Source organism: Halorubrum laminariae (assembly GCF_024494655.1).
In the GTDB taxonomy this organism is placed as follows: Archaea; Halobacteriota; Halobacteria; order Halobacteriales; family Haloferacaceae; genus Halorubrum; species Halorubrum laminariae.
Genome location: NZ_JANHDL010000010.1, coordinates 1 through 55543 on the forward strand (window position 1 = coordinate 1; position 55543 = coordinate 55543).

Consider the following 55543-nt stretch of genomic DNA (forward strand, 5'->3'; position numbering starts at 1 on the left):
CAGTGTCGGATTGTGTTGGTGTCATACTTCCAATCCGGCTTTTAGTCTAGTGAAAGTGACTATTTCGCTCCGTTAGTGATAGATGCCGGATACGTCTGAACTGATTTTGAAACCGTGCAACGGGCTATCAAAGTAGAGTTGTCGAACAGTTCGCATCTCTCATTGACCAGCTGTTTCAAATGAGAATTTGTCTGAAAAAGAGGATTTCAACAGAGACACATATTCCCGAGTCGAAATCTATCTTTGTCGGTTCGGATTATGAATTTCGAGCGTCGCTTCCCGAGGACCGGGCGTTGGTTGAGTCAGTACTCGAAATCCCGGACAGTGATACTGATGCGTGGACAGACCGTCTGTTCCACCTCGTCGAATTTACAGTTCTCACCGACCAGTCGTGGCTATATCGCTCAGTACCGCATGAGGCCCATATCCGAGAAATCAACGCGGGGGGACACGAGGGAGTAATTGAGAAATTGAACGAGACACTTGATCAGGTACGAGGTTCGGCTGTTGTCCCGTTTAGTGGGCTTGCCTCGTGGACAATTAACGGTACCACGTATGATTTGAAATGGGACTCTCTGTATTGCTCCGATAGAGAAAAGAGTGCGTCATATGATTTGGAACGGCTAAGGAAGGTGACTGTACTGTTTCCTGAGAACGTCCTACATCTTGATTGGAAGCCGGTGTCCGAGGAGTCGTTACTTCGTCGAACGGTTTGGCGAGTTCTGGGTTCGGAGAGTGCTACTCCGCCAGCACGAGTCGAGATTCCTGCTGATGAAGGCGGAGAAAAGATATTGGATGCGTCTCGCCAGCTACGTGAGAAACTTGGGTATGAATATGACGTTGAGACTTCTTCGGATTAGCGCCCGTGATCAGCGTAGAGTCAATAATTGGTTCGTCTGTACTGAGAGATTTGTGAGTTTCCTGAGTCGGCTATGGCTGAACACTTATTCTTGTGTGGCCATATTGTCCTGTTAGATGTCAGTAATTCCGACGGAGTGGAGTGAGCCGGATTCTCGGCCAGGCGTCTACTTTGATGTTCTGTTGATGGGGCTGCTGGTCGTCGGGATCGGCGCGATCGCATACTGGGAGCCGGGCTCAATTACTCTCTCGATTACGCCACAACGTCTTGCTGGTGCGATCATCCCTGGTGTGGTTCTCGGTGTTGCTATGACATACTTCTACATCGTGAGCGAGCGTTTCCAAGGACTCTATGCGGATTCCCACATCACCTGGTTTGTCGGCAACTTATTGCTCGCCATTGGCATCTCACTCGGACTTGCCGTTGCCCCCACGTGGACGTTACTCACGATACTAGCGACATTACTCACATTCATCGTACTTCGCGTCGCCATCTACATTCGTACGCGATAAGTACTACAACTGATGGTCAAGTAGTTCGCTTGTACTGAACGATCCGTGAGTCCTCTGTACTGACCGATTTGTGAGTCTCCTGTACCGACAGTTCAGAGAGAACGGGCAAGATTGTGACTGAGAGAAGCAATGGTGAGTTTATCGAGCTGCTCCCACCATCATTGGGTCGTACTCCTGTACCGTACTGTTTGAGTGTTGTGGCGTAGGAAGTCACGCGCACGGTAGCGATATGTATATAATAATTTAGAGATCATACTCGACGAGGCCGTCTTTACTCCGGTACACTGAGAATAAATATCAACTAACTATCGTTTTGTAGCGGGCTACCTTCCGAACCTGTGCAACTTCCCCCGGCTCAGTTTTGATATAGCGATATATAATTTATAAATCCGGTTTCTTGGCTATTAACACTACTACCGCCAGAATTCGGAACTTTAGGCAAATAAGCGTCTGGACGTGATTACACTGGTAATCACGACCAGTTTGAAGTACCCCGCCGCCGTCGGTGAAGCACGAATGCTGCAACCGCCTCACAACGGCGCTTCCCCCGGGGTAGCGCCACTGAGACCGGGCTCGAGTTTGCTCTGGCTCTCCTCAGCTGAGGTCGAAGCGATGGGCGATGGAGGCCTTTCGGTATAGAACGAATGACCTCAACCTATATTAGGACAAAGCCCGAACGATGCTGTATGACCGAAGACGAATCGAACTCCGAGGGCCTGATGGAACGCCAGACCACGGGTGAAGACCGCGTGCGGATGACTGCCCGACAGCTGTCGGAGCCGCGGACAGCCAACTGGATCGCTTCCGAAGCGAGCTGGTCACACGAGCCGACCAAACGCGTCCTTGAGCGACTCGTCGACAATGGCATCCTCCATCGCGACGACAGCGGGACTCACACCACGTACTACCCCGATTACCGTCGTCAGGCGATGCAAGAGGCGATGCGCCTCCGGGACAGCGGACACACTGTCGAGGAACTCACGGATCGTCTCGCCGATATGAAGACGCAGATCCGCGACTGGGAGGACGAATTCGGCGTCGAGTCACCGAACCAGCTTCGCGGGACGCTCGCTGACGAGGCCCTGGACGCTGATGAGGAAGATCGGCGCCGTGAGATCGCCCGCGAGTGGGAGCACCTTCAACGGCGTATCCAGATCGTCGGCTTCGCCATCCGCGAATGGGACTTTCTCGCGCCGACGACAGAGCCTGCTGAGGCCAGCAGCTAACGGATGTCGGTCCCCCATCCAGGTGGTGATCCAAACGCAAACCTCTACGCCCAACTGAAGCGAGACGTCCTTGACCGTGTGCCACAGATTTCGGCGGTCGAGTTCGTACCTGACGATATCGAGGCCAAGCAGCTGCGGGCGGTTTTTGATCCAGCCCGTCTTGATCCCCCAACGGGCCCTGATTCGCCGGAACTGACCGTCAAGTGGTATCGACAGGACCCACACGATTGGTTCCGTATCAACTACACCGACCCGAACACGGGCTTTCACGCCGGCTGGCACCAGGACGAAGACCATCCCGATCTCGGACAGGCGCATTTCCAGGACTCAGCTGCCGATACGGAGGGCCGCTGGGGGATCACATTTGAACACGAGACTCCTTCCCTGATCCTCTGGGAAATCGTCGAAGCACTCCTCGAGGATGTTCGTCCGACCTACCAGTACGCGAACGAGGAACCATGACACCCCGAGAACGCGCCGATCAGTCACTCGCGAGTTCCTTCGAGCGCTACCTCCAGGACAAGGGGAAAGGCCGCGGTGGCGACGGCGGGAACTATCGACGTAACGCTGCGCGCGAGCTCGAGCGGTTCGCCGAGTGGGCCGCCGGCGACCGCGGCGCCGACGACTGGACCGGGATTGTCCCCGACGACATCGACCGAGAGCCGACCTTCGACGATCTCGACGAACGCGTGTTCCGGGAGTACGCCCGGCATCTCGGAGGAGACCGGGGACTCAAGCAGAACACGGTACAAACCTATTACCGCTATATCTCTGCGTGGTGCGGGTGGTGCGTCAACGAGGGATATCTCGAGGCGCATTACGCGCAGCGGGCGAGTGCGATGGCGCCGTTACCGGAGGACGACGGCCGCAAGCCCGGCGACCAGCAGGCCTGGACGTCCGAACAACGCCACGCTCTCACCCGTCACGTCGACGAACGGGCCCGCGACGCCGTCGAGGCGTACACGACACTCCCAGAGGATACTGACCCCATCGATAAGCAGCGAGCGCGCTACGCAGCGCTGAAGGCGGCTCGTGACCGGGCGCTGGTGTTCGTTCTCGCGTACACAGCTGTCCGCGTCGGGGAACTGCTCCGAGATCCGAACGACCCGCGCCGGCGCGGCGTCCGCTGGGAGGACCTCTCGCTCGACGACGGGAGTATGGACGTCTACCGGAAGAAACAGCAGTGGGACGCCGCCAGTCTTCCCGACCCGGTGATCTCGCCGCTGCGGAGCTACCGTCAGCTGATGGACCCACCGACGGAGCGCTGGCCGGTGTTTCCGACGTTCGACCAACGGACGCTCGCAGGACTCGTCCGGGAAGAGCTAGCCGAACGAGGGGAACGCCCGGAGGCGATTACTGAGTACCGTGACGAATACGCTCGCGACCTATTGCTGGCGGTCGATGAGGACGTTCGGCCGCCGTCGATCACAACGGATGGAGCACGGTCGATTCTTCAGCGACTCTCGGAGACCGCAGAGATCGACATCGATCATCCAAAACACGAATATCTCGCCCCCCACGGTGGTCGCCGCGGGATGGGTGAGGTTCTTGTTCGTGCGTTTGGTTACACCGTCGCTGCCCGGTATTTAGACAACTCTGAGGAGATGGTGAGAGAGCGGTACTCACATATTGAAGCTGGTGAACTCGGCGACGTCGCAACTGAAGCACTAGAAGAGATTGATAGTCTTACATAATTGTAGCCGCGTTCTCAACACAATACGTTTTCAAGAAGACAGGGTAGATGACCAATTGAGGACTATTCGTTTTTGAGCATCTGCCGGATCAACGGAGTCAGAACCGCGGCAGCGTACCCTGCAGCACCCCACTTCGACGTCATCGAGTAAGCAATATACCCCGCTATCCCTCCAATAACTGCCCGCTGGTAATTTGTAGGTTGCTCATTAAACCACTCTCTGGTCTCAGAACCTGCTAAAATGAAATACGTAATCTGAGTCGGTACCTCCAACGCCAACTCAAAAGAGAAACTACCTGCATCCGGCAGAGTAGCATCCACAGTAGCCTCAGCAGGACCCGCCTCCGGAACCACCTCGGCAGTAGCCTCCAACGGCTCGGCGTCTACACTTGTCGTCGACGTCGGATCAACAACCGACCTCTCAAACTGGGAAGACGGATAGCTACTGGCCGCAGCTGCCGCACTTACGGACGGTTGAATCGCCGCTAAATCAGCCAATACAGACTGAGGAACCCGGATATCTGCAATCACATCAGATAGCATCAAAGCAGCTGATCGAGCAATCATATTTTGCTGTTCCTCAATGACCGCAGTCAATGGAGCCAAACTCCGTGCGAGTGCCATCTCCTGCTGAGCAATAATCGGCTGGAGGGCACTTGCCACCATCTTTTCCGTTCGAAACAGCTCTGAACCCACCACGCCAGCTAAAAGAGAAGTCTGATTCTGAAGAACCATATCGTGGATGTCCGGAATATTAGCCACCGCAGCAATCGTGGAAGCCGGGATTTCAACACTCGGAACTAGCTCACTCATATCCAGATTCAATCCTTCCCAGTCAAAGGGTAGCGGCGGCGTCTCCTCCTCTGGTGGCTTACCTACTGACAAATCCTCAATATCGTGGTCCAAGTACAGCGCACCGACATACTCTCGAAGCAGATCTTCAACTGGCTCATCGTCATTCCCCTCGTCGAACTCCTCCTTCAACTCTTGTTCCAGAGAAAAGTACGCTCGTGATGGCCTCGACGCCTTCGTCGCCACATCCGAGGGATCCGCGAAGATCAAACGGTAAACCGTGAGTGCCTCCTTCGTCGTCTCCACAGACAAGTCAGTCTCCTCAGCAACCGTTTCTATATCTCCTACATTACGCCATAATTCGCCGGCCTCACGAACTGTCTCCACCCACTCAAACGATACCTGCTCCTGACGCTCCTGGCGGTCCTCCTGAATCGCCTCCATCAACTCCTCAAAATCAGCTTCACTACTCGGTTCCTCGTCTTCTTCCTCACTCATTACCAGAAGGATAAGTCGTACGGCGTAAAAAGACACTTCCCCTGATCAGCTATTTGGCTGCTCCAGCACTAGGTTTATACTGCTTGACGGACTTCTTTTCGGTATGAGCCTCGAAGAGACGGTTGACTACCTCGCTGAGGAACTTGACCTCGAACGAAGTGAACACGTCCGTGAGGTCGGTCAGTCGGTCGCCGAGCTTCGCGATTGATCAGAACATTTCTCTGAAGTCCCGTTCGACGAGCCCGTCCTCCAGATACGCGATGAACTCTTGTTTCGTTGGTCCTTGACGATCGCGCAGATCGTCCCGTTCTGCTCGTTCGAGAACTGCCTGCGCGAAGTCCGTACAGTGGGATTCATGCTGCTCAGCGTACTTCGAAAGGGCTTCTCGCCAGTGCATATCCAGCTCGAACTCGGCTAATCGGATTTGGATCCCGTCTTTCCGTTCGACGAGGTCGACGTCCAGCTCTTCAAGCTGCTTGAAACGGAGGTTGTTCCGACGGACCGTAATGAGCCGCTTGGAATCGACGATGTAGGGATCGACCCACTCTCGCCAGGTATCGTCGTCGACGTGTGTTCGTGGCATCTCAAAATCCGGGTCCACACTCTCAATACAGAATTGCAGCATCGCAATGCCAGTTCGATGATTCGCATTCGGGAGGGAATGTCGGAGAATCAAATTCGACATCACTTCTCCAGCGACGTTCGGAAGTGGTGCTCCCCAGGAGACGTGATCGAGTGCCTGCTGGATCTTTTGCGGTTCGAACTCCTTGTAGAGGCGAAACTCATCCTCATCTCGAACATCGACAGCGGCTTCGAGCAACTCTACTAATCGGAATGCGACAACCTGCCCAGCACGGGGGAGGTCACGAATACGGTCGCTCAGCCATGCCTGATCGAAGTCGATGTCTTGGGCAGATTCGATCTCTGAATCGCCTTCGTAGAGCACATAGACCGGTGTTTCAAAGGGGTACCCGATGAGCTTCGTCGACTCGTCGGATTGCTCTCGCTGAGACCGGATCTCTGCTACCGATGCCGAGCTATATTTGAGTGAGAAATTCTCGGCCTGTGGGTGATGATAGAAGACGAGCCGAGCCATTTCACTGTGTATTCGTGGGAAGTGGGTAAAGCAGTCCCGCTTTTATAATGAGTTCTACTCGCCCGGTTCTACGACGTAGCGGGTGCGTTCACGTCTTCTAAATACTGACTTTCCCAGTCACGTCGCGCCTCGATTTCCCGCAATCCGCGTTGCGTGACCGTGTACACGTTCGTCCGTTTGTCGAGTTCGGCTTCACCGCGAGCCCGTGAGGCTCCTCGCCTCCTCAGCAAACGTATAACTTAATCGAAATTCAGTCTTCTCCCTCACAAGCCCATCGCTATCCTCGTGTTCGAATGACGGCGCTGATTGGTAACTAACCGCTCTGTTATTACCGCGAACGATCTTAACGAAGCCTAAACGCAAATCAGATCGGTGTGATTAGCGCGTGAGTTCTCGATAGAACGACACGGAGTACACAGCGAAAAAGCCACTGAACACTACGCTTACTACGAGTGCAAGGAGGCCGACGACAGCCAGAAGCGGGAGGGAGAGCGGTGGGAGATGGAACGCCGTCGTTGACTCCGGCGACAGAAGAAGCGAGAACACGCCGACGATACTGCCGAACACTCCACCGAGAACGCCGACGAGAATCGAGTACCCCAGCGTACTGACGATGTGCTGTCTAACGACCGAGACGCTGTGTTTGAGTCCGTCGACGGCTCCCATATCGTCAAGGACGATCGCCTGGCCGTAGAACTGGAGGAAAAAGAGGACGATGAGGTACAGGAGAACGACGATGGCGACGACAAGTCCGATGACGGCAAGCGTCGCAATGTTCGCCGATGCGAGGCCTCCACTTCCGAGGACGAATACGGCACCGACCAGGCCGACGAAAAACGCGACCATCCCGAGGACGAAGTTGACCGCCATCAGAGCGAGGTACGCGACGAGAATCGAGACGTAGTTGGCCTTGCCGGCGTCTATGAACGTCCGTAGCGCGGTTTTCCCGTCGAGAGCTTCGTCGGCCATTGCGATCAATCCGCCCTGGAAGAACGGCATGACGACGAGCAACACGAGCGACAGGCCAAGCGAGACGATGCTGCTGAGAAGCGGATTCACCGCCTGAAGCGCCAGCTGGGGCACTTGGAACAACGAGAGGACCAGAATTGGGACGAACAGCACCGGATTTCTGCGGAGGGCTCCCGGCGTCTGACGGAGGGCGTTCAGGACGACCATACCCGGTCTCCATCACGCACCCAGAAAAGTATTGTCTGTTGGACAGCTTCTCGAACTACGATGAGGGGGGATTGATGTAGAGACCGTACCGATAGAACTCATCATCGTACCAGAGCAGTTTCCCGTTCGCCGCCGTGTCGACCGCACCGAGTCCCAGAGCTTCGAGTACCGTATCGAACCCATCCGAGATCGGCGCTGTTTCCGTGTACGTCTCCTGTGCGACCGCCTCGTTGAGGAGTTCCCGTGCCGCCTCCGGTAGTTCTGCAGGGGCGAGTTCGGTATCGATCCGCGAGCCAAAGACGACCTCGCGGAACTGCGACCGCGAGTCGGCGACTTTGATCGTCAACGCCGTGTACGCCGTCTCGACGAGTGGCTCGCGAGACACACGTACACGGTACGCCCACGTGCCACTCTCGGTCATCGTCACCACGCGGCCGTCGAGATCACCGGTCGCGAGCCGACTCTTACGTTCCGCCGGCCGGCGCAAGACGTAGGCGTCCCCGCGGAGCAACTCGGCCGTGCTCGTCTCGCTGTCTGTCTGGGTGTAGCTGTGGAGAATCTTGAGCACTCTCGCGCTCGGCCGGTCGAGCGTGTCGATCAGTACGGCGTCGTCTGGCACCTGCTCTTGGGGGACCGGGTCGGCACGGACCAGCTGGCGTTCCATCTCTGTGCGGCCAGTGACGACGTGTTTCGTCTGGTAGTACGAACCATCGTGAGTCACATAGACGTCGCTCGGAAGCGGCTTGTACCCGTACGTCGTGTGGCGGCCGTCCGGGAGAATGTCATCGAGGGCATTTCGAGCGGGCGTTCCGAACAACGTTCCATCATCTGGTTCGTAGAGCGCGTGTTCGACTGGGGAGACATCGATAGATTCGACGGTGAGGCTGTACTCGGATTGGGTTTCACCCGAGCCGAGCGGATTCGCTGTCGCACAGCCAGCGAGTGCTGATAACATCGTTGCACCGCCGATTTGGAGGGCTTGTCTGCGAGTGGAGGGCATACGGGAGATACACTTCTGTTGAAACTCCCCGTCATTGTCGGTTTCGATACCTTCGACACAAGCACAGTGCGTCTGCCCTGCCGAACAGTTAGGACGATGGGTCGACAAGGTGTTGGATATGAACCAGACCAGAGGACGTCCGATGCTCATCTACGTGGGATGGATCCTGGTGCTACTCGCCCTCATAGCTCTTGTCGGTAATGTTCTCATCCTTCTCCTATACGGGATGTGGTAGCGACGAGTGCTCGGTCCGACAACGTTCCGCTGAGAATCTACTGGACCAGTAAGATTTTCAATACCGCTGCGAGAAACGTATCCGCGTGACCCCCTCCAACCTCAGAAAGACGCTGTTTAGTGAGCCGTCTGGTCGCCGCCATGCAGCAGTGATGTTCGCTGGGGCACTCGCCTTTGTCGGTCTCTACCTAACCGCTTGGTTTCTCGACGAGTCTGTCCCACGCTTTGCGCTCTTTCTGCTGGTTGGGTCTGCGTTGTCCGGTATTGCCGAAGCGCTTCCGAAGGATCGACGTCGGATAGCCGGTGGTTTACGTGTACTAGCGATTCTCGTGTTGGTGTGTCTGCTTGCTCTCATCATCTTTGCTCCCGAGTTTATCATTGGATAGCGGGACGGAACCTATTGACGCCCGCTACTACACACCCTAAACCTACGAATAGACAGCAGTCAGGCACCTGACTCTCATTGAGTTCTCTTTTTACAAGCGTGTCATAGAACTTCCCTCAAGGAATAAGTTTCATATGACATTCAGCGAACCAGTTGTTAGATAGAGCGTGCTTACGAAACGCTCGTTCCAATGCCCCAGCCGATAGCGTTTACCACGGAACAGAACAGAAGGAGACCAGTGAAAAGGATAGCCGGCGACGAGTCGTAGTACCCAAATCCAAGCAGAACAGTTCCCAGTGAGCCGAGGCACATGCCCACAGGTAGGGCGAGTCCCGATAGTACACTAACTGGTGCGCTCGCGTCCCAGTATCCGAGCACTCCAGCGATCACGCCGCCACCGAGGACGCTACCGTACAGAACAAATTCGGAAACAAGACCGTGGGTCTCGGCACTGACTACTTCAGTTACGTAACCAATACGAAGGGCCCCGTACAGGAATGCAGTTGCCACGCAAAGGGCGAGTACGAGAGCGACGGTGCCAGAATTCCTCTCGACTCGGAGCTGGCTGAGGAGTAGTTGACTCATGAGCGTCGGGTTCCTCTGTTCAACAGGACAATGGGTCCGTGAAACGTATCTCTTCTGTATCTATCACTCCAAACAATACAAGAAGAGGTCTATGACACGTTCCATCTCACAGCTGTTTCACTTAACGGTGAACCGTCGATACCGACGAATTGCGTACCGGTACGCCCCGTACGACACACCAATGGTCACCAGCAAGTAGAGACCGAACCCGACGACGAATACGGGCGTCACGACCAGGTTCCCGCTGACCGCGAACCAAGTAACGATCAGTCCGAGGATCGTTCCGCCCCCCACGATGAACAAATATCCCAGCATTACGAGCGTCGAGGGCACGACTGACTCAGTGCCCCAGAACTCGCGCTCCTCGTAGATGGGGTACGCCGACCCGATTCCGACGGCGAACATCGCCGCGGCGAGACACATTCCGAAGCCGACGACCGCGAACGCGACGACGGAGGTCAGTGACGTTCCGAGCAAGACCGAGCCGAGTGGGACGAGCACGGCGACCGGGAGGCCAACGGCGACACCGGCGAGCATTCGTCCTCGGATGATGGTGCGGGGGTTCGTTTCGGTGAGTAACAGCAGGGGCAGCTGGGGGCGGTCGTCGCCCAGTGGGTTCAAGCCGAAGGTCGCGCCCGCGAGGTACGTCCCGAGGCCAACGCCCATCCCCGCGATGAGGAGTCCAATGGCGTCATCCGACGACTGAACGACAGTCGTGCCAAGGGGGGCGACGAAAAAGACGGCCATCAGGAGGTGGCTCAACTCTTGTGGGTTGCGACGGCCGCGCACGAGGACGGCCCACGCGATGCGGCCCGCTTTGGTCCACGCGAACGGCTGTGGCGCGGTGAATCCGCCGGTCGACGTGCGCACCTGGTTCGACGTGCCTCGACTCGGTGGGTCCGTGAACCAGAGGGTGGCGGCCTGTTTGGTCGCGACGGCCAGTCCAACCGGTATGAGCGCGAGCAACCCACCGAACACTGCGATCGACCACGCCGACGTCGGCTGCGCGATCGGCGTTCCGAGGAAGACGAGCGCGACGTACTCAACCAGGGGCTCGAAGGTAAACGCCGCGAGGAACCGCTGTATCGAGAGTCCCTCTTCAACGATGAGTTGTCCGAGGAACTGCGAGGCAACGACGAGCCCGATCAGCGCGAGGATTCCACCCGCTTTCAGGAGACGATGGACGCCGGGGAGCCGCCGCAGGAGCCGCAGCACGCCGAGACCACCGGCGTAGCCCCAGACGGCAGTACAGCAGATGAGCGGCAGCGCGACAAGCCCCCCTGTGACGACGAGTAAGGGTGTCCCCAATCCCAGCGCGAACGTGACAGCGAACGCCGTTGCCGGAAGGCCGAACCACAAAAGGAGTCGCCCGATTTCTGCGGTGATGAGTCCGAGGACGACTGCACGGGGATGGACTGCCGTCAAGACGAGGTCTTCGGCTTCGATGCTCCCGATCCGTTCCAGCGTTCGGAGTATCGCCAATAGGACGAGTGCGATGGGAGCGGCGGTCGCAGCAGGGCCGAAGAACGGAATCGCGCTGATTGAGCGAGCACTTCGACCGAGTACGTACGCTGCCGGAAGCACAAAGAGGAGATTCCCGCCGAAGAACAACACGGCGATCCCGAGCCCGGCGAGCCGACGCGTGTTGCCGAGGTATCCCCGGAGACTCCGAACGAACTCTGCACGGCCGATGCGGAGCCCGTGGCGAATGTCGTGTCTGAGATTCATTCTCTTTCGGAGGTTGCGACTGCGTCGGGCTCACTGGTGACGGCGAGGAAGGCGTCCTCGAGCGACCCACTCTCGCCTGTCTCTGCCCGGGCTTGTACGTCCGCAGGCGTTCCTTCGGCGACGAGTCGGCCGTCGAACAGCACGCCGACCGCGTCGGCGACGGCTTCGACGACTGGGAGGATGTGTGTCGAGAGGAAGACGGTCGTCCCAGTGTCGGCGAAGTCAGTGATGGACTCTCGGATAGTGCGTGCGGCTCGGGGATCGAGCCCCGACGTCGGTTCGTCCAGGAACAGAACGTCCGGATCGTGCAAAACACTCTGGATGAACGCGGTTTTTTGCTGCATCCCCTTCGAGTACGCGTCGATTCGTTTGTCGGCGTCGTCGGTCAGGTCGAATCGGTCGAGATACTCGGCAATTCGCTCTCGGGCGACATTCTGCGGGATATCGCGCAGATCGGCGACGTACTCAAGCTGTTCGCGGGCGCTGAACTCCTCGTAGAGCGGTGGCGTCTCGGGAAGGTAGCCGACGTGCGGGGCGAGAGAACGCCGGTCGTCGACGTCGACGCCACGGATGCGGACGCTTCCGCTGGACGGTTGTGTGAGACCGGTCAGGAGCCGCATCGTGGTCGTCTTGCCCGCGCCGTTCGGGCCGAGAAAGCCGTAGACCGTCCCCGACTCGATGGCGAGCGAGAGACTGTCGACGGCGACCTCAGAGCCGTAGGCCTTCCGGAGCTCAGTCGTCTGAATGGCGAGGTCTTCGTCGGTGGAGGGCATAGATAACGGATATCGTTTGTCAGACCAATCGCCTATGCGTTTCGGAACGAGCGAGTGAGTATGGTTTACCCCTCAGACCAGAGGGTGTCGTAGAACACTTCACAGGTGTTGTTTGCGCAGGTTCGACGGCGAATCAGCCGTTACAGGGTTCATGCGAACCTAACACTTTTCATCAGACATCCATGTTCTCCAGTATGGCCCTCCAGACAGCACGCCAGATGTTTTCTGTTGACTCAGTTGATTTCACCGAAACGAGGATGTTCCTTCTTGGTTCTGTACAAGCGGTGTTGACTGCTATTCTATTTGGCTTGATTTTCTTCCTCGTGGCCGCAACTCGGATTGTTACTCTTGAGCCGGCTCCTGAGTCAGCCATTCTCTCGATACTACTCGGTGTTGTTCCAGCGGTAGTATTCGGGGCAGGTCTTCCGTATCTCGTTCAGCGCCGTGAGTATTTTAATCGGCTCAATAATTCAGTACCGGCCAGAGCAGTCATAACTTCAGTTACGCTTGGGACGTACGTTGGTCTCTTTTTCTACCATCCCGCAACAAGTCTAATCTATGCGGTTGTATATCTGCTGAGCCGAATTGTCATCCTTGTTGGAATCTATGGCGGCTCTCGAATCAAAGCGAGACTTGCATAGTCTGTACTGACCGATTCAGGGCTGTTGATTCCAGTCAAGAGTGGCTGAACCGACCGCACACATCACGTGCGTACTTCTCAAGACAGACTCCACTCACTCAGCCCAGATTACCTCTGGAGCCAGTATGAGGAGACCGAGAAAGACGATGAGGACACCGAGGCCAACTATTCGAAGTACGCCTGCTGAACGCTGTCGGGTCGGCGGAAGAGATTCGGCTACCCCGGTGAACGCGAACGCGATACCCAAAAAGAGCATATTGTGAGGGCCGTCGAGTACAATGCCGAAATACGCCCAGCCGAGGAGGCAAATGACGGAGAAGAGTGAGAAGAGGAGCCCCTTCCGCCGTCCATCTGGCTCACGAAACAGTATCCGGCGAACTGTGTTCACACGTACTAACAGACGTTTGACCAAGTAAATCGTTCGGCTACATCTATCAATTCACAACGTCGGTGTGCCAACCGTTCTATGACATCCTCCTCAGACCACGGTATTGGACGCGGAAGACGTCACTCTCACAACACTCATTTCCTAACCTTCGAGGAGCACGAAGCGTACCACTCCGGACAGATTGACTGTTCTCCGGGGCCTTTATGCAATCATCCCGAACAGAGATAGACGACCCGATGCAGCCCTCCAAGCCCTCCCTTCGGACGATCGCTATCTTCGGTCTCCTCGTCGTGGGTGTCGTCGGTAGCTTCGCGTTCCACGCGGCAGTCACCGACATGGATGTGACGTACACCGCGACTGCCGTCCAACCGGGCGAGGAGCCGAGCCGTGTCGCGTTCGCCTCTGGACAGATCGTAGACCTCGACGAGCGCCTCGAGGACAAATCGGCGTCGATCCGTCAGCCAGTCGAGCACGCCGCTGCGAACGGCTCGTTCGCGGGAACCGTCCCACCCGAACTCCACATCACGCTCGACGACCTCGAAACGAGATACGTCGTCTACGAGGGAGCGTACTACCGCTGGAATCTGACGGTGAGCGACGAGACGACATTCGTCAGTATCGAGATGGCACAAGTTACTGCCACGACAGTCTTGGACTCAGTCGCCACCGCCTACGACGCGGCACCACCGAAGGCGAAGTCTGCGATACAGTCGGGATCGGTGACCGGCTGGAACGTTGAGCGAGGGATCTACCGGCAGGGCCAGACGTACTATGCCGTCGCGCCCCGGAGTGAGACGGCGATTGCTGGGAAAATCATCAGTGGTTTCCTCGGATACGCCCTCACGCCCGTCGGACGCGGGTACGTCGCCGTCGCACTCGGCCTGCTGGCCTACCGGTATCGGAATCCGCTCATCGACCGCCCCCTGACGGTCCAGCGGTCGCTTAGCGTCGCAGCCATGGCCGTGCCCGTTGCGTTCATCGGAACACTGGTGTTCGAGAGCGGGTCATGGTCGCGGTTCGTCACCGGCCCCATGAGTGCGCTCGTCGTCGCGTCCGGCGTGGTCGCGGGTGTCCTCGTTCATCAACGCCGCTGGCTCGCGCTCCTCGGATTCACCGGCCTCGTGGCGGCGTTGGTTGTCGGCGCGAGCGTCCTCGCCCTCGGCGTGATTGGGGGACTTCTGGGCGGCCTGGCAGTCTTCGTTGGGCTGCTCACCGGCGTGATTCCTCTCGGATATGGTATCGCGTTCGGAGCGCATCGTTCTCGGAAGACCAATGGCGACGCCTGAGCAGTGGTTACTCGGTGGTTGGCGGAGAGTTTTATCGAACCATTCAGAAGGCAGTTGCCTTCAGCGTAGAACAGACTGAACGCACTGGCAAGTGGATCTGCGAATGTAATGGCGGCTACTCGGATTCCGGAGAAGTTACCTTACTAACTCCGACGTAGAATCCCACTGCTAACACGACAGTTAGAATCAACCCTGTAACTATTGGAAAAAGACCTGTCGGGTCCGGGCTGAATATGAACGCGACGGAAAATCCGACGAACAACCCAAATAAGATAGATACTAGACCCCGAACAAGCCGGTGCATACCACCAATCTCATCGGATATTCAATAAGAGCATTGATCTGGATAATTCGCCTGCCTCCGTTACATCCCTATTCTGTAGTGAGTGGTTCTGGAGGGCTGAGATACGGATGTGCCAACCGTTCTATGACCCTCTAGGTTGTCGGCGTCCAAATCCCCCGCTGGACGGCCTGCCAGCCGTAGTTGAGTACGCCAATGAGGCCGATGACCACGAACACCGCCGGAATGAACGTGAGGTCGTCTGTGATGATTACGATCGTTCCCCAGACTGCAAACGCGGCTGCCTGCAGGAGATGATAGGCGATCGACTCTCCGAAGGGCTTCACACCGTGTAAGGCGACGGCGAAGGCCAAGAGGACAGTCGCGATAAGGGCAGCTGGAGCAGGCTGATAATAGTCCAGTCCAACAAGTGCGACGGCCACGATAGCGACGCCGATGCCGAGGCCGACCCCGAGCGGGGAGATGGATTCGATCTGGGAGGGCATACTGAGAACGTCCGCTTGTGGCTTCTAAAACCTATCCGAGGATTTCGAGCCAGCCAGGGACCAGTGCCTCTGTTGATATCACGGTCCCCAGACGTTATTTTGGTGCAATAGCCCTTAGGCAGGCCTCTGTCTTGCTCGTGGTCGAACTGGGACAGTACTATCAGGAATCCCGAATTTCGTGTTATGGCCTGTCTGTAAACGAGTTCAATCAGCTATGATTGGCCAGCCACCCGCCGACGAGACCGCCGAGAAAGCCGCCAAGCGCACCGGTGCCGATCATCATCACACCGGCGAGTGTCATAACCAAGGTCGCTACGATAGTCGACGACCACGATGTCGCAAAACTATGCCAAGTCCGAACCATCGCGGGAAATATCCAGATGTATCCCGGCAATCCGCCGAGGATTCCGGCACCGATAGCTGCCTTACTCGCATTGGCCGCGTCTCGTTTTGCGAGAAACCCAGCGATGAGCCCGCCGAAGAATACCATGTTGATTGAAAAGTAGTGCCCCATTCCCGATAGCCAGTAGTCACCAATAACCAGTGGAATCGACATGAGGCCACCAAGTAGGGCGTATTTCCACGTGTGATTATTTCGGAGGACGTGGAGGGTGCCGATAGACATGATTATCTCCAGAGGATGCAACGCAAGTGAATACGTCGCATTGTTTGGTCCATCTGGCTATAGTTGGTGAGGTCGCGAGAGCACCGTCGATAGTCCGCCGCAGTCAGTGTCACGACTCGGGGAAGACACTTGCTGGGTTGCGGTCGGCAAACGGGCCGACACGGCGATCCTCGGTCGCGTACTCGTAGAGTGCGGTGCGCGCGACCATACCGAGGACCTGTGCCGTGATGATCGCCGCGACGACGCAGAGCAGGCCAAGACCCCCGACGACCCATGCAACGATCCCGTGCAGGCCGAGGTAGGCACCCCCCAAGAGGACGATACCGACGAGCGCAACCGGGAGGACGACCAGCGAAACGCCCAGCGAGGCGCTGACGCTTTCGCCCCACGTCTCCTTGAATGCGCTCCCACTCTCACGGAGAATGGTGCGCAGGTCTGCCGTGTCCTCAACGACGATGACGGGGACCACGAAGAAGGTCAGGAGGCCCCACGCGAGGTCGAAGACGAGGCGCGCAGCACTCCCAAGGAAGCCGAACTTGTCGTCGAGGATGTAGAGGATGGTTCCGAGGGTGGCGGACGTGAGCGCCCAAATCGCGACTCCACGGCGCGAGCGCCACGCCGCGCGGAGCCCGTCGTGGACGGTCGGTGTTCCGCCGTCGAAATATTGGAATGCGCAGTGGGCAACGGCGACGTTGAAGAACGCGCCGAGACTCGAGGTGAGCGCGAGGCCGACGAATATCGCAGCGTACGTGATGAGGTCATTCGTGAAAATCGATGCGACCAGACCGTAGTGGAGGGCGACACCGGCCGCGATTGCGAAGCCACTCCCGACGAGCAGGAGGCTGCACAGCGGGAGGACTGCGAGACGGGGGTTCGCCCGGAAGACGTCGAGGCTTCCGTCGACGACGTCAAGCCCCCGACTGAACTTTCCGGACATACAGAAGTTTCGTTACTGAGTCGTCATAAGTCTTCATCTACCGCTTGCTGTGGGTTTCAGACACTGGTGGTTACCGATAGATCGACAGCTCGGTTCGGTACACAACCAGATAGGCAGTCACATAGGCAGCACCCCAAACGATCGCTTGTGGCATACGGTTACTCCCGGAGATGGTCACATCCAGTGCGAGGACACTCACCATCCCGATGATACCCCATCCGATCGCCGACGCGATCAGGACGAACGCAAAATCACCTAACCGACCGAGCGACCAGTCACCGGCAACGACAGGATACGCACCGCCGAACGCCAACACACCAACAACCAGATTAACCGTCGCAGCCGATCCCGGTGATCCGAGAACGGCGTTTCCGAGCGAGACCAAGGGGTAGAACGCAAGTACGAACCCGAACACTGCCAGCAGGAAATCGACAGTCGCTGTCACCCACGAACGTACTCCTCGCTCGGCAGTTGCCATATCTGTGTTTCGTAGTGACGCTATGAGACGTTTGTGGTCCCTCCGCAATGGATTGCAGTCGGGTGGGCACGCCGTTAGGTGAGTTTGTGGAGGAGATCGACGAACGGCGCGTCCCGACAGCTTCACTCGAGTGGCGACGAGCAATCTTTTTGTTGTCGTGAAGCGAATTGCTTCGTATGACTGCTGACACCCCTGAGACTACCGCTCAATACGAGGCGGCCTATCGAGGGGGCCGCGATGCTGTCCTGTCCATCGTTTCTGGTGCGATGTGGGCCGTTCTCGGAGCGTTCGGGGTCGGATTGCTCTGGCTGACTGCCATCGCACTCACCAACGACACCGCAACACCGCCTACATACGCCGCCGCTCTCTTCGGGGCCACACTAACCGTTCTTGCCGGAGACGAACTCTACCACCGCCTACACGGTGGCACTCCGATTTTCTAGTGAATAGCGTGCCCCGTTGGAGTCAACGTTCTAACGAAAAGACGAGGGTGTCATAGAACTCTTTCCAAGGGATTTGTTACTCTCCTAGAGTTAGTGGAAAACACGTTAGGTAGGTATGCGTACTGAAAGAGGTAAGTTAAACAATCGGCCACGTTCTATCTGTAGCAATGAATCGTCGGAGGTTCCTCGCTGGGGCGTGTGGCGGACTCATCGCCACAAGCGGGTGTCTCGGGCTTGGCAGGAGTACACCATTCGTGACAGACCGAGGCGTAGATGCTCTCGACCGTGGGTGTGGCGACAAACAGAACGAAATATCGCCCCGGTACGATGAATCCGCCGACCAGCTCCATCTCGAAGGCGTGTTATCGGGGACAACAGCGTGTGGACCGCTCGATATTACGTACGCTTACAATCAAGAATCCGACCGAGTCATCGTCGAGGTCATTCTACTGAATGACAACGAGTGTGAGTCGTGTACACGCTATTACGAATATGACGCAACAGTCTCGTTCCGGAAGACGCCCGATATTGTGGCGGTGGCCCATTCAGCACCGGAGGACGTGATGGAGATGCGGGCGTTAGTAATCGAAGAAGAGACGACCACAGCCCCTGCCTGAGTATATTCGTAACCATTCGGCATCCTGTCTTGGCGGGCTTAACCGCCCATTCGCCGCCCCCCATTTGCAGACTGTCAGTTAACCGTTTCTGCTGTAGGAAGTGTACACTCTGTACTTACCGTTCAAAACAGGTGTGTCAACCATTCTATGACACCTCAGAAAGACGGTTACGCAGCTGCGTCCGGCTTTGTTACGGTTCGGGCCGCGTACCCGAGCAAGAAGCCAAGGACACCAAGCGGAACACCAAACACGAGTCCCCACCCGACGCCGAGGAGAAGCGTGTCACCAACCGTCGGCGTGCTCGTCTGGCCAGCGCCGACAATTCTGATAAACAAGGCACTCACAGGAGCGATACAGACCAAGAGGCTCAGAACAAAACTCCGGTTCTGATACGTCTGCCACGCCGCCAGCAAAACGAGAACCGTTCCCCCACCAACGATGATCGCTTGGCCCGGCAGGAGGGAATACACCGACTGGTAGTAGCCGGCCACGTAGATGGCGAGGACGAGCGTGAAGAGGCCGAGCGCAATCGCGCTCCATCGTTTGGTCAGCCCGAGATCATCACCGAGGAGGATCGCTCTGACCGGTCTCTTCGTCTCTGACATACGTTCTCATTCAAACGGAGTTCGCATCAATCTTCTGGAAGCATTAGCCGTGGATCTCAGCCTCAGCCCCACCAATTACCAGAGGTTAGTAGCACAATCGTTCTATCAATAGTGAGCTTGAACCTTCGCTGGTTGAATTGGCAGGCAATCCTACGTACTATTCGGCAATTGGAGTCAGGACGCGTTTTTGAGTTCTGCAAGTGCGTATATGATGGCGACAGCTCCGAATAGTATACCAATCGAACCCAGGAGTTGATTTCGAGGAACGACAGTCGTCTGTGACACGACGAGCAGAGACATCAATATCACGTGGAGGGCAAGCAAGCGATCAGTACGGTCTGACATACATCAGTTCCTCATTAACTCCATATGAGCGTTTGGTAGTTCAATCGTCTGTACCGGCAGGTTCACTTGCCGCTCTGAAAAGGACACCGGGGTTGGAACTATTGCTCGTTTGCAAGACACGCTTATGATACAGAGGTGATGACATATGGTATGGATCGCAGCTGGCTCCGGCAGAGTGTCCTCCCCTTCTTACTGCTTGCGTATCCGCTCACGTTCCTGTTCTTCCAGGGCGGCCAGTTCTGTCAGCCGTTGTGCTTCGAGCCGACAGCAGTGGGCGTGACCACGTTGTTGAGTGGCCTCCTCGTGTTGATGTTGGTCGCAGGTGCCCTCGGAACGCGCTTCAGATTCAATGAGCGAGGAGACACTCACCGGATCGTCCGCTGGCTTGGATCTCCCTCACTCCTTGCTGGCGGCATACTCGTGGGGGTGTTCGTCGGGTTTGTTGGCTTCTTAGCGCTCGATACGCTTTCGCTCTACGAAGCGGTCTGGAAACCAATCGTTCTGCCCTTCAGTTTCCTGCTATTTCTCCCGGTGTGGGTGCTCTATATGGCGTCGTTCCCACTCGCCGTCCTGTTCTCAGTAGCTGGCATCGAATCGTCCCCCCTCGTGACGGTAGTATTTCGAGGCGTCGTGGTGTTCATCGGATTCCCGCTCTCCGCCGGGGTTCAGACACTGTTCGTCTCAGTAGTGGTCGAGAGACTCCAGTCTGAAGCTATCGATTAGCACGTCTGAACAAGAATGGGAGACTCGTGAGGTCTTGGGGCGCTCGGGTTCATCGCCGTCCTCGATACCTGAATCGAGTGCGGAGATTCGCTAGGTGGGGGATGGGAGTATGATTTATTCCTAGTCCCAGTGGAGGAGATAGAGAAGATAGGTGCTAGCGCCGGTGATGAGTAACCCGATAGCAGCAAAGGCGATGGCAGTAAAACCGGTTGTAGCTGGAAGGACTGCTATTTGGACGGCTTGGAGGCCAACAAGAACCGTGAACACAGCCAGTATCGTCCAGAAAATGGCCGAAAGGATGGACCATCCGCCCCTAAATACCCCATCTCTTACGGCATACCGTATTTCGGATTCAGTGAGGTCGTCTGACTCTCCCATATTGGCTCTTACGTTCACTATCCATTATCTCTTGCGCTCGTACTGAGCGATAAATTCTTCACCAGGTTCGTTCCGCCAGAACAAGTCTTGGAGAGAGAAAATCGACAGAGCCAAACCGGTGGACTTGAGCAGTTCGTGTCACGCGTATGGCCCTCGTAGGTGGTCTATCTGTGACGACGTTTTTCGGCGGTGCGATGCTCCTCATCGGCGGAATCGTACTCCTTGCGAGTGGACGGTACATCTGGCGAGCGACCGCCGTCCTCCGCGCGACAGACCGTGAGACACTCGATGACGTCTCTCCTAATGCACTCGTTCGAGTTGCCGGCACCGTCACAGCGAGCGATGACGATGTCCTTGTCGCTCCGTTCAGTGGCGTCGACTGCGTCGCATTACGCTACCAAATCGAGGAACGACGACTCTCCTTCCTCTACCTGTTCCCGTGGTACGTGACGGTTTACGAGGCGACAGCAGCCGTTCCGTTTACCGTTCGAACGGAGACTGATTCCGTGTCCGTTGATGAGCCCGTGCAGACAGTCGCACTCGAGTCTCACGTTGTGGAGACGACGCGTGCCACTGCCGAACCGACCGAACGAATTGCCACCTTCGAACGCGACCACGAGGCGATCCCGGCGTCGACGCGGTGGCAGCACCCACCCGGATTTCTCGCACCGCTTGCACGTACGCTCTCACTGGGGACGCGGCGATACAGTGAACAGCGCGCTGCAGTCGGCGCGGACATCACGGTGGTCGGCCGCGTCACGCCTGACAGATCAGGACTCGATCCGATCGTCGTCTCCGATGGCTCACCGATAGCGACGGTCGGACGAATGGCGAAAACGTCGATCGCGGGCGTCCTTATCGGGGTCGTGGGACTACTGCTTGGATACTTCCTCTTGTTCCTCACGTAGCCGGGTCGGTCAACACGCACCGCCTCCGCCGCCGGCCGCAGCTCCAGCTCCGGCACAGCTGGCTGCACTCGCGCTCGCACCGGCCACGGCCGCCGCCCCACCGACGACGATCGCGGCGTCGTCGGTCTGGCTGTAGTCGCGGCACTCGCCCCAGGCGACGGGTGCGATTTCGTCGTCGATATCGTCGGCCGCGAGGACGGGGTCACGAAGCTGCGACAGCGAGAATTCGGGCTCCGTCGCGTACTGGTCGACGAGCGAGTCGGTGAGGAGGACGCGGCGGCACGTCTCGGCCTCGAAGAGTTCGTCGCCGTCGAAGGTGAACTGGATGTCGTAGTGCCGGATGAACACGTCGTCGAAGGGCGCCTGGAGGGCACTCGCGGCTTCGCCGACAAGGTCCCAGACGAGGTCCTTGTCGGGTGTCTCGATGTCCTCGCCGAGTGAGAAGCGCGCGATGGGAACGACGACCGGCTCGCCGTCCGGCCCCTCGTTGACGACCGCGACACCGGTTACGCCACAGTCCTCGACGGCGTACCCCTGTTGTTCGACGGCTGTTCGGAGCGTCTCGTCGGCGTCGTGTTGTCGTGATTCGAGGTCGACCTGTTCGTCCGGCGTGTCGCTGCCGAGAAGTCGTTCGAGCAGGGAGGGCATCGTACCCCGGGATTTTCGTGGTGGGGTCTTTGGTGTTCGGGTGCAGGGTGTCATCGTACTGTTCCCCGGGTTGTTGATTTCCGGACTGTCTGAGTGGATCAGCCGATCGGCAGATGTGCGAGTTGAACGCGAGCATCCGCGCGAGCGGAGTGAGCACGGTTCACCGAGCGCGGAGCGCTCGGCCTTTTTCAGCCGTGTTTTTGCGAGGAGCGGTTCGCGCTCTGCGCGAACCCGACGAGGAAAAAGATGGCTGAACTGAGCGATTCGTGGCTCACCAACCAATCGATTCACTCATTCGGTGCTGTTGATGTTGGAACTGTGCGATACCGCCACTCGTCAGGTGCCGAAACACCTGTAGGGATGTGGGCAAGACTCTCAGTATGCGCGAAGCCCTCCACTCAATTCTGTTCGCAGAACGCTTCGAACGCCGGCTTGACGTGCTGATCGCGGCCGTCGTCGCTGTCGGCACGTTCGTAATGTATGCGACCGGCGGCTTCAGCGTCGATGGTGGCGTCGTTTTCCTCCCTTCGGATGCGACGCTCGTCGGCGCCGTCGCGGCAGCGGGAATTGGCTATCGACGTGGGAGTCTGATCGGCGCGTGGGTGACGGTGTTCGGCGCTTATATCGGCTTCTTCGCTGAATGGGCGTTTCTCGGATTGTCGAGCCACACGTTTGCTGGCAAGCTCGCGTTTCTATTCGATCCGGTCTCGCTTGGGTTGTCCGCACTTGCAGCTGTCGTCATCGGGACGATCTCGTTCGCCGTCGGATATCTCGCTGTGCGGGGTGTCAATACAATCTCAGAGGGGCGTACCGGTTCGTGACACATAGGAGGGTCCGTGTGCCATTTGTGCCACTTGAGGCCGCTACGACGATGACTGATCCTCTGCTGAGCCCCAGTGATTTCGCCAAAGGTGCCATCCGACGACGAGGCTTCCCGCGTAGAGTACGAGCAAGAGTATCGATCGTCCTTGGGCGAGGATCGCGTACAGCACGAGGAAGCCCCCGAGGACGCTCCCGCCGACGAGGTGTAAGAGCGACCCGCCGGGAGTTTGCGCCTGAAGGTCGAGGCCGGTCCACGATCGAATCCCCACCAGGAGGCCAACGAGACCGGCGGTGGTGACGATGGGCAGGCCGGGGAATGTCCACGGGGTCGTCGGCAACGCCGGCGTCTCGCTGAGGATCACTGCCCACGCGAGCAAACTCCCACCGTACCAGACGATGCCCCGGAGCAGTTCCTCGCCCACGATCCGGTGGCGACCGGACGCTTCGAGTACCCCACCCACGAAGTAGAGAATGCCGAGCGGAGCCATGAAGGCGAGCGGCGGCCCCAGGAAGGCGATCGGCCCGCCGACCACCACCGCAAGGAGGGCAAGCAGACCAGCCACCACCGAGATGCCAGCCCCGTATCGGTGGATGGCGAGGAACGTCTCGTGATCCATACGACCGTACTTGTTCGGAGCCTCGCAAAAATCTTGTCCGCACCGTTCGAATCTCGGTTCCTACACCGGCAGCGTCCTCCGCGGCTGTGGCTGGGGAGTGAGAAGGTCACGACGTCAGCTGGGACGTGGATTGGCGCCGACCAATCAGCCAGTACGCGACCGGGAGGCACACGGCGAACGCGACTGGCCAGTACAGCATCTGCGAGATGGGATCGGGTGGGAGCACCACGGCGGAGACGAGGAAGCCGCCCACGCCAGCGACGGCGACGACGGCCGCATACTGTTCTCGTCGGGACGGTGGCTGTTCCCGGTCGTGTTTGCGGCGCCACCAGCCAACGTAGTAGAGGAGGAGAACGCCGGATAGTGGCGCGAAGACGGCCCAGAAGAGAGGATGTGAATCTCCACGAGCGCGGGCATCGAGGGCAACCCATACGCCGACGGCGATGAACACGACCAAGATGAGGATCGTGCCGAGGGCGACGATGAGGGGGAACGCGGGGGACATAGGTTACCGACGTGTCCCATTGGTTGTAGGTTTTTCTGCCCCGAGAACACAGACGATAGAGCCGGTAATTGGTGGCCGTTGAATCTGGAGAGTTGCGGTAGACTACGCGTCGCTCCCGTTCGGCATTCGATCAGCAGTGTCATCGGTGGAGGCAGTTCGTCGGCGCAGCCAATAGCCGAGTAGCAGTACGAAACCAAACACGGCGAGGACCTTTTTCAGGGACATATCCATTCAGAACTACCGTATTTACGAGTCATACGTTTTCTGTTTGACGGTGCGCCTATGGAGTCATAGAACAGTTCACAAGGCGATTAATTTCATTATTGTTGGGATGAATCCCCCACTTAGTAGGTGTGCGAGTGTATCGATAGGACTTCCTAACGTAGTGGTCAGTCGATAAGTGCGAGCACAATATATCCGATGAACAAAGCACTAAGGGTGAATGTGATTGTCATTGTTCCGTCAGGCCAAATCGTGAATCCATCATGTGCCAGTTGAATTGAGAGGAGGATGCTTATCGCGCCGCCAACAAGTATGAAGACAGGCGTCAGTATTATCGCTCGATGTGGATGATTCCACGCATCCCAGTTCCACGCAAGGAGACGGGATGTGAGTTTTTGGGTCATGTCGGTCATATTCAACCAACTGAACATCAGAAGTTAGACGTTGTGGTGTCTCACAGGAACAGTTAGCCGTTATTCAGAACTCTGTACTTAACGACCTCCGCCAGAATATGTTGACCGTTGAGGATTTCAACAGAGCTGAATCGGTGTGTACTGATGAACAGCTGACCGCTACGTACAGGACACCATACTAATGCGCAATGACAGCTGACGACGATCGATTTCAGGCGATTCTCGAGAATCGGAGTGAAGTATTGCGATCACTCTGTGATTCTCCAGCGACGAAGCCGGAGCTGGTAAGCGCGCTTCGCCTCTCGCGGTCCTCTGTCGATCGCGCGATTCGTGATCTCACGGAAGTCGCCTGTGTGACTGCCGAAGGGAACGAATACCGAGCGACGACGATCGGACGTGTTTCACTGACGGAATACGACCAGTACCGAGAGACCACTCACGCGATCCAGGACGCCGACCGATTTCTCAATTACCTGCCCGCGGATGAAGCACCCGACGCAGCACTGCTGGAGGGTGCTGAGATTGCACTTGCAGACACCCATGCGCCAGAACAAGCGCTTGAATCGAGTATTGGCCTCTTCCGTGACGCGACAGTGCTCCGGGTATCAGCATTCGATGGTCCCGTGCCTGGCAACCGTTCAGCGCAGCCAGCGAGACCCGCGATGGAAGTCGTTCCAAGGACTGAGAGAAGTCGGCGCCGTGTCGTCGAAGATTCGTCCGGTGGCGACGTGGAGGGCATCGTATCAGTTGTATGACTCCGTGCGGATGATACAAAGCTTGTGAATACGACATCATCGCCGAGGAAGGCTATGCGGTATTAGAGTCTGTGGAGTCGACGTATTGGTGCTCCCAGTCACGGCGGGCTTCGATTTCACGACGGCCGCGGCGAGTGAGTGTGTAAACGTTCGTCCGTCGGTCCTTCTCGCCTTTCTCAACGAGACCCTTCTCGACGAGCGTATCTAAGTTCGGATAGAGGCGACCATGGTGGATCTCTTTCTCATAGTAGTCCTCGAGTTCCTCCTTGATAGCGAGGCCGTGGGGTTCGTCGAGGCCAGCAATCACGTAGAGGAGGTCGCGTTGGAAGCCGGTCAAGTCGTGCATACTCTTGGCTCCTGAGATGTCTCCCTGAGTCAAATGTCTGTTGTCCCTCGTACGGCAGTGAGACCTCGACAGAAGCCGGATCAGATACCTGTATATTTATACAGAGGACAAACGAACACCGACTGAGTATGGCAGACCTGATCGTCAAATCGGCCGTCAAAGAAGCGCTCAACGACCACAACGTCTCGGCGGATTTCTACGAGGCGCTGGATGACGAGGTAACTGAAGTGCTCGAAGATGCAGCTCGGCGTTCCGAGGCAAACGATCGGAAAACTGTCCAGCCCCGCGATCTCTAGGTCGCTCGGAACGAACCATCCCGCCGCTCGAATTCACTCCCTGTTTTAAGATGCTCGTGACTGGAAGGTAGAGCTATGAGTGTCACAACCGAGTCAATTCAAGTTGAGAACGTGGTTGCATCGTCCGATATCGACCAGGAACTCGATCTTGAAACGCTCTCCGAAGACCTAGGGGCGACCGACTTCGATCCCGATAACTTCCCTGGTCTCGTGTATCGGATGCACGATCCAAAAGCCGCAGCACTCATCTTCCGATCGGGAAAAGTCGTCTGTACAGGTGCGAAAAGCGTTGACGACGTCACGACGGCCCTTGAGCACGTCTTCGAGGAACTCCGCGAGTTGGGCGTCGATGTCGCTGCCTCGCCAGCGATTGAAATCCAGAATATCGTCTCAAGTGGCGATCTCGACCATACACTCAATTTGAATGCCATTGCTATCGGCTTGGGGCTTGAAAATATCGAATATGAACCCGAACAGTTCCCCGGACTCGTCTACCGGCTCGACAATCCGGACGTCGTCGCACTCCTCTTTGGCAGTGGGAAGCTCGTCATCACTGGCGGCAAGCAACTTGATGACGCCGAACAAGCCCTCACGAAGATCGAAAGCCAGCTCAAGGATCTCGGATTTCTGGACTGATTTGGGGACTCGAAACAGGTAATCGGAATCGCTGCCACTAGGGGTTACATTTTTGCCTCTCCTAACCACGTTTTAAGTCGGATCGATGGCCGATGCTGAACGCGAGGTAGATGAAGTCCGCTCCGGGGATGTTCTTTCAGTACAGGAACTGAACGAGTGGATTGCATCGGTCATCGAGGACACGCCTGCCCTCAACGGTGTCCGCTGTATCGGAGAAGTCACTGACCTCCACCAGAACAGTACGGCGCTCTACTTCACGCTCACCGACGGTGACGCCGAGCTCCCCTGTATGATCTGGGCGAACCGCTACCGGAATTTGGACGCCGAGCTCGAAGACGGCACCGAGGTCATCCTCGAGGGCGATATCGACTACTGGGTCGAAGGTGGGAAAATCGACCTCAAACCGTGGGAAGTAATCGTCGCCGGCGACGGCGACCAGGCAGCCGCCGTCGAGCGACTGCGAAGCGAACTCGAAGAGCGTGGCTGGTTCGAGGACGAACAGAAACAGCAACCACCGGCGTTCCCAGAGCGGGTCGGCGTCGTCACGTCCCTCCGAGGGGACGCCCGGTACGACATCCAGAACGCGATTCACGAGCAGGACCCCACCGTCAACATCGTGGTGAAGGACGCAACCGTCCAAGGGTCGAACGCACCGACGTCCATCGCGAACGGCATCCACAATCTCGACCGCTCGGAGGACGTCGACGCGATCATCGTCGGCCGCGGCGGTGGGAGCGATTCGAACCTCCAAGCCTTCAACACCGAGCGGGTCGCGGAGGCGATCTTCACCGCGAATACCCCGGTGGTCACCGCGATTGGACACACTGATGACCGACTCATCGCGGATCAGGTGGCGGACGTCGCGACGATCACGCCGACGGCCGCCGGCGAGTACATCGTGAACTCCCGCCAAGAGTTCCTTGCAGGTGAGATCGAGCCGCTGGAGCAGCAACTCGTTGCCGCGTATGAGACCTTCCAGCAGGAGAACGAACACGAACAAGAACTCGCCGAAGCAGTCGATGAGGCGAGCGCATCCGAGGGCCTCCCACCGATTTACTATAAGGTCGCGATCGCTGTGCTGCTTTTGCTGTTGCTGGTCATCACGGGGCTTTGGCTGGGGGTGATCTAAGCATGGCAAAAGATTCCGAAATCCACGACCGGCTGAGCCGCGTCAAGGAGATCATTGAACAGCTCGACGCGGACGAGTGTGACCTCGATGAAGGCACGGCACTCCACGAGGAAGGTCAGGAGCTCTTGACTGAGGTGCGAGAAATCCTCGACGAAGGAAGTGGAGAAGTCGTGGAACTCGAGTAAGCGAGCTGGCGCTCACTCTTAACCAACAGCCCCTCACTTTTCTCCGGTTTGTTGGTTAAGTCTTTTTCCGCGACATGAACCAGTAATTCGCTTATAATTTATCCAACAATATTAACCACTTGATAGCCAGAAAGCATTTAGGTATTATCCAGCTACCGCGCCAACATGTACCGGGACTCAGCCGGTGCATACCCATACCCACATGTATGATTACGAGGTCAGTCACCATCGAGGACATCGATGATCTGTACCTGATGTGGAACGACCACATCAACGCCTCCGCCCTCTATCGCCGCGCCCTCCGCGAGGAAATGGAAGTCCGCGGTGTTGATCCCGATGAACTCCGCGACCTCCTCGAACGGGCCCGCGAGCAGGGCTACACGCTCGAAGAGATTGCCGAGGACACAAACCGATTCGACGACCTCCAGTCGCTCGTCGAAGAGCAGCAGAACCAGCCAACGGCTGGAGACGCTACTGATGATTGACCCGCTATGTCACAGGACAAGATCCCCTCCGACTCTGAACGTCGCACCGACACCGAGTCACTACTGACGGGCAGGATTCCCAGACAGGCCGCGCTGACGTTCGTCTTCCTGGGCCTGTTCGCTGTCGAGCCAGTTGCCGCTCAGGACAACGCTGTCTGTAGCGCGGACAACCTCCCAAGTATGATTGAGGGATTCTTCCAGCTGACAACCGCGCTGGGGATCGTCGGCCTCGCGATCGTCTGGCAGGCCGATTCCCTCATCGAGATGTTCACCCTCAATCCCGAGCAGAAGAAGGGCCTCAAGCGGCACAAGCGCTCCGCGATGAAGTCCGCGGTCGTCCTCGTTGTCCTCGGCCCGCTGTATACCGTTGCCGGGTCGATGATGGGCCTTCCACTGGCACAGTGCGTCGATCTCGTCCCCTGGTAAACACCCTGCAGTCCCCGTCGTGAGCCCCATGTCCCACCGAGAGCTCTCCGTGCTCATGGTCGGCTTGCTCGTGACGAGCTTAGTCACGGGTATCGTCGCAGCCGACCCGCCGCGACCGGGGACGGAGGGGAACGGTCTCACAGAAAACGAGTCAGCCACGCTGTGGTCTCGCGATGTGGACAATTACATCAGCCAGGAAGAGTACCGCCAGCGATACGGCGAAAATCGCTCCGCCGTCCACCAAGTCGCGAATGGGACAGACATCACATTCAAACGGCCGCCGGAGACCGCGGCGACGTGGACGCGGAACGATTTCGAGGATCTCGATGCTGGCGGGGCAGATACTTCCGTCCATCCACCGCACGCGGACCTTAAGGATGGGCTCTTCATCGAGGATGCCCACGCAACGATCTTCGGGGTCCAGCCCTCCACGCGGGGGCATCTGGAGTCCGGAGAGACACCGTTGTACATCGCACCGAATGGAACGATGCGCGGTTTCGTTGATTACCGCGTTCGCGTACCCAACGGGAGTTCCTCCGGCAACACGACCATCGAGTGGTCGCTCACGGAGCACGAAATCGAAGAGGTCCGGTTGAAGAAGGACAGCGAGACCATCGCAACGCAAGATGGAACCCATACGCCGGCCCTCGACTACCAGATCGAGGATGACTGGAGTGCGAATCTCACGCTGGAAGCGGAGATCAGCATCCGGCTGAAGAAGACTGTCAGGACCGACCTGGGTGACCGGACGGACGTCGACGTCACCTACCGGACGGAATCACGGAACGTCTCCGATTCGATCGCCGTCGAGATCTACGACCTCTCGGCGTCCCCCTACTACGCCGAGTATCCGAACGGCGACGCTGGCGTAGCCATCTTCCAGTCCCGTCCGTGGCAGGGATACACGCTCACAGAAGGTGGTGAGGCACGGGTTCGTGGCGTCTGGCGGTTCTACACGGCTCGGAACACCAACTGGGATACGCTCGTTCGGTCGAATCGGACTGCTAGTGCGACCGTCCAGTCTGACGCAATCCCGGTCTCCGTCCACGCGTATCCCTCGCGGATCGGCCCGCGTGCCGAGCCGGTTCGAGACGGCCCAGAACTCATCGATACCTGGGGGACTGACAGCCCGTCACCGGTCGGGACCATCGGTGAGAACATCAACATCGACATCGTCAACCAGTCGTACACGACGACGTATGGCGTCGCCGTTCGAGCCGAGAACGTCGACCGTGAGGCCCTCCAGGTAGCGGGCATAGTTCGCGGAGTGAATGCCTCAATTGCTGAGCCAGACAGGGGCTCTGAGCGGCAGCTCCGCCGCAGCAATCTCACTGTCGGAGTCATCAAGCAGAATCAGTCGCAAGCGACGCTCAGGTTCGAACTTCGCGACAATCAAACCGGCGCACCGATCACGCTCGACGAGAGCCGTCAATATCCGATCGGTGGCACCACCCGGAACGGGTACATCACGGTCGCGGACCAGCGCGTCGAGACCAATGCCTCGGGGGTGGCGATTGTAACCATCGATGAACCGGGCATCTACACGGCTCGCTACCATCCGGGTTCGTGGCTCGGGCATGACCCGGCGTACGTGAGCGATACAGCGACTGCTCGCTGGCATCCGCTCGGAACCATCGACGGCTGGTTTGCGTTCCTCGTCGAGGTGGGCTGGCAGCTCATCCCGTTCATCGTGATGTTCTACGCGGGACGCCACCTCCTACGGATGCTCGGCCCAGACGACATCTTCGACAGCAATCCATGACTCGACACAACTCACTCAGCAGACGTACCGCCCTCCGAACAGTCGCCGGCGCTGCGCTTGCTAGCGTTGCCGGCTGTCTCGACGACGGTGGGAATACCGAGACGCCCAATGATGGCAATGGCGCTCCAGACGGCCAGAATACGCTCAAGCGCGTTGCCGTCGATGGAACAACTCTCGTCATCGAACTCACTGCGGAAGCCGACGTCGATCAGATCAACCTCATTCAACCGAACGGGGAACTGCTCGGACAGCGCGAAGTCGCCACAGGCTCCCAGCAGGTTTCGTTCGAAATTGGGACCGCTTACGCACCCGGTGAGTACCGCGTGCTCGCATTGAAGGGCGATGAGACCATCGTCGAAACCTCACTTCCCATCCAGCCGGATCTTGGAATTGTGGAGATGGGAATCGGAAGAAATCAGCCCGATAAGATGTGGGACGGGCCAAGCGACGAAATAGCTGAAGAAGCATTCGTGACGGTTGAGAATCAGGGCAGTGGTCCAGAGGCGATAACGAAACTACTCTTCATTGGGGACGTGCCGTATCCCTCAGACGAAGAAGGCACGAACTATGCTGCCAACGAGGACGTGAGTGGGATATACGATGCGGATGCGGATACGGAGGTTGACGAAGTTGTCATAACCGCTGGCGAGAAAATCACGATCTACAGTTCTCGGTCGCCGTTCGCCTTCGTCCCGGGCGGGGGGACATCCTGCACGGACGAACAACAGAGCGGGGAGTTCGACCTCATCCTCGAAACCCAGGTTGGAGCAAATCAAGTTTCGAAAACGTACACTATCCAGTATTCGGCTTCAACAGAGTCTGACAGCTGTGATATCACCATCAATGAGGCGTAGCCATGGTTGACCTGATTGATGTCTTCTTAGAGGGGTTCAAAGACGCCGTCGACTGGGTCATTAGCCTCTTCATGGAGGGGCTGACGGCTGGCTACGAGACTCTGACAGAGGAGATGTTTGGCACGCCGACGCCTGAGACGGATGGGGCATTTATCTTCGGCGACCCGATCAACACTCCCTGGCAGGCAATCCGAGATGCGTTGGTGGGCGGTGAGATCATGCTGATTTCGTTGCTCCTCCTTTTGATGTGCGTCCAAGGACGGCACACGATCCGGATTTTCAATCTCGGGAGTGCATACGAATCTAGACGGACGAAGAAGACCGCCTGGGTTGGAGCGTTCCTTATTATCAGCTGGTACTGGGTGAGTATTCTGGGCCTCTACATAGTGGATGGATTCACGATTGCTCTGATGCCGAGTCTCAGTTCACTAGGTGATGCGATGCTCAATTTCCTCGAAGTCTCTCTAACGAATCCCGGGCTTGCACTCGTATTCGCCCTTCTCGGCGGTCTCTCGATGTGGGCCCTGGAGGCACTGTACTTCATTCGAGAGATTCTCCTCTACGTCTACGTGTATGGAATGCCGATAGCGTTCGCACTTGGCTACGGCAATATCCCGGTTCTCTCCGATATCGCGATGGGATTTACCAAACGGTTCGTCCCGCTCGCAGTTCTTCCCCTCCCGGCAGCAGTAGTGTTCAAAGGATACGATTTGCTCTACTCGCAAGATGCAATTGCTCCAAATAGCGCGTTTCTGAAGTACTTGGTAGCAGTCTCGCTACCCCTGATTGCCCTCTATGTCACGTGGAAGACGTTCAAATACGCGACTCCGCTGACTGCCAAGGTCGTCGGTGGTGCTACGAAAGGGGCGGCACTCGTCGGCGGTGTCGCTGCTGGAGCCTACGTCGGTGGTGCTGGCGTCGCGACGACTGCCGCCCGGTGGGGGCCGAAAGCGGCCGCAGGGCAAGCTGTCGCCCAGAAAGCAGCCGCGCGAGGAGACAATGAAGATCAGGGCAGCGGTAAGCCGTCGTACCGCAGAACCGAGAACGACCCGGGCGAGCCGTCAGCGAACACATCGAATGACAAACGCGGTATGGAGTTTGATCGAGGGATCCAGTAATTATGTCAACCGATAAAGACGCAGCTGCACGGCGAATCATGAATCAGTTCGGAGAGGAAGGTCGTATCCCGTACCTCAACATCGAGGAGGGTGATGTCGGCGTTCTCATTGCCTTCCCCATTATCGGGTTGTTCGTGGCCGGCCTCACCGGTATCGAGTCACTTGCCCTCCCGTTCGTAGCTGGCGGCTTGGGCTTCGGCGTGGCCGTCATCTACGTCTCACCGAATCACTTGAACGCCTGGACGTGGACGAAAGACGTCTATCGGTACGCCAAGCGACCACAGATCACGTTCAGCGCCCCAGACAACGCGGAGAGCGGCACGAATGAGACGACACGGAATGAGGGCGGGTTCGCCAACTATACGCCGTTCAAACCCGACGAACGAACCCAGGACCTCACGAACGTCAAGCGGGCGTGGCCCGGCGTTGGTACCATCCAGCGGGCGGACGGGACGATGGAGGCGTTCGTCGAGATCCAGCCGGGGAACATGGATTTCGCCATGTCCGACGACTGGGCACAGCTCCAGGAGGCTGGCGAGGAATTCGCTAATAAGGAACTCGACTCGAAGCTCAAAGTCCATGCTACAACTCGCTCGTTCCCGGTCGAACAAATCATCGAGAATATCGAAAACCGTCTCTCCGACGAAGACGTCACGCAGAACCCGATATTCCATGAGTTGCTCGAGGAATACCGGGAGACGCGCCCGAAGGAAATGCGCGACCGGGGCATTCAGCAGGTCCGGTACTACATCGGCGTCGAGGTCAGCCCTCTGGAGGTCTACGATCGCTACCGAGACGAGGGAACACCTGCTGAGAAGCTCACTAAGTTCCCCGTTATCGGGTTCCTGTTCAACCCGTTCGTAACACGACGAGAGGACCTCACCGACGTCGAGCGACGTACCCAGATGTTTGAGAAGCTCGACAGTCGCGTCAACGACCTGCGGGCCGAGTTCATCCAGCAATCCTCTGGCTGGTCCGCTCGTCGCCTTAGTACGGTTGAGCTGTTCGTGCTGAACATGGACTTCTGGAACGGCCGGGAACACGACTACGACGACGCAGAGCGCGTCGTTCGCGAGCAATCGGTCGTCGGCCATTCGCGCCGGGAGGACGAGTCCGATGCTTAACGTCCTTCTCCAGGCCGGTGGGGGGGCAACCGACCAGGCCACCGAGTGGTTACTGAATCCAACGTCGACCGAAGGCGCAGCGCTCTACGTCCTTCTGGCCGTCATCCTCGGCGTCGCTGGCAAGCTTCTGTGGGGTCGATATCACAGCACCAACGATGAGGAGGAAATCGATTTCTCGGACGTCCTCGACGAAGAGACGCTGGAGGAAGGCAACGCAGAAGGGCAGATCCTGGACGATATCTCAGAGTCGCACAAGACGGTGACGGCGCCGGCCGCCATCGAGTGGGAGACGCGAGCAGCCCACGTCGGCGAGCAGTGGACGACGACACTGTACATCGCCGACTACGCCGACTATCCCAGCGATGGCTATCTGAGCGACCTCTTCGAGATGACGGACGTCCAGTTCGATTTGACGGCCCACATCACGCCGAAAAATCAGGAGCGGGCCCGGAACGAACTGCAAGACATCGCGGACGACCTCCAGGTCGATGCTGACCTCGAACAGAGTATCCGGAGTGCCTACCTGCAGGAACGCGCCAACGAGGCTGCAGCGACGTACAAGGCCGTCGAGAACGGCGCGAACGTCTTCGACCAGGGGATGTTCATCACCGTGCGGGCCGACGAGAAAGACGACCTCAGAGACGCCGTCCAGACGGTCAAGAGTGCGCTCCGCGACGACCCGGCGAACCTCACGCCGAAGACCGCCATCTGCCGGCAGGATCTCGCCCTCCAGTCGGCCGCGCCCATCGGTGACAACGAGTTTGGGCGGACGTCGATTGCGCTCGGCGGCGCCGTCGGTGCGTTACTGTCCTCGCCGCACAACGCGACGATTCTCGAGGAGGGTGGCGTCGAGTTCGGGATTCACAAGGACAACCAGAGTCCCGTGGTTATCGACCCGTTCGCAAGGGACAACGGGTACGCGATGTTCACCGTCGGCGACACGGGCTCGGGGAAGTCGTTCAGTTCGAAGCAGAACTTCATCCGTTCGATCGAGCAGAGCAAGGACCGTATCGGCATCATCCTCGAGCCGTTGAATAACTGGGCGGGGGTCGCCGAAGCGCTCGATGCCAAACGCATCACTGTCGGCGGGACGCTCGGCCTGAATCCCTTGGAGATCCGGGAGACGCCCGAGCACGTCCAGCGGGCGATGGGCGAGGACGCGAGCCCATTCAACGAGAAGCTCGACGACGCGATGAGCTTCCTCACGAACTTCTTCGCGCTGCGGGGCATCTCGCTCGGTGACCGCCGGACGACGCTGGAACTCGCGCTCAAGCGAGCGTACAAGCGCAACGGGATTACCGACGACATCTCGACACACGACAACCCGAGCCCGACGATTCAGGATATGATGGACGTCTTCGAGGAGATGGTTGACGACCCCGAGGAGTTCGTCGTCCGATCCGACGAGGAGGCGGGGAAGATCAAGGAGGACGCGACGTGGCTCCTCGACCAGCTCCGCCCCTTCGAGGACGACGGTCGGCACGGCAACCTGGGCCAAGAATCGGACTTCGACATCCGCGACGAGAAGGTCATCTACCTCGACCTCGCCCAGCAGGAGGGCAGTGTCGACAGCAGCACGGCGCTGACGATGCAGCTACTCATCTCGCTGGTGTACGAGCGGGCGAAAGTCTCGGAGAAGGAGGTCGTGTTCTACATCGACGAGGCACGCTACATTATGCAGGACGCCGCGAGCTTGGCGTTCCTCGAGACGGTGTTCCGCCACCACCGCCATCACGACCTCTCGATTCGGCTGGTCACGCAGACCGTCGACGAGTTCTTCGAGCACGCCGAGAGCGAGGCGATCCTGGACCAGTGTGCGGTGAAGCAGTTCCACCGCCTCGACGGGATGGACGAGGAATGGGCTGATGAGTTCGGCCTGAACTACGCACAGATGCGGTTCGTCCAAGATGCCGTGCCGGGCAACGAGGACGCCGGCTTCTCCGAGGCACTCGTGGGCGTCGACGGCGAGTGGCGCGGCATCCAGGTCAAAGCGATGCCCAAGGAGAAGCAGGTCATCGACTTCGAGCCGACCGAGCAACGGCGATCCTCGCTCCCCGGTGCTGGTGAAGACGCTGTGAATCCGGATATCCAGACATTCCAGGATGACCTCGAAGCCCGAGCAACCGGGAACGGAGAAACTGCACCCGAGCGGACGCCAGCGGAGACCGATGGGGGCTCAGAGGAAGGTGATGACGATGCGTGAGTACCTTCGCGTGACGCCGACATCCGAACAACTCACGCCGGAGCGTGTGCCGCAGGCACTGGAAAGCCTCCACAAACTGACCGCAACGGACTCGACAGGGCTGATCGACACACTGAATCCACTACATAGCGAGACACCACCCCGGTTCGAATTCCTCGCACTCAGTGACGGTGTGGATGAGCCCGTCGAATTCTACTACGGGGCCAACGAGCATCTGGACACTCTCGAGAAGCGTCTCCGGTCGATCTATCCCGAGACGTTCGACATCGAACGCACCGAGGTCGACGTTGCATCGCGACTCGTGCAGCCTGTCGAATTCGAACGGGAGACATTCGTCGAGCAGTATGAGTCGGGCGATCTCCAGTACGAATTCGGTCCTGACGAGCAATACGAACTAGCAGCTGAAGACGATAGTCAAGCGGGTCCAACAGACGCCGAATCAGCCGCGGATAGTGGGACAGTCGGCAATCAGTCTGCCAATCACATCATCGAAGTTGGGGGTACGGCCCTCGAACTCGCCCCACCAGATTCGATTCCCAAGGACGAGCCGGTCACAACGCTGGCGAAACCAACGATGACGTCGAAAGGAACGGTACTTGCGCGACCAGCGACTGATACCGTCTCCCCACTCGGCGTCCGGTGGCAGGGCTCGGCGACTCGGAAACAGGACTGGATGTCTTCGCTCTCGCCGTTTACTGGCGACGATATAGACGAGAGTCCCGATGCCGTCGACCAGCCCGGCGGCGCGCTCGCATCGCTCGTCGATGACTTGACGGAGGCGAGTGCACCACTGGCGTTCCACGTCGTCTTCGAACGACGGGCGAGCTGGCAGAGCGATGCCGACGTTCGAACGGAAGACATCATCGAGGGGCGGGACACCTGGCCGCAGCGGTTTTTGGGGCCACTCTTGGAGTTTGACGACGAGTCCGACCGCCGAAGCCGGGAGGATTTGAGTGAGACACAAGCAGCTCGTGTCGGATCTATCGAGGCGAAAAACGCGAAGCGCTCGTTTACCGCGAATATTCGCGCCCTTGGGGTGCCATCCAGTGACGACGAGCGTGAAGCACTCAACGAGGGATTGCAGTCACTCGCACCCGTCTTCGATACACTCGACGGGCCGTACTACGAAGTGGAAGCCGAACGGGTGCGCGACAACGGCTTGCGGCAGGCCAAAAAAGAGCAGCACGCACGAACCGCGCTGCAACGACTCTTAGATCGTGAAATCGCGACCGGCCGTGGAAAGACCCGACCCGAGTTCGTACTGAGCGGCCGCGAACTCGCGAACTTCCTCGTCGTTCCCTCTTCGGACCAACTCTCCGTGGAAGGCGAACGTGGAACGCGTGCGGAACAACAGAGCCGGAATCCACTCGCCCGGCCTCACCAGGACATTATGAGCGAGTTCCGTGATGGGATGGCTATCGGGTATGCTCTTGACGACACTGGCGACCCCGAAGATGTCCCGACACACATTCCGCCCCGCTTACTGCCGATGCATTACGGACGATTCGGCACCACCGGCTCAGGCAAGTCAAAAGCCCTCCTCAACGATATGCTCTCGTTGTACGACAACACTGAGGGGCCGACCATCCTCGTCCTTCCGAAAAACGACGAGATGGCGCAGAACTATATGCGGGCCCACGCGCGTCGATTCGGGATGACCGACCTCAAGGAGAACGTCGTCCACTTCCCGATCCCGGACGTGCTTCCCGGATTCTCCTTTTTCGATCTCGAACCCTCATTGGAGAGTGGCCGCCGCCGTGAGGATGCAGTCCGGCGAAAAGCCGACCACTACGAAGAGATCCTGAAGCTCGTCATGGACGAGGACCGATACAAGCGGGCGACGGTCGCCCCAACCCTCATCAAGACGCTCATCACCGCGCTGTTCGACGAGGAATACGGCCGTGAAAACGGCCAGTACCGGGAGTCAACCGATTACTTCGCCCACCGACAGCTCGAACACGTCATCGACCAGCTGTGGGAAGCCGGCCCGCCACAGCCGAATCTCGCAGACGCACCCCGATCAAGCGACGAGGAGGTCTCCCGCATGATCCGGCGGCAATTCCAACACGATTCGACCACCTTCGACAACGTGATGGGTGGGGTCACGCACCGCCTCAACTACATCTCACAGAACCCTCACCTGCGCCGCATCTTCAACAACACCGAGAACCAGTTCGACTTCCGAGAAGTGCTCGACGATAACCAAGTCATCCTGTTCGACCTCGGCGATCTTCGCGACGAGGCCGCCCGGATTATGACGGGCATGATCCTCACCAATCTCGACGACGCGCTCAAAGACCGCAAGCGCGACCTCACCCAGTACTCCGACGACTACGTCGTGAACCTCCTCGTCGACGAAGCGGCCTCAGTCGTGGTCTCCGATATCATGAACGACCTCCTCGAGAAAGGACGAGGATTCCGGCTTTCAGTGGGCCTCTCAATGCAGTTCCCCGAGCAACTGGAAGCTGAAGGTGGGCGGAAAGTCTACCTGAACGCCCTGAACAACATCGGGACCTCACTCGTCAGCAAGATCAACGTCGACCGAGAACTGGCTCGGGCGATGGCCCACGAGGAGATGGACCCGGACGATTTCGCCAACCGGATTCGCTCGTTACCCCGTGGCGAGTGGATCGGCAGCGTCCCGAGCCCAGCATTCGGAGAAACCGGGCCGTATCCGTTCAGTCTCACACCGCTCGAAATCCCGCCGGGCCATCCCGAGAGCGAGTACCCGCTGACACAGCGTGAAGAAGAACAGTTCACTGAGACGATCGCCTCGATGCACGAGGACATCAGTGACGACTACGGGGTGCCAGCGGAATCAGATGTGTCCACAGCGAGCGCACCTGCCGAATTACACGAGGTACTCAGCATCGAAAGCGACGACCTAGACGTCGCGCTAGCGAAGGTGGTTCGAAGCCGCCAGCTTCGAGACGGCTGTCGGGAAGAGAACGGCTGGGTAGATGTCGAAGCGGTTGACGAGGAACTCAGGCGGCTCTTCGAAGAAGTCGATGCCGAACCACCGTCGTATGAGGAACTAGCAGATATCCGCGAGCGATCACGCCATCTCGATACGACCGTTGATATCGAAGCAGACGAAATACGGATTCGATTGACCGACGCTGGCGAAGACATCGCGACACCCGAGACTGGGGGCGTACAAGCCGCCGGCGGACATGACCACGATACGGCACTCCTCCAGATCGAAGAAGAACTCAGCAAACTCGGCTGCACCGTCTCAATCCTCGCCCAGGATGGCAGCGAGAAACCTGACGCGAGGGCGAGCCATCCCGAGGTTGACGACCGATTCGCTATCGAGGTCGAGACGACGACGCCCGAGAATCCCGCGAAGGTACTCACGAACCTCCGAAAGGCCCAAGCAGCAGGGGATATCCCGCTGTTTGTCGTTCAACCTGGAAACGACGAAACTGAGTGGGCCAAGCGCGTTGACGGCATTCTCACACCACCCGTCCGTACACTCCAGAATGGTGAGACGCGATTCTACACGACTGACTCGAATCTCACGTTCAACGGCGGGGCAACCGAAGACGGTGGGGTGACGGCCGTGCGACCGGCGAACGGCGACGAGAACGGGACCCAGAACATCTGGCAGCGTGATGGCGACGAGATCGTCCTTCGTGATGCCAGCGAGACGGAACACATCCGCCTCCCATCGCTTGGAAACCTCTCGAAGGATCGTGTGCCAGCCATCTACAGCTACGACCACGCTGCCGACGAGTACGTCGTATACGAGCACGGTGAACAACACATCTACGAGACGAAATCGGCGTTCGAGGACGACTGGATTCGGATCAAAAAGCCGTTCGTTCCGGAAGACGAGTTCTCCACCCCAGAGTACAGCTGCGACAGCTACGTAATCGTGATTCTTGCCGATGAGAAGTCATCAGTCGTCTACACGGACGGGACAACGAAACCTCTCACAACCCTACTTGATCACTCAACCGCCCACAATGAATCAGAGGGAGACTCCAAAAACGACGACGAAAATAGTGACCGGGCGGAGACTGACTATCGGGCCGAATCTGCTCCAGAAGAGGATATGCCGAGGGAAGATTCCTCAGAGCAAATCTCCCAAACTAACGGGAGTGAACTCGATCACGACGCGGACGATTTCGAGTCATTCGTTGACGTGTACGTTACCGAAGAAGAGGACGCGGAACTCCCGAAGGATGATCTCTATAATGCGTATCGGATATGGGCAATTAGACACGACAAAGAAGTTCAATCGAAAGCATGGTTCTCCCGTTCTCTCGGGGAGTTCGTAACGTATGATACGAGTCGGATTCGTCAAAACGGAACCCGCGTGAACTGCTATACAGGTATTTCGCTCACGGCAGCAGGGCAACAGTTGATTGAATGAATAGAAATCTATGAGGTACTTGAATTCGAGATGGGTCATCAAAAAATCGCCCGAAGGCGTTGCCGGTCAGGGAAAACGACCAGTAACAGCACGAGAGGGTAAGAATCAAGAGTTAATGCTCGGTTATGGACCGAGAAAACCGCAAGACGGAACCGCCGGTCAGGGCATCTGGGAGGGGCAACAGTATCTAACATCAAGTGAACATACGAAATCGCAGGACGGCACTGCTGGTCAGGGGAAATTAAGAAAGGGTACTCCCGCCCGCATCAGCGGTCAGGGGAAAAACCACCAGACGGCGAAGCTGGTCAGGGGTATCACCGAGCGAAAACCAACTAGGATAGAACAGGGGGTCCCCGTTGGGACCAAGGGATTGGATCGAGGAGTAGAACTGAGTGAGTTCTATGCTGGCTCAGAATTAGTGAGAGCCATGCAAGGTACTGTGAGAACATGAGTAAGAATATCGTCAACGAGCCGGGGGCGATTCCGGAGACGCTACGCGAACGGGACCAGTGGGTGTGCTGGCGGGAGGAGGAGCGGGACGGCAAACCGACGAAGATTCCGGTGACGCCGGGGGCTGGGGGGTTCGCGTCAGCAACAGCGTCGGAGACCTGGGCGAGTTTCGAGGCAGCACTCGACTACACCGAGACGGAGCACGCCGATGGTGTCGGGTTCGTGTTTACCGACGACGATCCCATCGTCGGCGTCGATCTGGACGACTGCCGCGATCCCGAAACCGGCGACGTCGACGATGACGCACAGGACATCATCGCACGACTCGACTCGTACACGGAGGTGTCGCCCTCTGGAACCGGCTACCACGTCCTCATCAAGGGTGACCTCCCTGACGGCCGGAACCGTCGCGGGAGCGTCGAACTGTACGACACGGCACGCTTTTTCACCGTCACTGGCGACCACGTCGGGCGAACGCCCACACGTGTTGCACGCCGACAGGACGCGCTCGACGCGATTCACCGCGAGTACGTCCAGAACATCGAGCGTGACACGACTCCCGAATCCAGGCAGCGTGGTGACGCTGACGGCCAATCAGCGACGAATGATGCAGACGACGTCGACCTTGAGGACGAGGAACTCCTCGAGAAAGCGCGAAACGCGTCGAACGGTGAGAAGTTCGAGCGGCTCTGGAACGGGAATATGGGTGGCTACGACAGCCAGTCTGAGGCTGATATGGCGCTGTGCTGTCTGCTGGCGTTCTGGACCGGCGGCGACCGGACGCAGATGGACCAGCTGTTCCGTCAGTCAGGGCTTCACCGCGAGAAGTGGGACGAGGTCCACTACGCCGATGGGTCGACGTACGGCGAGAAGACCGTCGAGCGAGCGATTGCGAACACCTCGGAGTTCTACGATCCGGACACCGGCGATGATACCGAAGACCGCGACACCACCTCTGCCGAATCATCTGTCGACACCCGTGACAATTCAGAGCGGAGTCGCGCGTACCTGACCGAAAAGAATCGACTGTTGAGCGAGCGCGTCGACGAACTTGAAGCGACGCTCGAACAGAAAGTCGAGCGGATCGACACCCTCGAAGCAGAGGTTGAACGGCTCACCGACGAACTCGCTGCCCGCGACCGAGAGCCCAAGCAACCCCAAGACGAGCAAGCCGTTACTGCGAACGAGAGTGAGGATGAGTCAGCGACTCGCTCCGTATGGGGGCGATTATTCGGCGGCAGTTCAGAATAACGATGTAACCGCGATAGAGCGTTTTTCACCCCGTTATGGGTGACGGGGTTGTCGAACTGCCCCGGAACAACACATGCATTCTGAGCGACAGCGAGACCCAATCCGTCGTATCGACCCCCACCCGGACGAATCTGACGCAGCGACAGCGCCATGGGCCGACCTTCGACTCGACGTCCCCAACGACCGGCGTGACGAGTCGATCGTGGCGTTCGTCGAGTGTGTCCTCGTTGAGCTCACCCACGAGGACGTCGGTGCCGAGTACCGGTCCTCGAACGCGTGGGGTGCTAAAATCGATCAGTACGTCGCCGCCGAGGCGACTGGCCAGCAGTTCATCAAGCGTCGGTACGACGAGCGCCTCGGGTGGGACGAGACGCAGATCACGCGTGAAGCGGTCCGCGACAAGCTGGTCTGGCAGCTCTCACGCTCCGAGTCGCTGGCAACGAATCGAAGCCACGCCAAGCCGGCCACCAACCCCGATACGTTCGTTGTGAAGCCCACGCAGCAACTGCGAACGGATTCAGGATGCGAGGAGTATTAACCAACAAATGCGAGAGACTTCAGCGATTGTTGGTTAATCATAGAGAGTCCAAGTCAGCCACCTGCCTGTCCGCTCTCTCCAGCCTGCGAGTTTATCCGCGCCGGAAGGCGTGAGGCGCGCTCGAAGTGCGTGCCATAGTTGAGTTCCCATGACTGGATCCGATATCCTCGACGACACGACAGCCGATCACGAGCGGCTTGAAACCGAACTTGTTGCACAGGACCGGGATGCGGCCCGGGTCGCGACGGCAGACATCGACGAGCAAAGTGCCCGCCGTCTCGTGAATGATCTCATCGAGGACGATATGGTGAGGCCGATCCCTGACCAGCAAGTCCTGGTTCACGACCCCAGTGGCGAGGCCTTCGACTCGATCACCCAGCTCGCCGTGTTCCATCGCGGCTGGCGGGCCGCCAGAGACGCGGAGGACGACTGATGCAACAGACGCTTGCTGGGTGTGCCTTCTGCGATGCACGTCCCGATACAGAGATGGGCGAGGCACATACCTGGGGGAAAGACGAACGGGTGACGCACCCGATCTGCGTCGACTGTGCGCTCCAAGAGCGGCCTGATCCCGAGGAGCGCGATCATCACGCCTGCGACGGGTGTGGCCTCGTCGTCGACGCCCTCGCGGCGCTCACGCGGTTCCGGGTGGAACTCGGCCATCTCGAGGGGCCGTTGCAGCTGTGTGGGCGATGTAGTCCCGGCGGGCCCGCGACGTACTGGACGCGAGATTTCGAGTCACACGTTGTCGAGTAGCCGGTTAACTCGGTGGAGCGTCCCTCAGCGTCCGTTCACATAAGCCAGTAGCACGTCACTTGCCGCACCGATAGTCTGAAGTACACGGACTTCGGACTAACTCCTATGGCTCCTGATCACGAGCACATTCGCCCAGATGGTGGAATCGACACGCTGGACCCGCCACCGATCGACATCCTCACCGAAGACACGCTCGAGCCGGAGACGCTGGCCGAGAACGCGCCCCGGCTCGAAACAGTCGTGGAACTGCTCAACCGCCCAGCACTCGCCCGCGTCTACATCTACATCTGCTACTGGGGCCCGGTCACTCCACCGGAAGCTATGGAGGCGCTCGATCTCTCGAAATCGACGGCCTACGAGTACGTCGACCGACTGGTCGATCTCGGCCTCGTCGACCGCGACGACTCGACACGCCCCCAGCAGCTGACCGCCGACCCGATCATCATCGTCGAGCAGTACGTCCCGATCGTCATCACGCCGACCGCCCTCCACGCCCTCGGGCTCCAGGAGGTCGATGAGGACATCAAGTACTTCGTGGACCGGTACGGCCTCGGGAAGCTCATCGCTGCATTGCGCGGCGCCGGGCTCCACTTCGCGGGGAAGACGACTCAGCGGATGGTCGCCAGCGACATCGACGTGCGCGAGACGGAAGCGATGATGATCATCTACGCGCTCAAACCCGCGCTTGCCGTCGGCCGGGAGCACGATCCGTTCTTCGAGTACCTCTTCCCGGATGTGCATGACGAGATGGATCTTCCCGATCTTGACGAGATAGCTGGTGCCCCGACGGATTCGTCGGACCCCGATAGGTGAGTTCATCGGATGGGTCGAGACACGCCATTATCCGCTGACCAGGACGTCCTCGTCGACGCGAACATCTTCTACGCGATCGGCCAGCCCTCGAATCCGCAGTACCAACGATTTCGCCGAGCCATCCAGCACGCCGGCGTCGTCTGCAAACTCCCCCGGCGCGTGATCGGCGAACTCGGTGGCTCAGAGACGGATCGTGTCCGGACGGCGCTCGACGAAGGATGGGCCGAGATCATCGATGCGCCATCACCAACGGACGGGGACGCTGTCGCGGCAAGCGATATCGCCAGACGGACCATCGCGAGTGAAACGACTAAAGCCGAGCACGAGGTCGAGAAGACGGACGCAATTCTTGCGGGCCTAGTCATTCAGTATGTGAGAGACCGCTCGACAACGGGTGTCGTCGTGCTCACAGACGATCAGCCCGCCAGGAAAGGCATCAAAAATGCCGTTCGAGCGCAAGGGTACACGGACGCGATCACGGTCTACGGCTTGGCGGACATCATCGGCGACGACCCGGGCGACTCGATGCGGCTGATCTAGACCGAGTAGTGACCCTCATTCCGAAAGCCCTCAGCCGCTCGGCATCCCACGCCCCACGCTGCGCGCCTCGTCCCTCGGTGCTTGCGGAGTCGGGGGACGACCGAAGCGGCCTCGCCCTTTCTGAGTCCACCAGGTAGTGGCTGGAGCACAGAGCGTCGAGAGTGGATGAACAGGTGATTCGTAACGGCTCGCCCCGCTCGCCGCTGCCGCCCTCCGCGTCGCTCGCGACCGACCATTCCGGGCATGCGGGCGCTCTCTGCACCGCCCGCGCCCGTTCCGGGCTAAAATGAATATGGTCTCGACGCCAGCGCTTCACCCGTCCGGGTCCTCCGGACCTCGGCTCCGCCGACCGCGACGGACAGTGGTTGCGTCGCGGCGAACGGGGAATGCGCTGGCCGCTCGCTCCGGGCGGGTCGGCGCGCGCGGCTGGATGGTTGGCCGCCTCGGGCGCGCTCTCGCTCGCGCCCAAGAGGGCGCTCGCGAAGGCGCGAGCGAGAGCGCGCAGACGAGTCTATTGGCCGTTGTCGTCGTAGAGAAATCCGCGATGTAGCAGCATCGCGGTGTCGGACGCGTGAGCGCCTTCAGGAACAGGTAAGTTCCAATGTCTAGTACAAACTCGAGTCGCAAGGTTGTTTCGGTCGATGAACAGGCGTTCGAACAAGCGGACAAGCAGGCAGTCGATGAAGACGGCTTCCCGATCGTCGACGAGACGCCGGAGTTCGAGGCGACGGTCGAAGAGGAAACGCAGGCAAAAGTGGATGCGAATCACCCGGACGGAATCGCGGACACGAGCGAGGACCGAATTCACGGCGTCACCCTCGAACAGGAGGAGCGCATTCAGGCGCGGGAAGCCGAACTGGAACGCATCAGTGCCCAGGCCGAGCTAGGAACGCAGGACGGTCGCGAGGAGCGCACGCGGGAGGTCGTCAGCGAACTGTGTGGCCGTGACGAGCCGAAATCGAAGGAGTACACGGATCCCCGGGAGGAGCTGACGCAAGAGGAACTCGCGGAGGTGAACACGCAGGCGATGCGGATCAGCGACGAAGTGCAGGGCGGCTGGGTGAGAGCGGTCGTCGCGAAGCAGTTGGCCGAGCGGGTGCAGCGCGGTCAAGACATAACGAAGGCGGTGTTAGAGCTGGTAGACGAACTGAAGGCAACGCCGGGAGCAGTCGTGCCCATTGCGGATGTGCCGGATATCGCGGTCGGTGAGGTGACCGTTGAAGGCCAGGTAATCGAACTCTGGTCTCCCAGTAGTAGCGCGATTCAACAAGTCGGGCTGATAGCGGATGACAGCGGGAAAATCAAGTTCACCTGCTGGGAGAAATCCGGGCAGACAGTGGTGCGTGAAGGTCAGACAGTGCGGTTCCGGGCGGCTGCGAAGAACTGGTACGAAGGTCGGTGCTCAATCGCGCTGACCGGGTGGTCGCGTATCGAATTCCCAGAGCGCGGCCGCTGGTGGGAATAGCCGGGGCGACGCGCCCCTTTTTTGCTGGTGTGTACGCGTCACCGCCACCTCCCACCACCTCCACGGTCCGGGCTGCTCACGGCGCTGTGCGCCGTTGCGCGGCCGGGCTTTCGCCACCGCAGCCCATCGGTGGCAGCGCCGTCCCGTGTGATGTGTATGTGCCCCTCGATGGGTGAGGGGCGTTCCGAGAGACGCGATCCGCGTGAGTCCCCTCGTGCGTACCATGGCAACGAGAAACATCTATGAGACGACGTTCGACGAAGACGTCCAGACCGACGCGGAGTTGAATCAGTGTCCCGAATGCGACGGTCGGGTCACCACTAATGCAGTCGAAACCGTCTGCGAGGACTGTGGGCTCGTCGTCGACGAGCATCAAATCGACCACGGGCCGGAGTGGCGAGGGTTCGATGACGACGAGCGAGAGCGCACGGGCGCTCCGTTGACGGCGGCCCGCCACGATCGAGGGTTGTCGACGGAGATCGGCCGCGGAACCGATGCGAACGGGAACGAACTCTCAGGACAGAAGCGACGCCGACTGTTCCGGATGCGGCGTGAACAGACCCGTGGGCGGTTTCAGTCGAAAGCTGAACGCAACCTCGCACACGGGCTTAGTGAAGTCCGCCGGGTCAGTAGTGCGCTCGAACTGTCCGAGACGATCCGTGACCAGGCCTGCCAGCTATTCCGCAGCGCTCAGAACGAGGACCTCCTGCAGGGCCGCTCAATCGAGGCGATAGCCGCCGCGAGTGTCTACGGAGCGTGTCGGTGCAACGGGCGGCCGCGAACGCTCGACGACATCACCGATTCAGCGCGCGTCGAGCAATCGCGGGTGACGAACGCATACACGACGCTGAATACGGAGCTTGGCCTGCCAGCCCAGCCCGTGACGCCCAGTGCGTTCGTTCCGCGGTTGGCGTCGGAGCTCGACGTCTCCGATCAGATCCGGCAGCGGGCTCGGCAGCTGGCGGAAGCATCCGAATCGACCGGAGCAACCACGGGGGTTCGACCATCCGGGTTCGCCGCAGCCTGTCTGTACAAAGCCGGACGCGAAGACGGGCGGTGGCTCACCCAGTCGGACATCGCTGAAGTAGCGAACGTCTCAGCGGTCACCGTTCGGACCCACCGCGACACACTGGACGAACTGGCTGTCTAACGCCTCTACTGTTGATTTTCAGTTGTCTGTAGAGGCTGTCATAGAACGCTTTCAGCGAAGTTGATTTCATCTATCTCTACGGTGAACACGCCGATAAGCAAGCCTGCGAATTGACTATTTGGTGTAGGTTCCAGTAGTGCGATTTAATCAGCAGGTTCATACTGAACGGATTTATTTTTGAAGTAATGTCTGTTCTTCGAACGGTACTATTTGATTGGGACGTGAATCGGGTTTCCAGGATTACTGCAGTTGGACTAGCCCTTTACATCTCACAGGATATAGCGGATGAATTTCTCACAGAGTTAGTCGTCGTAATTATACTCTGTGGCACGCTCGATATCGTGCTTAACATCGTACTTAACCGGCTGTGGTCGCTTGTGGTTCGCATCTCGGACCGGCTGAAAGCCGAGTAACTTGATATATCCGTCACCTGTACTTACCGAATCTGATCACCACATCGAGGCGAGTTCTCCTCAGCTGATTTGGACTGAAACACCCGGTAGGTGAATGTGCGAAGTTACGGGTGACTTAGCCTGCTATGCGTTGCGCAATCAGGAACGAGACAGTCAGCAAAAGCCACGTACCGATGAGGATAGCCCACGTTATCGGGTCACTCAGGTAGGTTATTGCTTCCTCTGTTGGGTAGAGAATGAACACCCACATCGGTAGCCCAATTACGACACAGGCGAGAAAGAAGGCGAGCACTTGAACCACTTGATTATCAAAATAATCCACGCCGAATCTGTCAGAGGATTACCGACGAGTATCCGTCAAGGCTTCGGTGAGTGGGACGCCTGTACTTACCGTTTGTCGGGGTAGTCATAGACGGTGTGTGTGTGCCGTTTGATGACGCTCGCTGCCGAGGAGCACGATCAGTTACTCGGAAATCCGGTGGTGCCCGATCTCGTCTGATCCACAGTCAGGACATTGATCTGCGTCTGGTGGGAGCTTCGTTCCGCAGTGGCGGCACTCAACGACGACCTCCGGCTTATCACCGGGGAGTAGCCGAGCGAGTACCGCACGGCCACTCATGAGTATCCGATATTCCGGCAGCAGTGAGTTAATGGTACTGGTGCGGGATTTTCTCCGGAAATCCGGGGGTGTACAACCAGTAAACCCGCCAAAGGCTTATCTTCCAACCGGAGTGAACTCCACGTGGAAGGACCTGTCACACGCTCCTTTCACCCCTAGGCATGCCTACCGATGACTCGTCGCTTGGTCAGTGTCCGGACTGCGGGGACCCGATTACCTCTGCGTGGTTGCTTGTTGAATACAGGAAAGACGATGGGACTGACGGCGTTTGGGCAGAGTGTCCATCGTGTGGGGACGTCGTCGCGCCAGAGTAGTAAGACAGCACCATCAAGTGGCCTTCACAGCGTATCTCAATCAGAACACGAGAATGGAGATTCCCACCCAACTGCGGTGTCTATTCGCTGGCGCTGTCGAACAGCAAGACGGGACGTATCTCATTAAGATTCCCGAGCGCGAGATAGACCGTGGCGAGCTGCAGCAGGGCGACACGTACCGCGTGGCTGTTCTCGGAGCAGCAACCACCGACGACGCTGCCGAGACCCCCACCGACTCACAGCGCGAGCAGACGCCGAGCACGCCACCGGTTGGCGAAGGTGAGCAGCGAACCGTCGAAATCGAAGATATTGGCGATCAAGGAGACGGCATCACGCGTGTCGAGCGTGGCTTCGTCGTCATTGTCCCTGATACCGAGCGCGGCGAGCGTGTCACCGTCGAAATCACCGACGTCACTGAGAACGTTGCCTTTGCCGAGATCACCGAGCGCGAAAATCACGACTAACAATTCCCGGGTCTGATATCTGTCTGAGCGAGTGCTGGCCCGTGAGCTCGTCCTAGTAGACGATTGGTGTGGTGCAGCCACACACTCAGTGACACTCTCGGGGAGAGGGCGTTCCATATACAGTAACTACTAGTAGACTCGGAGAGAACGATATCAGTCGTATCACCGGCTCTTATTGGTGAAATCCCGGAGGTATAGTGTGCCGACGATTAACTTCTAGTGCGCTTCTCTTCACCAGTGTGTCCGGTGCAATAGCCGCTCAGTAGGTGGCGCATTTTGTATACTCACACTTAAAGAAGACAGTACAAGCTACACAAAGATAGGGCTACTCGGAGCGGAACGCTGTCACCCGTTCTACGGTAGCCGTACACTTTTTATGCGGTAGTACGTAGACTAATTCAGTATGTCACGGTCAAAGCTCATCGCAGGTGTCGCTATTGTTGCTATCATTAGTATTCTTCTCCGTCGTCGTGGAGATGGAGCAGCGGAATCCGATAACTGATTCAACTGTACTTACCGAAGCTACGCATCACATCGAGGCGGATTCTTACCAGCCTATTTGGAGTGAAACAGCCGCTTAGTCGGTGTGCGTACTGAACAGACTGCATTTACTGGGGCGTTTTGTTCCGGAGCCAACGCTCCCCACCTGCGAGGAGAGCGTACGCGACGAGGTAGAACGGTGTCAGGTAGAACACGAGGGAGAACCCCGGGGCATCACCGTGATTGTTCCAGAGTGGGAGTGTGTGACAGAACAGGAGGATGCACGCCAGTAACACGGCGGGGCTTCTCAGGTCGAATTGTAGCCAGAGCAGGATCGGGATGCCCACGGTTCCGAATCCCAGGAGTGAATACCAGAGCACAGCCCACCAGACTGGCCCATGAATGGTGGTCGAGGGAGACAAGAGGTACACGTAGCCGAGTACGAGCCCAGTGTAGACGAGACTGGCTACGGTGCTACTGAGGAGCGACCGCCCCCAGCTTTCAGTCTGTTTAACACGCCCGAGGTTCGGTCGCATATATTATGAAATGTCCGTGATTAGTAAATATTTTGTCTGTACTTAGCGAAGTCACGCACCACAGCAAGGTAGGTTCTTACCAGCGAATTTGGAGTGAAACAGCTGCTCAATAGGTGTGCGAATATATCGAGTCAGTTGCTTAGGAGAGCATCGTATCCGCCTTTGTAGCTCAGGTAGTACGCGACCACTACGAGGAGTACGAGGACGAACAGCTGTCCGAATATATCGGGTGGCGAAATAATCGCTGAGAGCGGAAACGCGACGAGGAAGCTGATAATAAAGCGAACGTGTGGGGAGTCAAGCATATTTCGACCGAATACCCAGCGCAGTAAATAGGTTGTCCATATGAAACGATGCGTGTTCCACCTGTACTTACCGAATCTGATCACCACATCGAGGCGAGTTCTCCTCAGCTGATTTGGACTGAAACACCCGGTAGGTGAATGTGCGAATCTAACGCTGATACCTCCTTCAGTTATGTGTGATGTTGGTAGAGTCGTGCTGCAATACAAAGCGCGTATCGCGCAGCGGTGAGAACTTATTCATCCCCGAAAAGTTATAACAGTCAGCTATGATTTCGATCCATGGGACGAGTCACCTCTTCATATATGAAATCACTCGAACAGTGGAGTCCGACGCTATTTCTCCTTGGTGGGGTAGTCCTAGTCGCTTTCGCGGCGAGCTTGGCCGCCATCGGGCTCATGGATATGTCTTCCCCGCGGAATATCTTGGCTGGTGCTGGATTCACTCTCGCTTTCCTGGGCCTCTTTGGGTTGTGCGCCGGGCTCACGGACCGAAGTCCCCGGCTGGCACGCGCCGGTAGTATCTTTGCAGTCCTCGGCGGGGTAGGATTCACTCTGACGTTCGTGTTAGGTATCGCTGAGTTCGTGGAGATAACGCCCCCAGCCTGGGTTGAAGCCGCCCAGCTACTGAATATCGCCTCGATTGTCCTCGGATTTCTTCTCGTCGGTATCGCAAGCCTGCGGACTGACGTATACCCACAGTCCCTCGGAGTTCTATTATTCGTGCCGGCAGTCCTCTTCGCTGCGAACATAACCCGTGTAGCGTTCTTGGGCCCGTGGACTCCCTCATGGGCACCATTCCTCCTCGGAAGTCTACAGGCCATGGCCATGTTAGCCATTGGCTACATTCTCCATGACGAGTCCACTCCGACCGAGCCTGCGGAGCGACCGATCGACAGAGCTGCGTAAAGCACGTCGGGCTACTCCCGTTTATTGGCTCTCTGCTATATGTTGATCCAGTACTGAACTACTGAATTCACCCTCTGTATCCGCCACGATTCTTGACAAGGACTGGGTGGTTCCTACTCCGTAGCGTCACATCCGTCCCCTGTACTTACCGACCTGCGTCAGAATATGTTATCGGTTGAGGATTTCAATAGAGCCGAACCGTTCTATGACACCTCCTGTCTGTAGGCTAATTGATGTGAGAGCTATTGTTTAAACCCGAAGACGAAGCATGATACGGCCAGAATACTCTATGACCGATCAGTACGCCGACTACGAAGCCCTCCGACCGCTCGGCGAAGCGACCCACGTTCCCGACGACCAACTCGCCAGTAGTAGTGGCCAGCCCCGGCGGCAACGCTCTGGTGGCGTCGACGCGAGCTATCCAGACGACCCGACTGCAGATGAGACCGAGTGCAATTCCTGTGGAGCGTCGATCCCCGCTGGCCAGTCGAAGTGCCGGTTCTGTCTCACGAACCATCTCGAAGCAGCCGACGATCAGGACACATCGACTGCCGAACAGACTCTCCTCCATATCATCCACATAGTCGTTGAGGCGTCGACGTTCTACGGCGCCGTCGGGAAGGGATCTGCTGCGGCCACCCTCCTCGCGAAGGCAGACGATGACCCAGTAGTCGATGACTGCAAGCTAATCTATGATCTCGACGAGGAACCGGCCCCACGGCTTGTCGATCAGTGGCCCTCGCTCCCCTCGGCGACACGGGTCACGTCTGAATGTGGTAATCAGCTGCTCGCGGCTGCTCGTGAGCGGACACCGTGGACAGAGATGACGCAGTCCTGTCACGACGGCGAGCACACGACGTTCCTCTACGACGAAACCGGGAGCGAGGTTCGCACCGAAGCTCGTCTTGCAAGCCTACGTGAGGACGCAGACAACGACCTCTGGCTGGTGCCAGCGATTGCGCTCCAGAAATCCGTTGACAAGACCGATACCGAACAGCCACGACGCGAGCGCCCAAACAGAACTCACCTCGAGTGTCGAGAGTGTGATCGGGAGACTAAGCATCGATTCCGCGAATTCGAGGCTGTCCCCGATGACGAGTGGACCGGGCAGCCAATGTGGGGCTGTCAGCGGTGCGGCACGCCACGCTACGGGCCCGAACCCGAAGCCGATCAGTAAAGACGACGTCAAATTAACCAACAATTCTGGTGTCGGCTCGGAGTTGTTGGTTAACAGAAGCCAGCTCGCGACCACCCGACGATACCACACCTGCTGACTGCCCGCCGGTGTTTTTCGGCGCCGAGAATTGGCGGAGGCGCACACATGGATCCACGAGACACCCCCGGCTATCGACTCCACCGCGCGCTCAGTAGCCTCACCAGTATCGACAGCGACCAATTGGAGCCCGCTGATCGAGAGCGAATTAGCACCGCGACGACGCTCCTCGAGCAGGTAGATTTTCTCACCCAACCGAATACGACGAGGGACGGTGACATCAACAGAGAATCCTGACAGCTCGACGCATCGGCAGCGCAACGTCATGTGGCCGTCACAGCGTGAGCAGTTGCTCGCCCCCTGAAAGGGTGCGGGGGCGCGAGACCGCTCCCGAGAACAATCCATGGCAACATTGCAAGCCGCAACGACATCGACCGGCGCGCTCGTATCGGATCCACAGGCAGTCCGCGAACTCTGTGAGAACCACTGCTTCGGGACGCTCAACTGGGAAGTGGACGACGACGGCGAACTCGTTATCTGGGGCTACGACAGCTTCGAAGTGTACGAGGCCCGTGAGAACGGTCTTCCTGACTACGACGGTGGCATCGTCACTCACGAGTTCCTCCGGTCGCTCGCGGAGTATCTCGAACCGAACGAAGAATTCGACATCCAGACAGCCGGATTTACCAAGTGCCGGTTTCCCGTGCTGGCGAAACGGTACGTCGTTCGCGACGGCGAAGTCCTCCACGCGGACCTCAGTTCCCCCGACCCGATCGACGAGTAGCGTTGTTCGTCCCCCGGGAGGGGTGCGGGGCGATCCAGTCGTGGGTCGTCCTGCAAGGAGATTGTTCAATGGGCCACCGCGCACTCGTTGCGTACGAACGCACAGACGGACAGTACACGCTCCACTACTCTCATTGGGGTGCAGCGAATCTCAAGCTCAAGCACCGAATCTCGGCCGAAACACCGTTCGGTGGCGACGACACCGACTCGAAGTGGGCGAAACAGCTGCTGGCGGAACTGGCCGATGGCCTCGAAGCAGATGGCGTCGACGGCTACCTCGCCGGCGAGGATCGTCCGTCGTCGGTCGTCAAGCCGAAGCCCCGTGCCACCGGGCTCACCCTCGACGAGATCGTCGCGGACCACCTCGACTATCTCCACCACGAGGCGATCTTCGTGGTGTCACCCACCTTCGAGGTGACCGCCTATCGGACGCTGTGGTTCGGGCTGCAGTACGACTCGGAGACGGTCGAACAGGGAGAGACCGTCGGGAACGGCGCGCTCGCGACGGTGCGCTGGTACGACGGCAAGCCGGTCGGCGACGGCCACCTACAGGGACAGTTCGCGGCCCTCAAAGACGTCGTCGGCGACATGCTCGATAAGGGCGTCTTCACGCCGTCAACGGCGATACAGTATCTGAAACGGAAGCTCGCTGAGCGGGTCGGAGACCGACAGGAGCTGCTCATTCCGACCGGAGAATCACCCTTCGAGACAGCGAGTCTCGGCAAGCCGTAACACCAATCCCTTAGTGGATATCGGGGGACGTCTAAGTATGTCAAATCAGTCTGAAGATGACGTTCGTGTTTGGCTTGTCGAACGGACGTACTCCGATGACGAGCAGAACCTGATCATCCTCACCTACGCAACACCCGATGGAGAACAGTACTATCGGAAGGAACGCGCACTCACGTCCTTCACCGACGTCCGAGATACGACAGCAGCAGTCGATGCTGAACCCGGCAATCTTGGCATGGTCGATGACCCCGACCTCCAGGAGCAATACGCGGCCGAAGCACAGCGAATGCAGGAGGTTCACGACCCGGACGACGTGATCTGATACCCGCCAGTAGACATCGCCCCAAGCCATGGGTTATGTCGTGGCAGGCCTTAGTCGGGGTATGCGCGAACTCGTCTTCGCTCTCGAATACGAGCCCGGCTGCAACAGGGTGGCGGACGCCCTCGCAGACCACCCCGACGCTCGCGTTCGTTCACTCTCGCTGCACGCCACTGCCGACCAGCTCTGGCGAGTCGACCATGCCACCGGCACTCCGGACGCACTCGACGCCATCGAGGACGCGTTTCGCAACAGCGACTACTACGCCGACTGTCTCGCCACCGAGGACTGCGGCGCAACCCAGACCACCCGTGTCCTCGACCGCACGGACGACACGCTCATCCTCTACTCCGACTGGGAGCGGACCCCTGCCTGTGCCTCAGTCCCCCACATCGCCCGCGACCACCTCGGCGACGGTGTGCTGTTCGAGACCCGTCACGAGGGCCGCCACTACACGTGGCGGCTCATTCACTCCGACGAGGGCGATGTGGCGGCGTTCTTCGATTCCCTCGGGGTTGCCGTCGGGGAATGCGCCCAGATGGAGATGCTCCGCACCGCGGATACGACGACATCAGCTGGGGGAGGCGACGGGACACCGAGCGGCCTGCCGCCAGCACAGGAGGCCGCACTCCAGGCCGCTGTCGAACACGGCTACTACGAGTCACCCCGCGAGGTCGACGTCGGCGAACTCGCCGAGCATCTCGACGTGCCACGGTCAACACTCACCTACCGACTCCGTCGGGCGGAAGAACATTTGGCGAAGCAACATGTCGCCGGCGAGCGGGTAGCGGAAGAACGGCTGGCATCGCACTGAGGGCCGCAGTTGGAATATTCCAACAAAGACATATGGAACTCC

63 protein-coding genes and 1 pseudogene are annotated in these 55543 nt (G+C 58.4%); 42 read left to right on the forward strand and 22 right to left on the reverse strand.

The window, feature by feature from the left end; all coding sequences use genetic code 11:
- Window positions 1–975: 975 nt before the first annotated feature.
- The 4 genes from NO887_RS14080 (at window position 976) to NO887_RS14095 (ending at window position 4291) form a co-directional block, all read left to right on the forward strand.
- The gene (locus NO887_RS14080; protein WP_256418902.1) at window positions 976–1371 is read left to right on the forward strand and encodes a hypothetical protein; all 396 of its coding nucleotides are present in this window, start codon (window positions 976–978) and stop codon (window positions 1369–1371) included.
- 644 nt (window positions 1372–2015) lie between these two features.
- A complete protein-coding gene (locus tag NO887_RS14085; RefSeq protein WP_256418903.1) occupies window positions 2016–2597 on the forward strand; it encodes a DUF7342 family protein in 582 nt (193 codons plus the stop codon).
- A gap of 3 nt (window positions 2598–2600) precedes the next feature.
- On the forward strand, window positions 2601–3059 hold the full coding sequence (locus tag NO887_RS14090; RefSeq protein WP_256418904.1) for a hypothetical protein: 459 nt from the start codon (window positions 2601–2603) through the stop codon (window positions 3057–3059).
- Window positions 3056–4291: a phage integrase SAM-like domain-containing protein gene (locus NO887_RS14095; protein ID WP_256418905.1), complete on the forward strand. Its 1236-nt coding sequence runs from the start codon at window positions 3056–3058 to the stop codon at window positions 4289–4291. The genes NO887_RS14090 and NO887_RS14095 overlap by 4 nt, the downstream gene beginning before the upstream one ends.
- 62 nt (window positions 4292–4353) lie before the next feature.
- Here the strand turns inward: NO887_RS14095 and NO887_RS14100 are convergent, their stop codons facing one another.
- The 5 genes and pseudogenes from NO887_RS14100 to NO887_RS14120 form a co-directional block, all read right to left on the reverse strand.
- Complete coding sequence (locus tag NO887_RS14100) at window positions 4354–5580, reverse strand: hypothetical protein (protein ID WP_256418906.1); 1227 nt, start codon at window positions 5578–5580, stop codon at window positions 4354–4356.
- A 208-nt stretch (window positions 5581–5788) separates the two neighbouring features.
- Window positions 5789–6676: a DUF8172 family protein gene (locus NO887_RS14105; RefSeq protein ID WP_256418907.1), complete on the reverse strand. Its 888-nt coding sequence runs from the start codon at window positions 6674–6676 to the stop codon at window positions 5789–5791.
- A gap of 68 nt (window positions 6677–6744) precedes the next feature.
- A pseudogene (locus NO887_RS18685) lies at window positions 6745–6870 on the reverse strand (PadR family transcriptional regulator); the annotation flags it as partial.
- Window positions 6871–7054: 184 nt separating this feature from the next.
- Complete coding sequence (locus NO887_RS14115) at window positions 7055–7852, reverse strand: DUF7847 domain-containing protein (RefSeq protein ID WP_256418908.1); 798 nt, start codon at window positions 7850–7852, stop codon at window positions 7055–7057.
- Between the two features lie 55 nt (window positions 7853–7907).
- Complete coding sequence (locus NO887_RS14120; protein ID WP_256418909.1) at window positions 7908–8807, reverse strand: hypothetical protein; 900 nt, start codon at window positions 8805–8807, stop codon at window positions 7908–7910.
- Window positions 8808–9172: 365 nt separating this feature from the next.
- Here NO887_RS14120 and NO887_RS14125 point away from each other — a divergent pair, with 365 nt between their 5' ends.
- Window positions 9173–9472 (forward strand): DUF8011 family protein, encoded by a 300-nt coding sequence (locus tag NO887_RS14125; protein WP_256418910.1) that lies wholly within the window; start codon window positions 9173–9175, stop codon window positions 9470–9472.
- A 170-nt stretch (window positions 9473–9642) separates the two neighbouring features.
- Here the strand turns inward: NO887_RS14125 and NO887_RS14130 are convergent, their stop codons facing one another.
- From NO887_RS14130 to NO887_RS14140, 3 genes are all read right to left on the reverse strand, one after another.
- Window positions 9643–10056, reverse strand: coding sequence for a hypothetical protein (locus NO887_RS14130; RefSeq protein WP_256418911.1), 414 nt, complete (start codon window positions 10054–10056; stop codon window positions 9643–9645).
- Window positions 10057–10173: 117 nt separating this feature from the next.
- The gene (locus tag NO887_RS14135; RefSeq protein ID WP_256418912.1) at window positions 10174–11784 is read right to left on the reverse strand and encodes a hypothetical protein; all 1611 of its coding nucleotides are present in this window, start codon (window positions 11782–11784) and stop codon (window positions 10174–10176) included.
- Window positions 11781–12557, reverse strand: a complete 777-nt coding sequence (locus NO887_RS14140; RefSeq protein WP_008528047.1) for an ABC transporter ATP-binding protein — start codon at window positions 12555–12557, stop codon at window positions 11781–11783. Before NO887_RS14140 ends, NO887_RS14135 begins: the two co-directional genes overlap by 4 nt.
- Before the next feature lie 194 nt (window positions 12558–12751).
- On the opposite strand from NO887_RS14140, the gene NO887_RS14145 reads away from it, so the two are divergent.
- Window positions 12752–13198 (forward strand): DUF8100 family protein, encoded by a 447-nt coding sequence (locus tag NO887_RS14145; RefSeq protein ID WP_044951387.1) that lies wholly within the window; start codon window positions 12752–12754, stop codon window positions 13196–13198.
- A 93-nt stretch (window positions 13199–13291) separates the two neighbouring features.
- On the opposite strand, the gene NO887_RS14150 is transcribed toward NO887_RS14145, so the two are convergent.
- Complete coding sequence (locus NO887_RS14150; protein ID WP_008523594.1) at window positions 13292–13585, reverse strand: DUF8011 family protein; 294 nt, start codon at window positions 13583–13585, stop codon at window positions 13292–13294.
- Between the two features lie 236 nt (window positions 13586–13821).
- Here NO887_RS14150 and NO887_RS14155 point away from each other — a divergent pair, with 236 nt between their 5' ends.
- Entirely contained in the window at window positions 13822–14871 is a 1050-nt protein-coding gene (locus NO887_RS14155) for a DUF8127 domain-containing protein (protein ID WP_256418913.1), read from the forward strand.
- Between the two features lie 435 nt (window positions 14872–15306).
- Here the strand turns inward: NO887_RS14155 and NO887_RS14160 are convergent, their stop codons facing one another.
- The 4 genes from NO887_RS14160 to NO887_RS14175 form a co-directional block, all read right to left on the reverse strand.
- Window positions 15307–15657, reverse strand: a complete 351-nt coding sequence (locus NO887_RS14160; protein WP_008523596.1) for a hypothetical protein — start codon at window positions 15655–15657, stop codon at window positions 15307–15309.
- 208 nt (window positions 15658–15865) lie between these two features.
- A complete protein-coding gene (locus tag NO887_RS14165; protein ID WP_256418914.1) occupies window positions 15866–16282 on the reverse strand; it encodes a DUF5518 domain-containing protein in 417 nt (138 codons plus the stop codon).
- A gap of 109 nt (window positions 16283–16391) precedes the next feature.
- The gene (locus NO887_RS14170) at window positions 16392–17219 is read right to left on the reverse strand and encodes a DUF6159 family protein (RefSeq protein WP_008523598.1); all 828 of its coding nucleotides are present in this window, start codon (window positions 17217–17219) and stop codon (window positions 16392–16394) included.
- 70 nt (window positions 17220–17289) lie between these two features.
- Window positions 17290–17697: a hypothetical protein gene (locus tag NO887_RS14175; protein WP_020931549.1), complete on the reverse strand. Its 408-nt coding sequence runs from the start codon at window positions 17695–17697 to the stop codon at window positions 17290–17292.
- Window positions 17698–17873: 176 nt separating this feature from the next.
- Between NO887_RS14175 and NO887_RS14180 the strand changes: the two genes are divergently transcribed.
- Entirely contained in the window at window positions 17874–18140 is a 267-nt protein-coding gene (locus tag NO887_RS14180) for a hypothetical protein (protein WP_008523601.1), read from the forward strand.
- 254 nt (window positions 18141–18394) lie between these two features.
- Window positions 18395–18757 (forward strand): hypothetical protein, encoded by a 363-nt coding sequence (locus NO887_RS14185; RefSeq protein WP_008523603.1) that lies wholly within the window; start codon window positions 18395–18397, stop codon window positions 18755–18757.
- A 167-nt stretch (window positions 18758–18924) separates the two neighbouring features.
- Here NO887_RS14185 and NO887_RS14190 read toward each other — a convergent pair whose 3' ends face one another.
- Window positions 18925–19362, reverse strand: coding sequence for a hypothetical protein (locus tag NO887_RS14190; protein WP_008523605.1), 438 nt, complete (start codon window positions 19360–19362; stop codon window positions 18925–18927).
- A gap of 495 nt (window positions 19363–19857) precedes the next feature.
- On the opposite strand from NO887_RS14190, the gene NO887_RS14195 reads away from it, so the two are divergent.
- Window positions 19858–20430 carry a hypothetical protein gene (locus NO887_RS14195; protein ID WP_008523606.1) on the forward strand — a complete coding sequence of 191 codons (573 nt, stop codon included), beginning with the start codon at window positions 19858–19860 and terminating at the stop codon, window positions 20428–20430.
- A gap of 120 nt (window positions 20431–20550) precedes the next feature.
- Here NO887_RS14195 and NO887_RS14200 read toward each other — a convergent pair whose 3' ends face one another.
- Window positions 20551–20808, reverse strand: coding sequence for a hypothetical protein (locus NO887_RS14200; RefSeq protein ID WP_008523607.1), 258 nt, complete (start codon window positions 20806–20808; stop codon window positions 20551–20553).
- Window positions 20809–20978: 170 nt separating this feature from the next.
- Here NO887_RS14200 and NO887_RS14205 point away from each other — a divergent pair, with 170 nt between their 5' ends.
- Window positions 20979–21716, forward strand: a complete 738-nt coding sequence (locus NO887_RS14205) for a hypothetical protein (protein WP_148291004.1) — start codon at window positions 20979–20981, stop codon at window positions 21714–21716.
- A 9-nt stretch (window positions 21717–21725) separates the two neighbouring features.
- Here NO887_RS14205 and NO887_RS14210 read toward each other — a convergent pair whose 3' ends face one another.
- Window positions 21726–22364: a hypothetical protein gene (locus tag NO887_RS14210; RefSeq protein ID WP_256418915.1), complete on the reverse strand. Its 639-nt coding sequence runs from the start codon at window positions 22362–22364 to the stop codon at window positions 21726–21728.
- A gap of 380 nt (window positions 22365–22744) precedes the next feature.
- Between NO887_RS14210 and NO887_RS14215 the strand changes: the two genes are divergently transcribed.
- Window positions 22745–23185, forward strand: coding sequence for a hypothetical protein (locus NO887_RS14215; protein WP_256418916.1), 441 nt, complete (start codon window positions 22745–22747; stop codon window positions 23183–23185).
- Window positions 23186–23227: 42 nt separating this feature from the next.
- Here the strand turns inward: NO887_RS14215 and NO887_RS14220 are convergent, their stop codons facing one another.
- The 3 genes from NO887_RS14220 to NO887_RS14230 all read right to left on the reverse strand — a co-directional run bounded on the left by NO887_RS14220 (window position 23228) and on the right by NO887_RS14230 (window position 24943).
- Window positions 23228–23803 carry a hypothetical protein gene (locus NO887_RS14220; protein ID WP_256418917.1) on the reverse strand — a complete coding sequence of 192 codons (576 nt, stop codon included), beginning with the start codon at window positions 23801–23803 and terminating at the stop codon, window positions 23228–23230.
- A 106-nt stretch (window positions 23804–23909) separates the two neighbouring features.
- Complete coding sequence (locus NO887_RS14225) at window positions 23910–24308, reverse strand: hypothetical protein (RefSeq protein WP_256418918.1); 399 nt, start codon at window positions 24306–24308, stop codon at window positions 23910–23912.
- Window positions 24309–24697: 389 nt separating this feature from the next.
- On the reverse strand, window positions 24698–24943 hold the full coding sequence (locus tag NO887_RS14230; protein ID WP_256418919.1) for a hypothetical protein: 246 nt from the start codon (window positions 24941–24943) through the stop codon (window positions 24698–24700).
- 188 nt (window positions 24944–25131) lie between these two features.
- On the opposite strand from NO887_RS14230, the gene NO887_RS14235 reads away from it, so the two are divergent.
- Window positions 25132–25698, forward strand: coding sequence for a hypothetical protein (locus NO887_RS14235; protein WP_256418920.1), 567 nt, complete (start codon window positions 25132–25134; stop codon window positions 25696–25698).
- Window positions 25699–25750: 52 nt separating this feature from the next.
- Here the strand turns inward: NO887_RS14235 and NO887_RS14240 are convergent, their stop codons facing one another.
- Window positions 25751–26044, reverse strand: coding sequence for a PadR family transcriptional regulator (locus NO887_RS14240; RefSeq protein ID WP_256418921.1), 294 nt, complete (start codon window positions 26042–26044; stop codon window positions 25751–25753).
- A 128-nt stretch (window positions 26045–26172) separates the two neighbouring features.
- On the opposite strand from NO887_RS14240, the gene NO887_RS14245 reads away from it, so the two are divergent.
- The 22 genes from NO887_RS14245 (at window position 26173) to NO887_RS14345 (ending at window position 49413) form a co-directional block, all read left to right on the forward strand.
- Window positions 26173–26340: a DUF1931 domain-containing protein gene (locus NO887_RS14245; RefSeq protein ID WP_256418922.1), complete on the forward strand. Its 168-nt coding sequence runs from the start codon at window positions 26173–26175 to the stop codon at window positions 26338–26340.
- A 75-nt stretch (window positions 26341–26415) separates the two neighbouring features.
- The gene (locus tag NO887_RS14250; RefSeq protein ID WP_256418923.1) at window positions 26416–26976 is read left to right on the forward strand and encodes a TATA-box-binding protein; all 561 of its coding nucleotides are present in this window, start codon (window positions 26416–26418) and stop codon (window positions 26974–26976) included.
- Window positions 26977–27061: 85 nt separating this feature from the next.
- Window positions 27062–28105, forward strand: a complete 1044-nt coding sequence (gene xseA, locus NO887_RS14255; protein ID WP_256418924.1) for an exodeoxyribonuclease VII large subunit — start codon at window positions 27062–27064, stop codon at window positions 28103–28105.
- Between the two features lie 2 nt (window positions 28106–28107).
- Window positions 28108–28290: an exodeoxyribonuclease VII small subunit gene (xseB, locus tag NO887_RS14260; protein ID WP_256418925.1), complete on the forward strand. Its 183-nt coding sequence runs from the start codon at window positions 28108–28110 to the stop codon at window positions 28288–28290.
- Window positions 28291–28496: 206 nt separating this feature from the next.
- Window positions 28497–28775 (forward strand): hypothetical protein, encoded by a 279-nt coding sequence (locus NO887_RS14265; protein WP_008364407.1) that lies wholly within the window; start codon window positions 28497–28499, stop codon window positions 28773–28775.
- 6 nt (window positions 28776–28781) lie between these two features.
- Window positions 28782–29201: a DUF7985 family protein gene (locus NO887_RS14270; RefSeq protein ID WP_256418926.1), complete on the forward strand. Its 420-nt coding sequence runs from the start codon at window positions 28782–28784 to the stop codon at window positions 29199–29201.
- Between the two features lie 28 nt (window positions 29202–29229).
- The gene (locus NO887_RS14275) at window positions 29230–30963 is read left to right on the forward strand and encodes a DUF8186 domain-containing protein (protein ID WP_256418927.1); all 1734 of its coding nucleotides are present in this window, start codon (window positions 29230–29232) and stop codon (window positions 30961–30963) included.
- Window positions 30960–31817: a hypothetical protein gene (locus tag NO887_RS14280; protein ID WP_256418928.1), complete on the forward strand. Its 858-nt coding sequence runs from the start codon at window positions 30960–30962 to the stop codon at window positions 31815–31817. The genes NO887_RS14275 and NO887_RS14280 overlap by 4 nt, the downstream gene beginning before the upstream one ends.
- A gap of 2 nt (window positions 31818–31819) precedes the next feature.
- Window positions 31820–32935, forward strand: coding sequence for a TrbL/VirB6 family protein (locus NO887_RS14285; protein ID WP_256418929.1), 1116 nt, complete (start codon window positions 31820–31822; stop codon window positions 32933–32935).
- 2 nt (window positions 32936–32937) lie between these two features.
- Window positions 32938–34059: a TraC-like domain-containing protein gene (locus NO887_RS14290; RefSeq protein WP_006184777.1), complete on the forward strand. Its 1122-nt coding sequence runs from the start codon at window positions 32938–32940 to the stop codon at window positions 34057–34059.
- The gene (locus tag NO887_RS14295; RefSeq protein ID WP_256418930.1) at window positions 34052–36262 is read left to right on the forward strand and encodes a VirB4 family type IV secretion system protein; all 2211 of its coding nucleotides are present in this window, start codon (window positions 34052–34054) and stop codon (window positions 36260–36262) included. Before NO887_RS14290 ends, NO887_RS14295 begins: the two co-directional genes overlap by 8 nt.
- Window positions 36228–40640 (forward strand): ATP-binding protein, encoded by a 4413-nt coding sequence (locus NO887_RS14300; RefSeq protein WP_256418931.1) that lies wholly within the window; start codon window positions 36228–36230, stop codon window positions 40638–40640. The genes NO887_RS14295 and NO887_RS14300 overlap by 35 nt, the downstream gene beginning before the upstream one ends.
- A gap of 447 nt (window positions 40641–41087) precedes the next feature.
- The gene (locus tag NO887_RS14305; RefSeq protein ID WP_256418932.1) at window positions 41088–42341 is read left to right on the forward strand and encodes a phage NrS-1 polymerase family protein; all 1254 of its coding nucleotides are present in this window, start codon (window positions 41088–41090) and stop codon (window positions 42339–42341) included.
- A gap of 73 nt (window positions 42342–42414) precedes the next feature.
- Entirely contained in the window at window positions 42415–42879 is a 465-nt protein-coding gene (locus NO887_RS14310; RefSeq protein WP_135830713.1) for a DUF8030 family protein, read from the forward strand.
- A gap of 148 nt (window positions 42880–43027) precedes the next feature.
- A complete protein-coding gene (locus NO887_RS14315; protein ID WP_135830714.1) occupies window positions 43028–43312 on the forward strand; it encodes a DUF8069 family protein in 285 nt (94 codons plus the stop codon).
- Window positions 43312–43635: a DUF7558 family protein gene (locus NO887_RS14320; protein ID WP_135830715.1), complete on the forward strand. Its 324-nt coding sequence runs from the start codon at window positions 43312–43314 to the stop codon at window positions 43633–43635. Before NO887_RS14315 ends, NO887_RS14320 begins: the two co-directional genes overlap by 1 nt.
- Before the next feature lie 105 nt (window positions 43636–43740).
- Window positions 43741–44448: a DUF7437 domain-containing protein gene (locus tag NO887_RS14325; RefSeq protein ID WP_006183561.1), complete on the forward strand. Its 708-nt coding sequence runs from the start codon at window positions 43741–43743 to the stop codon at window positions 44446–44448.
- Window positions 44449–44457: 9 nt separating this feature from the next.
- Window positions 44458–44988 carry a PIN domain-containing protein gene (locus NO887_RS14330; RefSeq protein WP_006183560.1) on the forward strand — a complete coding sequence of 177 codons (531 nt, stop codon included), beginning with the start codon at window positions 44458–44460 and terminating at the stop codon, window positions 44986–44988.
- Between the two features lie 601 nt (window positions 44989–45589).
- Window positions 45590–46453, forward strand: a complete 864-nt coding sequence (locus NO887_RS14335; RefSeq protein ID WP_211313523.1) for a DNA-binding protein — start codon at window positions 45590–45592, stop codon at window positions 46451–46453.
- 223 nt (window positions 46454–46676) lie between these two features.
- Window positions 46677–47603: a transcription initiation factor IIB gene (locus NO887_RS14340; RefSeq protein WP_256418933.1), complete on the forward strand. Its 927-nt coding sequence runs from the start codon at window positions 46677–46679 to the stop codon at window positions 47601–47603.
- 1193 nt (window positions 47604–48796) lie between these two features.
- Window positions 48797–48949 (forward strand): DUF7837 family putative zinc-binding protein, encoded by a 153-nt coding sequence (locus NO887_RS18820; RefSeq protein ID WP_457769213.1) that lies wholly within the window; start codon window positions 48797–48799, stop codon window positions 48947–48949.
- 53 nt (window positions 48950–49002) lie between these two features.
- The gene (locus tag NO887_RS14345; RefSeq protein ID WP_256418934.1) at window positions 49003–49413 is read left to right on the forward strand and encodes a TRAM domain-containing protein; all 411 of its coding nucleotides are present in this window, start codon (window positions 49003–49005) and stop codon (window positions 49411–49413) included.
- Window positions 49414–50021: 608 nt separating this feature from the next.
- Here NO887_RS14345 and NO887_RS14350 read toward each other — a convergent pair.
- Window positions 50022–50429 carry a hypothetical protein gene (locus NO887_RS14350; protein ID WP_230892486.1) on the reverse strand — a complete coding sequence of 136 codons (408 nt, stop codon included), beginning with the start codon at window positions 50427–50429 and terminating at the stop codon, window positions 50022–50024.
- A gap of 131 nt (window positions 50430–50560) precedes the next feature.
- Complete coding sequence (locus NO887_RS14355; protein ID WP_230892487.1) at window positions 50561–50734, reverse strand: hypothetical protein; 174 nt, start codon at window positions 50732–50734, stop codon at window positions 50561–50563.
- Window positions 50735–51013: 279 nt separating this feature from the next.
- On the opposite strand from NO887_RS14355, the gene NO887_RS14360 reads away from it, so the two are divergent.
- The 7 genes from NO887_RS14360 (at window position 51014) to NO887_RS14390 (ending at window position 55501) form a co-directional block, all read left to right on the forward strand.
- The gene (locus tag NO887_RS14360) at window positions 51014–51640 is read left to right on the forward strand and encodes a hypothetical protein (RefSeq protein WP_256418935.1); all 627 of its coding nucleotides are present in this window, start codon (window positions 51014–51016) and stop codon (window positions 51638–51640) included.
- A gap of 289 nt (window positions 51641–51929) precedes the next feature.
- Window positions 51930–52817 (forward strand): biosurfactant protein 1, encoded by an 888-nt coding sequence (locus NO887_RS14365; RefSeq protein ID WP_256418936.1) that lies wholly within the window; start codon window positions 51930–51932, stop codon window positions 52815–52817.
- 144 nt (window positions 52818–52961) lie between these two features.
- On the forward strand, window positions 52962–53150 hold the full coding sequence (locus tag NO887_RS14370; protein WP_096396460.1) for a DUF8012 family protein: 189 nt from the start codon (window positions 52962–52964) through the stop codon (window positions 53148–53150).
- Window positions 53151–53256: 106 nt separating this feature from the next.
- Complete coding sequence (locus NO887_RS14375) at window positions 53257–53637, forward strand: hypothetical protein (protein ID WP_006183452.1); 381 nt, start codon at window positions 53257–53259, stop codon at window positions 53635–53637.
- A gap of 68 nt (window positions 53638–53705) precedes the next feature.
- Window positions 53706–54368, forward strand: coding sequence for a DUF6735 family protein (locus NO887_RS14380; protein WP_006183451.1), 663 nt, complete (start codon window positions 53706–53708; stop codon window positions 54366–54368).
- A 37-nt stretch (window positions 54369–54405) separates the two neighbouring features.
- A complete protein-coding gene (locus NO887_RS14385) occupies window positions 54406–54690 on the forward strand; it encodes a DUF7967 family protein (protein ID WP_006183450.1) in 285 nt (94 codons plus the stop codon).
- A gap of 61 nt (window positions 54691–54751) precedes the next feature.
- On the forward strand, window positions 54752–55501 hold the full coding sequence (locus NO887_RS14390) for a helix-turn-helix domain-containing protein (protein ID WP_006183449.1): 750 nt from the start codon (window positions 54752–54754) through the stop codon (window positions 55499–55501).
- Window positions 55502–55543: the final 42 nt, after the last annotated feature.

Excerpts from the sequence above, each read along its gene's own strand:
- NO887_RS14300 (WP_256418931.1), top strand. The coding sequence starts at position 36,228 with ATGGGGGCTCAGAGGAAGGTGATGACGATGCGTGAGTACCTTCGCGTG.
- NO887_RS14195 (WP_008523606.1), top strand. The coding sequence starts at position 19,858 with ATGGATCGCAGCTGGCTCCGGCAGAGTGTCCTCCCCTTCTTACTGCTT.
- NO887_RS14360 (WP_256418935.1), top strand. The coding sequence starts at position 51,014 with ATGGGACGAGTCACCTCTTCATATATGAAATCACTCGAACAGTGGAGT.
- NO887_RS14245 (WP_256418922.1), top strand. The coding sequence starts at position 26,173 with ATGGCAGACCTGATCGTCAAATCGGCCGTCAAAGAAGCGCTCAACGAC.
- NO887_RS14105 (WP_256418907.1), bottom strand. The coding sequence starts at position 6,676 with ATGGCTCGGCTCGTCTTCTATCATCACCCACAGGCCGAGAATTTCTCA.
- NO887_RS14100 (WP_256418906.1), bottom strand. The coding sequence starts at position 5,580 with ATGAGTGAGGAAGAAGACGAGGAACCGAGTAGTGAAGCTGATTTTGAG.
- NO887_RS14090 (WP_256418904.1), top strand. The coding sequence starts at position 2,601 with ATGTCGGTCCCCCATCCAGGTGGTGATCCAAACGCAAACCTCTACGCC.
- NO887_RS14270 (WP_256418926.1), top strand. The coding sequence starts at position 28,782 with ATGTCACAGGACAAGATCCCCTCCGACTCTGAACGTCGCACCGACACC.
- NO887_RS14190 (WP_008523605.1), bottom strand. The coding sequence starts at position 19,362 with ATGTCAGAGACGAAGAGACCGGTCAGAGCGATCCTCCTCGGTGATGAT.
- NO887_RS14145 (WP_044951387.1), top strand. The coding sequence starts at position 12,752 with ATGGCCCTCCAGACAGCACGCCAGATGTTTTCTGTTGACTCAGTTGAT.
- NO887_RS14315 (WP_135830714.1), top strand. The coding sequence starts at position 43,028 with ATGACTGGATCCGATATCCTCGACGACACGACAGCCGATCACGAGCGG.
- NO887_RS14375 (WP_006183452.1), top strand. The coding sequence starts at position 53,257 with ATGGCAACATTGCAAGCCGCAACGACATCGACCGGCGCGCTCGTATCG.
- xseB (WP_256418925.1), top strand. The coding sequence starts at position 28,108 with ATGGCAAAAGATTCCGAAATCCACGACCGGCTGAGCCGCGTCAAGGAG.
- NO887_RS14135 (WP_256418912.1), bottom strand. The coding sequence starts at position 11,784 with ATGAATCTCAGACACGACATTCGCCACGGGCTCCGCATCGGCCGTGCA.
- NO887_RS14210 (WP_256418915.1), bottom strand. The coding sequence starts at position 22,364 with ATGCCCTCCCTGCTCGAACGACTTCTCGGCAGCGACACGCCGGACGAA.
- NO887_RS14235 (WP_256418920.1), top strand. The coding sequence starts at position 25,132 with ATGACAGCTGACGACGATCGATTTCAGGCGATTCTCGAGAATCGGAGT.
- NO887_RS14390 (WP_006183449.1), top strand. The coding sequence starts at position 54,752 with ATGCGCGAACTCGTCTTCGCTCTCGAATACGAGCCCGGCTGCAACAGG.
- NO887_RS14215 (WP_256418916.1), top strand. The coding sequence starts at position 22,745 with ATGCGCGAAGCCCTCCACTCAATTCTGTTCGCAGAACGCTTCGAACGC.
- NO887_RS14340 (WP_256418933.1), top strand. The coding sequence starts at position 46,677 with ATGGCAACGAGAAACATCTATGAGACGACGTTCGACGAAGACGTCCAG.
- NO887_RS14230 (WP_256418919.1), bottom strand. The coding sequence starts at position 24,943 with ATGACCGACATGACCCAAAAACTCACATCCCGTCTCCTTGCGTGGAAC.
- NO887_RS14325 (WP_006183561.1), top strand. The coding sequence starts at position 43,741 with ATGGCTCCTGATCACGAGCACATTCGCCCAGATGGTGGAATCGACACG.
- NO887_RS14345 (WP_256418934.1), top strand. The coding sequence starts at position 49,003 with ATGGAGATTCCCACCCAACTGCGGTGTCTATTCGCTGGCGCTGTCGAA.
- NO887_RS14180 (WP_008523601.1), top strand. The coding sequence starts at position 17,874 with ATGACTGCTGACACCCCTGAGACTACCGCTCAATACGAGGCGGCCTAT.
- NO887_RS14335 (WP_211313523.1), top strand. The coding sequence starts at position 45,590 with ATGTCTAGTACAAACTCGAGTCGCAAGGTTGTTTCGGTCGATGAACAG.
- NO887_RS14380 (WP_006183451.1), top strand. The coding sequence starts at position 53,706 with ATGGGCCACCGCGCACTCGTTGCGTACGAACGCACAGACGGACAGTAC.
- NO887_RS14285 (WP_256418929.1), top strand. The coding sequence starts at position 31,820 with ATGGTTGACCTGATTGATGTCTTCTTAGAGGGGTTCAAAGACGCCGTC.
- NO887_RS14165 (WP_256418914.1), bottom strand. The coding sequence starts at position 16,282 with ATGTCTATCGGCACCCTCCACGTCCTCCGAAATAATCACACGTGGAAA.
- NO887_RS14280 (WP_256418928.1), top strand. The coding sequence starts at position 30,960 with ATGACTCGACACAACTCACTCAGCAGACGTACCGCCCTCCGAACAGTC.
- NO887_RS14370 (WP_096396460.1), top strand. The coding sequence starts at position 52,962 with ATGGATCCACGAGACACCCCCGGCTATCGACTCCACCGCGCGCTCAGT.
- NO887_RS14095 (WP_256418905.1), top strand. The coding sequence starts at position 3,056 with ATGACACCCCGAGAACGCGCCGATCAGTCACTCGCGAGTTCCTTCGAG.
- NO887_RS14355 (WP_230892487.1), bottom strand. The coding sequence starts at position 50,734 with ATGCTTGACTCCCCACACGTTCGCTTTATTATCAGCTTCCTCGTCGCG.
- NO887_RS14265 (WP_008364407.1), top strand. The coding sequence starts at position 28,497 with ATGATTACGAGGTCAGTCACCATCGAGGACATCGATGATCTGTACCTG.
- NO887_RS14080 (WP_256418902.1), top strand. The coding sequence starts at position 976 with ATGTCAGTAATTCCGACGGAGTGGAGTGAGCCGGATTCTCGGCCAGGC.
- NO887_RS14120 (WP_256418909.1), bottom strand. The coding sequence starts at position 8,807 with ATGTTATCAGCACTCGCTGGCTGTGCGACAGCGAATCCGCTCGGCTCG.
- NO887_RS14365 (WP_256418936.1), top strand. The coding sequence starts at position 51,930 with ATGACCGATCAGTACGCCGACTACGAAGCCCTCCGACCGCTCGGCGAA.
- NO887_RS14155 (WP_256418913.1), top strand. The coding sequence starts at position 13,822 with ATGCAGCCCTCCAAGCCCTCCCTTCGGACGATCGCTATCTTCGGTCTC.
- NO887_RS14290 (WP_006184777.1), top strand. The coding sequence starts at position 32,938 with ATGTCAACCGATAAAGACGCAGCTGCACGGCGAATCATGAATCAGTTC.
- NO887_RS14250 (WP_256418923.1), top strand. The coding sequence starts at position 26,416 with ATGAGTGTCACAACCGAGTCAATTCAAGTTGAGAACGTGGTTGCATCG.
- NO887_RS14085 (WP_256418903.1), top strand. The coding sequence starts at position 2,016 with ATGACCTCAACCTATATTAGGACAAAGCCCGAACGATGCTGTATGACC.
- NO887_RS14240 (WP_256418921.1), bottom strand. The coding sequence starts at position 26,044 with ATGCACGACTTGACCGGCTTCCAACGCGACCTCCTCTACGTGATTGCT.
- NO887_RS14200 (WP_008523607.1), bottom strand. The coding sequence starts at position 20,808 with ATGGGAGAGTCAGACGACCTCACTGAATCCGAAATACGGTATGCCGTA.
- NO887_RS14295 (WP_256418930.1), top strand. The coding sequence starts at position 34,052 with ATGCTTAACGTCCTTCTCCAGGCCGGTGGGGGGGCAACCGACCAGGCC.
- NO887_RS14175 (WP_020931549.1), bottom strand. The coding sequence starts at position 17,697 with ATGGCAACTGCCGAGCGAGGAGTACGTTCGTGGGTGACAGCGACTGTC.
- NO887_RS14385 (WP_006183450.1), top strand. The coding sequence starts at position 54,406 with ATGTCAAATCAGTCTGAAGATGACGTTCGTGTTTGGCTTGTCGAACGG.
- NO887_RS14140 (WP_008528047.1), bottom strand. The coding sequence starts at position 12,557 with ATGCCCTCCACCGACGAAGACCTCGCCATTCAGACGACTGAGCTCCGG.
- NO887_RS14350 (WP_230892486.1), bottom strand. The coding sequence starts at position 50,429 with ATGCGACCGAACCTCGGGCGTGTTAAACAGACTGAAAGCTGGGGGCGG.
- NO887_RS14330 (WP_006183560.1), top strand. The coding sequence starts at position 44,458 with ATGGGTCGAGACACGCCATTATCCGCTGACCAGGACGTCCTCGTCGAC.
- NO887_RS14220 (WP_256418917.1), bottom strand. The coding sequence starts at position 23,803 with ATGGATCACGAGACGTTCCTCGCCATCCACCGATACGGGGCTGGCATC.
- NO887_RS14305 (WP_256418932.1), top strand. The coding sequence starts at position 41,088 with ATGAGTAAGAATATCGTCAACGAGCCGGGGGCGATTCCGGAGACGCTA.
- NO887_RS14170 (WP_008523598.1), bottom strand. The coding sequence starts at position 17,219 with ATGTCCGGAAAGTTCAGTCGGGGGCTTGACGTCGTCGACGGAAGCCTC.
- NO887_RS14115 (WP_256418908.1), bottom strand. The coding sequence starts at position 7,852 with ATGGTCGTCCTGAACGCCCTCCGTCAGACGCCGGGAGCCCTCCGCAGA.
- NO887_RS14225 (WP_256418918.1), bottom strand. The coding sequence starts at position 24,308 with ATGTCCCCCGCGTTCCCCCTCATCGTCGCCCTCGGCACGATCCTCATC.
- NO887_RS14160 (WP_008523596.1), bottom strand. The coding sequence starts at position 15,657 with ATGCCCTCCCAGATCGAATCCATCTCCCCGCTCGGGGTCGGCCTCGGC.
- xseA (WP_256418924.1), top strand. The coding sequence starts at position 27,062 with ATGGCCGATGCTGAACGCGAGGTAGATGAAGTCCGCTCCGGGGATGTT.
- NO887_RS14130 (WP_256418911.1), bottom strand. The coding sequence starts at position 10,056 with ATGAGTCAACTACTCCTCAGCCAGCTCCGAGTCGAGAGGAATTCTGGC.
- NO887_RS14310 (WP_135830713.1), top strand. The coding sequence starts at position 42,415 with ATGCATTCTGAGCGACAGCGAGACCCAATCCGTCGTATCGACCCCCAC.
- NO887_RS14320 (WP_135830715.1), top strand. The coding sequence starts at position 43,312 with ATGCAACAGACGCTTGCTGGGTGTGCCTTCTGCGATGCACGTCCCGAT.
- NO887_RS14275 (WP_256418927.1), top strand. The coding sequence starts at position 29,230 with ATGTCCCACCGAGAGCTCTCCGTGCTCATGGTCGGCTTGCTCGTGACG.
- NO887_RS18820 (WP_457769213.1), top strand. The coding sequence starts at position 48,797 with ATGCCTACCGATGACTCGTCGCTTGGTCAGTGTCCGGACTGCGGGGAC.